The sequence below is a fragment of the Dyadobacter sp. CY326 genome (assembly GCF_021390515.1).
Taxonomy (GTDB): domain Bacteria; phylum Bacteroidota; class Bacteroidia; order Cytophagales; family Spirosomataceae; genus Dyadobacter.
In genome coordinates, this window is the sequence record NZ_JAJUXI010000013.1 from 115,344 (window position 1) to 172,829 (window position 57,486).

The window sequence follows — 57,486 nt, forward strand, 5'->3', positions numbered from 1 at the left end:
TTCTCAACAGCGAATTTCATGGAAGCGCCGGACAAAAATTGGCCTTTTTTAACATTAACAGCCTTTCCAGTTCTTGCTGCTGCGGCTAGCAATTCGGTTTGGCGGCATAGGAAGGCCGGGATTTGCAACACGTCAACATATTCCGCCGCAAAAGCCGCTTCGTGCGACTCGTGAATGTCGGTGACCACAGGCACCCCAAAAGTATTTCGCACTTCTTCCAAAATCTTCAATGCTTTTTCGTCACCAATTCCAGTGAAAGAATCGATTTTCGTGCGGTTGGCTTTTCGGTAAGAACCTTTGAAAATATAGGGAATTTTGAGTCGGTCGGTGAGACCAGTAATGTGTTCTGCAATGCGTAATGCCATGTCTCTGCCCTCAATTGCGCATGGGCCAGCCATCAAAAAAAATAGGGGAGATTCGGCGTTTTTTATATTAGGAATTGAAATCATACAATGCTGCGTCAGATGGTCAATGAATGTTTTGCGAATGTACGGCTATCCGTCAGGTTGTTAATAAGATCAAAAGATTTAGTGGGACAGATCCGTGGTAAACATTTGATTTTCTGGTTTTTTTATTTCCAATACATTAAAAGCAATAAAATGAAAGGACTAAAAAAATTTTGACAAAGTGAATCGAAATTTCTTTCTTTGTTGCGATTTTAACCAAAAAGTGAATATAAAATGTCAGCAATTGCAGAAAGAGTTAAGCAAATTATCGTCGAAAAACTCGGCGTTGAAGAGTCGGAAGTAACATCGGAAGCAAACTTCCAGAACGACTTGGGAGCAGACTCTCTAGATACCGTTGAATTGATCATGGAATTTGAAAAAGAATTCAATCTATCTATCCCTGACGATCAGGCAGAGAACATTGGTACAGTTGGTCAGGCTGTTGCATACCTGGAAGAAAACGTGAAGTAATTCGGTTTTTGCACCAGTATCATTTTATTTCTGTCCCCATTTTATGAGTTTGAAGAGAGTTGTAATTACCGGAATGGGTGCATTAACGCCCGTTGGAAATGATGTTTCTACCTTTTGGAAAAATTTGGTTGCAGGTGTAAGCGGAGCAGCTCCCATCACGCGTTTCGACGCTGAAAAGTTTCGCACCCGGTTTGCCTGTGAAGTGAAAGGTTTAGACGTTCATAATTACATTCCTCGTCAGGAAGCGCGTAAAATGGATCCCTTTACCCAATACGCCGTCATTGCAGCAGATGAAGCAATGAAGGACGCCGGCTTTGACGCAGATACGCTTGATCTCGACAAAGCCGGTGTAATTTGGGGGACCGGAATCGGTGGATTGAAAACCTTTGAAGAAGAGGTGATGAATTTTGCCGAAAATGGAAAAACGCCTCGTTTTAATCCATTCTTTATCCCCAAAATGATCGTAGACAGCGCATCCGGCGTGCTCTCGATCCGCTACGGTTTCCGAGGTCCTAATTTTATCACCGTTTCAGCTTGCGCTTCTGCAACCAATGCCCTCATTGATGCATTCAATTACATTAAGCTTGGCATGATGAACGTCTGTATTTCCGGCGGTTCGGAGGCAGCGGTTACCATTGCGGGTGTAGGTGGTTTTAATGCATTAAAAGCATTGTCTGAAAGAAACGATTCTCCTGAAACGGCTTCCCGTCCTTATGACAAAGACCGCGATGGATTTGTTTTGGGAGAAGGCGGTGCGGCACTCATTTTGGAAGAGCTGGAACATGCGAAAGCCAGAGGAGCAAAAATTTACGCTGAAATGATTGGAGCGGGCATGTCTTCGGACGCCTACCACATTACAGCTCCCCATCCAGAAGGCCTCGGCGCTCATATCGTGATGAAAAACGCGATTGAAAATGCCGGGATCAAGCCGGAAGATGTGGATTACATTAACACCCACGGCACATCTACGCCGATCGGTGACCCGCAAGAAATTAAGGCAATCGAAAAATTCTTCGGTGAGCATGCTTATAAATTGAACATTAGTTCAACCAAATCCATGACCGGGCATTTGCTGGGTGGCGCAGGCGCTATCGAAGCCGCGGCATGTATTCTTGCAATCCGCGACGGGGTGATTCCTCCCACGATCAACCATTTTACAGACGATCCGGAAATTAACCCAAGGCTGAATCTGACGTTCAATCATGCTCAAAAGCGCGAGACTAAAATTGCCCTGAGTAATACTTTTGGTTTTGGCGGTCACAATGCATCAGTCATTTTCAAAAAATATGAAGACTGATAACTGATTACACTTGGCAAAGCGCATTCTTATACCGATACTCTCTCTTTTCAGAACCGGAAGTGCTGAGGATAAAAAATTTAAAGAATCCATTGCGCATGTAATCGGCGACAGGCCTTCTAATTTGGGCGTTTACCAACTCGCTTTCCGTCACACTTCTGCCTCCAGAGAAACCGCTATCAAAGGTTTTCGCGAGTCCAATGAGCGATTGGAATATTTAGGCGATGCAGTTTTGGGGATGGTCGTTGCTGAGTTTCTTTTTACCAAATATCCTTACAAAGACGAAGGTTTTCTTACCGAGATCCGCTCCCGGATCGTAAACCGCGAGTCGCTGAATCAAATTTCCCGTAAACTAGGCCTCGATCGTTTGATCGAATATGATGGCAACCGTCGCGGCATGTCTCCACGCTCGTCCATGTATGGCGATGCGCTTGAAGCATTTGTAGGGGCGATTTATTTAGACAAAGGCTTTCGTTTCACGCGAACATTCATCATTAGCAAGCTCATTACGCATTATGATCTGGATAACATTATTCAGAACAATGCCAATTTTAAAAGCCTTATCATCGAATGGGCACAGCGGGAAGGCAAGGAAATCCGTTTTGAGATTCTTGAAGAACGCGGCACCCGCCATCACCGCGAATTTATTTCCCAAATTTTGGTAAACGACGAGCCATTCGCGCAAGGCAATGGTTTTACCAAGAAAAAAGCCGAGCAGTCAGCCTCCGAGCAGGCCTGCGCATTGCTTGACCTTCGCTAGTCTATTTCTGCTTTTCGTTTTCTGCAAACCCTGATTCCGGGTAATGTTACATTTTGTCTTGTTTTTGCGCATTGATAAGCCTTTATGTCAGGTGCAAATTAACTATTTTTATGTAAATCGGACATTATGTCTTGTTCTTTTCCGTTTTTGCATCTCGGAATGAGAATTGATATTTACCTCACATACCACGACGGTAAAAATTAGAAACAGACAATTAAAAACATAAAACCATGAGCACGTTAGTAAAAAACCACTTCGCAAATCCATCTTACGTAAACGGATTTTTTGGTAAAGACCTCTTTAACGAACTTGCAAATCCAGCATTTGCGGGAAGCGTTCCAGCCGTTAATGTTGTTGAAAACAAAGAAGGTTTTAGAATTGAAGTTGCTGCTCCGGGCTTGCAGAAATCCGATTTTAAACTGAATCTTGAAAAAAATCAGTTGACGATTTCAGCACAAAAAGAGCAGAAAGAAGAAAACGCCAACGAAAAATATACGCGCAGGGAATTTAAATACGCATCTTTCCAGCGCACATTCACATTGCCTAATTCAGTTGATGGCGACAAAATCGAAGCTAATTATGCTGACGGAGTTTTGAGCATCGCATTGCCAAAACGTGAAGAAGCGAAAGAAAAACCTGCTCGCACCATTGACATTGCTTAATCTAAGCAAATGATTTGAAGAGGCGTTATTATTTCATAATAGCGCCTTTTTTGTGAACAAAGAATGGAATAAATTGTTACTTGGATTGGCAGGGTATTTTAGTAGTTGAAGAATAGAATATCTGTGTTAAATTATGTTAAATGAGGCTTCTGCGGCAATAGTTTAGTAATGGCTTTGCGTTATTTATTTACAAAAATATAACCCCAACAAATTTTTATATGAAAACAAATTGGAAAGGTTTAGTGTTGGTTGGGTTGATTTCGAGTGCATCAACTCTTGCCGGCTTTAAGCTACTCGGTGATAACGATGGAAAGGACGTAATTTTGAAAGAGGCTCCTGCTGAATCAATTACGCGTTTTACATCAACTGGCACTCCGGTGGGCGCACCTGGTGACTTCGTTTACGCAGCCGAAGCGACAACGCCAACGGTTGTCCATATTAAATCGACAATGACACGCCAGGCATCTCGCGGACAACAGCAGATTCCTGATATTTTCAGAGATTTCTTTGGTGACGAGTTTGAAGGCGGGGGCCGCGGTCCTCAGTCGCAGGAAGCATCCGGTTCGGGAGTAATTATTTCGGCCGATGGTTATATCGTGACCAACAACCACGTTGTGGAAGGTGCTCAGGAACTGGAAGTTACGCTGCATAACAAGAGCAAGTTCAGAGCCAAAGTGATTGGAACGGACCCGTCTACGGACATTGCGGTTATTAAAGTTGAAGCAAAAGATTTGCCTGCTGTAACATTGGGTAATTCCGACGCGGTAAAAGTAGGCGAGTGGGTTGTAGCGGTTGGTAACCCTTTCAATCTTGAATCTACGGTGACGGCTGGTATTATCAGTGCAAAAGGTCGCGGATTGGGAATCATTGGCCAGTCGAGACGTGGTGGAGGTGTAACGCCTACATCAGCAGCCTCAGTGGATTCTCCACTTGAATCATTTATTCAGACAGATGCAGTTGTAAACCCTGGAAACAGCGGTGGCGCATTGGTTAACCTAAAAGGTGAATTGATCGGCATTAACACTGCCATTGCGAGCCCGACGGGAAGTTTTGCAGGTTATGCATTCGCAGTTCCTTCAAGCATTGTTAAGAAGGTTTCAAGTGACTTGATTAAATTTGGTAATGTGCAACGTGGTTATCTGGGAATTGCCCTGGATGATTTGGACAGCAGAAAAGCCGAAGAATATGGTGTGAAAGTAAATGACGGCGTTTACGTTCGTGAGTTTACAGAAAACAGCGCTGCGAAAGCCGGCGGTGTTGCCAAAGGTGACGTGATTGTAAAAGTGGACGGTGTGAACATTCACTCTATTCCAGAATTGCAACAATCAATCGGCTTGCACAAGCCTGGCGATAAAGTAAACTTGACTGTAAACCGTGACGGAAAAGAAAAAGAACTGGATATCACATTGCGTAACCGCACAGGTGGTTCCGATATTCTGAAACGTGACGAGTCAGCTTCCATCATGAATGCGTTGGGAGCGCAGTTTGGCAACCTGACAGATCAAGAAAAACAACGTCTATCTCGTTACAAGCTGGATGGCGGTGTGAAAGTTGTATCAATTGACGGCGGGAAATTTGCCCGTTCGCAGGTTGAAGAAGGTTTTATCATTACCAAAGTTAATGGTAAGCCTGTGCGTACGGTGAAAGAATTCCAAGCTGCGATTGCTGGCAAGGAAGAATCAATGGTGCAGTTTGAAGGTCTTTACCCAGACGCGCCATATGACGTTTATTCATTCGGATTCCGCTTGTAATATATATAGGTTCAAAAAAGAAACCGGCTGTTACGTTTATCGTAGCAGCCGGTTTTCTTTTTGTATTTTATTCAAAAATCTTAAAGCATAAATTTCAGCTTTACAACCTCTTTCTCACTCAAAAACCTCCATTTTCCACGCGGAAGGTCTTTTTTGTTTAATCCTGCGAACACGGTGCGGTCTAGCTTTTGCACTTCATAACCTAAGTGTTCGAACATGCGGCGTACAATGCGGTTGCGACCGCTGTGGATTTCAAGCCCGATCACCATTGCGTCAGGCGTAACAATACCCACTTCGTCGGGCCGGATAAATCCGTCTTCCAGTTCAAGTCCGTGTTGCAGCTTTTCAAAATCTTCGGTTGTAATTGGCTTATCCAGTTCTGCCTGATAGATTTTTTTGATTCCGCCCGATGGGTGCGTCAACTTTTCAGCAAGCTCGCCATCGTTGGTCAAAAGCAACAAACCCGTTGTATTCCTATCCAGACGGCCAACCGGATAAACGCGCTCCGCGCATGCACCCTGAATCAGGTCAAGCACCGTTTTACGCTCTTCCGGATCGTCGGTTGTTGTAATGTAATCCTTTGGTTTATTGATTAATATATAAACCATCTTTTCCGGGTTCAATGCTTTCTTGCCGTATTTTACAACGTCAGTTGGCAGCACTTTGTAACCCATTTCAGTGATCGTTTTTCCGTTGACAGAAATTTGTCCCGAAGAAATCAAATCATCTGCCTCACGACGCGAGCATATGCCGGCATTCGCAATATATCTGTTCAATCGAATGAGCGGAGATTCTGCTTTTTCCTTGCGTTTCGGCGCCGCTTTCTTCTCGTAACTCGACAGATTATAGCGCGGAGCACTTTCAAAACGACCAACCCTTCTGTCCAATCCGCTGCGATCTACTGCCTCGTGATTTTCATTGTTGGATTGTTTTTGGAAGTCATCCCGTTCTACACGCTCCGATTCATCTTTTTTTTTAAATTCTGGTCGGCCATCTCTGCTGCCGCGGTCGAATGAACGCTCGCCAGATGGTCTTGAATCACGGCGCTCGCCTTCTCGTGCAGGCCTATCCGTGCGTGGTTTGAATTCTCTGTTGCCAGCGGGTCTTTCGCCTTCTCGCGCAGGTCTGTCAAAACGGGGCTTGAATTCCCGGTCACCAGCGGATCTTTCTCGTTGTCCCGATTCTTCTCTTGAACGGAACGGACGAGAATCGCCTGTTGAAGCAGGTCTGTCTGAGCTTCTTTTTTCAAAACGTGGTTTTTCGCCTTCAAAACGGGGGCGGTCAGCGTCGAAACGTGGTCTGTCTGAATGTCCTCTGAAACCGTCCTTTTGTCCAAATTCCCTTTTGTCGCCTGCGCCTCTGAACTCACCGTCTCTTTTTGGGAATCGCGGTCTGTCAGAAGCAGGTCTGTCGGAGCCTGATTTGAATGAAGGTTTGTCGAAACGCGGCTTATCGAATCTCGGCTTATCAAATCGCTGGCCTTCGCTAGCGCCTTTTTCGTGGTCGAAACTTGGACGAGCTTTTTGTCCTCCATTGTCAGTATTGCCACTGGCAACGCGCAAACTTGATTTTTTAATGCTTGGTTTGCTGAAGCGGCTTTCAGCTTCTGGGCGGGCCTTTTTAAACGGATGACCTGCGCCGTCGCTGGATTTGCGGAAAGTTTTTTGTCCGCCGGTCGAAGGTTGCGACGCTTTTGGCGCCTTCGACGGTGTTGATGTTCTTTTTCTCATTAGGAATGCAGTATCACTACTGGAATTTTGTTCCTCTTACTATTTGCCGTGTCTTGAAAGTGATTCAGGGCATTATTTGAAGATTGCCACTAAAACCAACTTATCAACGTATCTGATGATCAGAGTACTAAGTATTTTAATTATAAGTTGACAAAGATACGGTAAATTTCCATGTAAATTTTTTCCGGCCTCTTTATGTCAATTTGCGTAACCGGTCGTTTATTAATACTATTGAGAAAATGCATGTTTTTAATGTTTTCTCAACACCTAACCTTCACCTATAATGATTTGAATATGTCTACTGACGTGCAGACGCAGCCTTTGTGGAAACCCGGACGGGCGCTTTTGGAACAGTCCAATCTGAAAAAATACATGGATTGGCTCTTCGTAAAAAAAGGTCTTTATTTCAGGTCTTACCATGACCTTTGGGACTGGTCAGTAACGGATCTGGAAGATTTTTGGGAAAGTTTGTGGCTGTATTTCAATATCAAATCACACGATCTTTATCTTGAAGTGCTTCAAAGACCGCAAAGCGGAATGATCGGGACGAAGTGGTTTACACGATCTAAGCTGAATTACGCAGAGCATATTTTCAGAAATAAAACAAGGGATCGTCCCGCGATTATTTTCCAATCAGAAAAGTCAGAATTAGAGGAAATTTCCTGGGACACACTTGAAACGGAAGTTGCGGCTGTTGCGGCTTGGTTGAAGCAAAGGGGCGTGCGGCCGGGCGATCGAGTGGCTGCGATTTTGCCAAATATTCCACAGGCTGTTGTCGCGTTTTTGGCAACGAATGCGGTTGGAGCGGTGTGGTCTTCGTGTTCTCCTGATTTTGGGAAAACAGGCATTACGGATCGTTTTTCGCAGATTGAGCCCAAAGTCCTTTTCATTGCTGACGGTTACACTTACAACGGCAAAACGTACGACATTACAGCATTTGCACAGGAGCTTTCTTTCTCCTTGCCAAGTGTAAAAGACACCGTTTTGATCAGCAATATCAATGCCGAAAACCGTCCAGAACGGCTTACTTCCTGGGAAGATATTTTGCATTTGAGGAACTTCGGACTTGATTTTGAGCCTGTTTCGTTTGATCATCCGATCTGGATCCTTTATTCGTCCGGCACCACGGCACAGCCCAAAGCCATTACGCACAGCGTGGGCGGCTGTTTGATCGAACATTATAAAGCGCTGATTTTACATCAAAACGTCAAACCCGGCGACCGTTATTTTTGGTATTCTACAACGGGTTGGATGATGTGGAATTACGCATTAGGTTCAATGCTCTGCGGCGCAACGCTTGTTTTGTATGACGGAGCGCCCGCTTTTCCGTCATCACAAGTGCTGTGGACATTGGCAGAAAAAGCAAAAATTACGCATTTCGGAAGTGGAGCAGCGTTTTTTATTGCTTCAATGAAAGCTGGCGTAAGCATTACTTCCGGAAATCTGGGATCTCTCGAAACAATTGGTTCCACGGGCTCGCCCTTGCCGCCCGAAGCCTATGAATGGATTTACAAGCATGTGAAAAAGGACGTTTGGTTGATCTCATTAAGTGGCGGAACGGACGTTTGCAGCGCATTTGTCGGAGGCTGCCCGATCTTGCCTGTTTATCCAGGCGAAATCCAATGTCGCATGCTCGGCTGCCGGATCGAAGCTTATAATGAAGGCGGAAAGCGCTTGATCAACGAGCTGGGTGAAATGGTGATCACGCAGCCCATGCCGTCGATGCCAATTTACTTTTGGAATGATCACGACCACGAAAGATATCTGAGCAGTTATTATGACATGTTCCCAAATGTCTGGCGTCATGGCGATTGGATTAAGGTCACGGACCGAAATTCCGTCGTAATTTACGGTCGCTCGGATGCAACATTGAATCGCGGCGGCGTGCGGATAGGAACAGCTGAAATTTATCGAGCGGTGGAAAGCATTCCGGATGTGAAGGACAGCCTCGCAGTTTATCTTGAAAAAGAAAATGGCGAGGGGACGATCTCGCTCTTTGTTGTTTTGGCCAAAGACAAGACGCTGACCGATTCGCTTAAAGCTCAAATTAAAGACGTGCTGCGCAATGAATACAGCCCACGGCACGTCCCGGACACCATTGAGCAGGTTAACGACATTCCCTACACGATAAACGGGAAAAAAATGGAGGCGCCAATGAAGCGGATTTTGATGGGGCAAGATCCCGCAAAGTGCATTAACCTTGAAACGATGCGCAATCCGGAATCTCTTAAAGCCTTTGTTTAGTCCAAAAAAGTTAGACTAATATCTAATAAATCAACTTAGGCGCACTTGCTTTAAGCAACCAAAATCGCTTACTTCACGTTAGAGAAATGTGCCTGCTGCAACCGGCATTCATACAACGCATTCAAATATTTTATTGGCATGGATCAACAAAAATCTCCCACTCCGATTCATAATTCCCGATCTGTGGTTCGCCTTCCCATCATTATAGCTATCACGCTGGCTGCCGGAGTGCTTCTTGGAAGCACTTTTTTTAGCGGAGGCCGCAAGCTTACAGACGTTGCAAAAGGCTATGCCAAGTATCGCGAAGTGTTGATGCTTGTTGAAAATAATTACGTCGATTCTGTTAATACAGAGGAACTTGTAGATTTTTCTATTTCCAAAATGCTGGAAAAGCTTGATCCGCATACAGCCTATTTCAATACTGAGGAAGCCACGGCCGCGCGCTCACAACTAGATTCGGGTTTTGATGGCATTGGTGTGGAATTCAACATATATAATGACACTGTTTACGTGGTAACCCCGTTGAGCGGCGGCCCATCGGAGGCGGCAGGAATTCAGAGCGGCGACCGGATCATTTCAGTTAATAAAGAAAATCTTTCGGGCCCTGGCGTTACCAACGCTCAGGTTTACAAGCTTTTACGAGGAAAACGAGGCACTAAGGTCGATCTCGCGATTGAAAGGGTTGGATTGGATGAAAAAATGAACTTTGCCGTCGTTCGCGACCGCATTCCGACTTATTCGGTTGACGCGTCTTATATGGTGGATCAGGAAATCGGTTACATTAAAGTGAGCCGTTTTTCAGAAACCACTTATGACGAGTTTAAATCAGCATTGAAAAATCTGAAAGCCAACGGTTTGAAAAATTTGATTCTCGACTTACGCGGAAATCCGGGCGGATATATGGAGCGCGCAACGAGCATGGCTGACGAATTTATTGCTGGCGACAAGCTTTTGGTTTACACAGAAGGCAAAGACAGCCGCTTCGATAGAAAAACACGCTCCCATATTGACGGCTTGTTCGAACAAGGACCATTGATCGTGCTGGTGGACGAAGGCAGTGCGTCTGCCTCAGAGATTTTGGCGGGAGCATTGCAGGACCATGACCGCGCATTGGTTGTAGGCCGAAGATCATACGGCAAAGGTTTGGTGCAAATGCCGATCAAATTGTCCGATGCATCGGAGCTTCGTTTGACCATTTCGCGCTATTACACGCCAAGCGGCCGGAGCATTCAAAAGCCTTACGAACTTGGAAAAGGAGAAGATTATAGCCAGGATTTGTCGCATCGCTATGAAAGCGGCGAGCTGTTTAATGTGGACAGCATTAAATTTGACAAAACAAAAATATACAAGACAGATGGCGGCCGCGTGGTTTATGGCGGTGGCGGGATCACGCCGGATATTTTTGTTCCAAAAGATACATTGATGAACAGCAAGTATTTATTTGAATTGTATTCCAAAAACATTATTCGTGAATATGCGCTGCGTTATGCCAATGCGAATTCTAAAAAATTGGAAAAACAATCATTCAATGACTTCCTGACTTCGTTCCAAATCTCTGATGCAATGCTTGCAGACATGGTTAAGGACGCTTCCAAAGCGGGAATCAAACCAAATGAAAAGGAGTTGAATCTTTCAAAACCACTTATCACTTCGCAAACGAAAGCGATCATTGGTCGCTATGTTTGGGGAAGAAAACAAAAGAATGGGCTCAATAACGAGATTTTCCAGGTGCTGAATCCGACGGATAATGTTTATGAGCAGGCAGTTAAGCTTTTTAGTCAGGCTGCGCAACTGGAAAAAGGGAAATTCAGCAGCATGAATATCCCGAAAAACAAAAAGTGAGCAAATATTGAGCTCACATTTATTGACGAATTTGATTTTATAATGTCTCGAATTGCATTGATTACCGGAGCATCATCCGGCATTGGAAAGGCCACAGCAGAATTATTTGCCGGAGCTGGAATAGACCTCATCCTTTGCGGCCGACGTCAGGAGCGACTGAATGAAGTGGCGGCAGAGCTGTCTGATAAAGTGAAAGTTACCACGCTGGTTTTTGATGTTCGGGATAAAGGAGCGGTGAAGGCAATGATTGGTTCGCTGGCTGATGATTGGAAAAACATTGATATTCTAATCAATAATGCGGGCAATGCGCACGGAATGGGCTCGCTGGACGAGGGTGACACAGACGATTGGGATGCAATGATCGATGGAAATGTGAAGGGATTGCTTTACGTTTCAAAGGCAATTATTCCGCTGATGCTTGAAAATGGTTCGGGCCACATTGTGAACATCAGTTCCATTGCCGGCAAGCAGACTTACGCTAACGGCGCCGTTTATTGCGCATCCAAAGCTGCGGTGGAAGTGCTTAGCGAAGGAATGCGTCTTGAATTGACGCAGCACGGCATCAAGGTGACCAATGTTGCGCCCGGCGCAGTGGAAACTGAATTTTCACTTGTCCGTTTCAAAGGCGATGAAGCGCGTGCTGAAAAAGTTTATCAAGGCTTCGATCCCTTACAAGCCGCTGATATTGCGGATGCAATTCTATATGCCGTGAATGCGCCGAGCCGTGTAACCATTGCTGACATTACAATTCTCGCCGGTGCGCAATCTGCTGCAACCGTGATCCATAGGAAGTAAGTATGAAATCCATTGAACAAAATGTCGTTGCTCCCAATTCAAGTGCAGCGACTGCCTCGCAGACCGTTTTCCCTATCCTACTTGCATTGAGCTTTTGTCACCTGCTCAATGACACCATGCAATCCCTGATCCCGTCGATTTATCCGATGGTTAAGGAATCTTTCAAATTAAATTTTACCCAAATCGGGCTGATCACATTCACGTTTCAAGTAAGCGCGTCCGTTTTGCAGCCGATTGTGGGTGCGTTTACAGACAAAAGGCCGCAGCCTTTTGCACTTGCCGTGGGAATGTGTTTCACTTTGCTCGGCTTAATTTCACTTTCACTTGCAGACAGTTTCAACCTTGTGCTGCTTTCAGTAGGCTTAATTGGCGTAGGTTCAGCTGTTTTTCATCCCGAAGCTTCCCGTGTTGCACGCATGGCTTCCGGAGGAAAACATGGCATGGCACAATCGCTTTTCCAGGTTGGAGGCAATGCAGGAAGTTCGCTTGGGCCGTTGTTGGCGGCATTGATTTTGCTTCCTTACGGGCGGTTTCAGGTGATTTGGTTTTCGCTTGTGGCCTTATTAGCAATCGTGATTCTTTCGTGGGTTGGTGGTTGGTATAAACGAAGTTTAGGGAATGCATCGGCTAAAAAAGCGGTCAAAACGCATCAGGAATCACATTTATCAAAGGGAAAAATTGTGTTTGCGATAGGGATTTTGCTAATGCTGATTTTCTCGAAATACATTTATATGGCCAGCATTTCGAGCTATTTTACTTTTTATTTGATTGATAAATTCGGCGTTTCCATTCAGAATTCGCAGATTTATTTGTTTGCGTTCTTGTTTGCAGTTGCAGCGGGAACATTCATCGGCGGACCGGTAGGAGACAGGATCGGGCGGAAATATGTGATCTGGATATCGATATTAGGCGCCGCGCCATTTGCGTTAATGCTTCCTTATGTCAATTTGTTTTGGACTGGCATATTAAGCTGCATCATTGGATTGATTCTTTCATCCGCATTCTCGGCCATATTGGTTTACGCCCATGAATTAATCCCCGGAAAAGTTGGGATGATCGCCGGCCTGTTCTTCGGATTCGCATTCGGGATCGCCGGAATCGGATCCGCTATCCTCGGCAGTCTCGCCGATAAAACGAGCATTGAATATGTTTTCTGGATCTGCTCCTTTTTGCCGCTTATTGGATTGCTAACAGGCTTTTTGCCTAATTTGGAAAAGGCGAAGGCGTAGAATGTACTAAGTTACGAATTCTCCGCAACCCTCAAAATCAAGTTCGGATCGGGGCAAATGTTTAGGTAATGAGCTCGGTCTTGAATGCTGCTGACGCCGGGGAAGTCGCCATTGTGATGTCCTATGTCACTGATGAGCTGGAAATGGAGGTGCGGAGGCCAGTCTCCGTTTTCGGGATAAGGGCCGATTGTGGCGAATTGCGTGTTGGCTGATATTGTTTTTCCGACATGCAAGTCGTCCAGAGAATAGAGCGAAAGATGTCCGTAAAGCGTGAAGAATGTGACATTATGCAGTTCGTGGCGCAAAATAATCGTCGGGCCGTAATCGCCGTAATGATCATTGAACGCAAAGCTGTGGATGGTTGCATCTAATGGCGCGTAAATGGGTTCTCCCGCATTTGCCCAGATGTCGGTTCCTAAATGAATGCTTCGCGGATTTTCATGATCTTGTGCAAAATGCTTTCGCTGACGGTAAATAACACGGTTTTCGTTATAGCCGCCAATGCCCATGAATGTGTTTTTTTCAAGCATTTTATCAAAAATAAATGCCGAAAAAGCGGAAGTTTCAGTCAAATCGTGCCGAAGCAATTCCGCATTCCCTTCGGAAAAGTCGAGGCGCTTGAATGGCTTTGCGCTTTGAGTCACGCTCGCAAATCCGGAATGATTTTGAAGAACTTCTAATAATGCCGACATGCGTTTTTTGATCAATGTTATTTCGGATCCAACGCCAGTCTAATGCGCTGCAACACATCCTGCAAGTGATATTTTGTGATCTTGTCGGTCGACTTTGCAATTGCGCCTTGCAAGGCTGGCTTCAAACTTTCCAAATGAGCCCTGGCAACGGAAGGCAAGTCCGTTTCTTCTAATTCTACCACGCGCGTTGAATATCCATAAGTGGTTCCCACCGGCACAGAAAGCACATTTGCTCTGCCGGGCTTCAAAAGATCGATCAATTTCTCGATATAAACCTTTTGTAAATTTCTGCGGTGCAAATCAATGCTTTTACCAGCCTTCACTTCCGACCATATGCCACTTTCCAGATCTGTAAAAAGGTCGTCCAGCGTGTAGTTTTTGCTAGAAATGCCCGTTTCCATCAGTCTTACAGCTCGGTCACCAGCAAAAAGGGTTGTCAATGCATATTCCTGCAAAGCCTTAATGGCCTCAACGCCCGTTTCCGGTTTAATTTTACTTAAAATATTCTGATCTAAAAGCCAGGTCGGCGTTTTGAACAATTGATTATTCAGGAATGCAACTGCTTCTTGCTGAGTCGCTTTTGGAACAGTTTCAAATGTTGAGCCCTCCATATCATAAGTCGTTGGATTGTCATAAATCCCACCCACGTTTTTTATCACGTGGCCCAGATAACGGCGATATTGTGAAATGACACTGGCATAAATTTCGTCAAGCTCCTTGTAACTTTCGCCGTCTTCCCAGCTCCATTCAATGAGGTGAGGGATAATTCTTTTTAGGTTTTTAATGCCATATTCCGACGCTTTCATCGCATTGTCGCCTAAATCTTCCGTCTGGTAACGTGGATCGTAAGGGCTTATCTCCGTCCCGAAGTGCAAACGTGTGTCCTGGTAAGCCTCTTTGGTCAGCTCATTCAACATTGCTTTTTCGCATTTCGCATCACTGGCGTCAGCAAAATTGCTGTAACCCCACCGGATTGCCCATTTGTCATAATCCCCAATTCTTGGAAAAAGGTTGGTAATGCCATCTTCCGGCTGCGCAACGTAATTGAACCTGGCATAATCCATGATCGAAGCCGTGTGACCATGTTCTTCTATCCACGCTTTATCGCGCAGTTTTTCAACCGGCGTTGCCGAACTCGCGCCCATATTGTGCCTGAGTCCAAGCGTGTGGCCGATTTCATGGGAAGAAACAAAGCGCACGAGCTGGCCCATTAATTCATCATCAAACTTCTTCGTACGCGCCTTTGGGTCCACAGCCGCACCCTGGATAATGTACCAATTGCGAAGCAGACGCATGACATTGTGATACCAGCCAATGTGGCTTTCCAGAATCTCGCCGCTTCTTGGGTCATGCACATTGGGTCCGTAAGCATTTTGAATATCGGCTGCGAAGTAACGAATTACCGAGTAACGCGCATCTTCCAAACTCATGGTTGTGTCGCTTTCCGGCCAGTATTCGCCTCTTATGGCATTTTTCCAACCTGCTTCTTCAAAGGCAACCTGCCAGTCATCCACACCGGCTTTCAGATATTTACGCCATTTTTCAGGCGTTGCCGGATCAATGTAATAAACGATCGGTTTTTTTGGTTCAATCAATTCACCATTCTTCTGACGTGCCGCATCTTCCGCATTTTTCGGCTCCAAACGCCATCTTACGGCAAAAACCTCCGTGTCGGATCGCTGCGATTCTTCACCGAAAACTGCATATTGATTGGCAAAATAACCGACTCTGCTATCAAAGATCCTTTTCCGCATGGGCTTGTCCGGAAGCAGAATCAATGATGTGTTCATTTCCATCGTCACCACGCCTGCGTCCAATCCCGAGGGCAAATATTGTCCGATCGTTGGGGCTGGCGATGTTGAAATCAATTGTGGCGTGACTGTAAATGTCTTTACCGTCCTGATTTCAGTGTTTATAGGATATGAACGGATTTTCTCAATGTATGAAGCTTCCTTCTTAAATGAAGATAATTTCAGAAGCTGCTTGCTAACGGAACTTAGTGAAAACACTTGATTATCAGCATTGAAAAAGTCAGTTACATCAATGACTGAGGATTTTTCCTTAGGCTCTTTTTTTGCGGCTTTAATGTCAAAAACGCCAATAATCGGATCGGAGTTGGAATTTTTTACGGCCTGGAAAATAGGTTTGGTGCTGTCCGGACTTGCGACAACAACAGTCACAGATCGCAGCAACAGATTGTCGTCCAATCCTTTTTCCCAACGAATCACCTGGCGGTTTACTTCTTCGCCACCAAAAATCCCGCCGCCAGCAGCCGTCTTCGCATAACGCGTGACGGCCATAATGTCCTTATTAAGCAATGAGTCAGGGATTTCAAAATACCACTTTTCATCCATTTTATACACCGAAATCATCCCTTTTTGACTTACTGCACTGGTGTCGATCAAGTCTTCGAAATCCTTGGGGGCTTTTTTCTTTTCGTCTTTCAGCTTTTCCTTAACGGCAGTTGCCATTGCATCAACGGCTTTCTCAATCTTAACATCTTCCTTCTTTTCTTGCTTCTTTCTTTTTTGGGCATGAACCTGGTTTAGGCATAGAAACGTAAGTCCTGATAACAGGAGGTAACGAAAAAATTTCATTAGAGTTGGTTTGGGTTTTTTACTTACAAAAATAGAAGATTGCCGCAATGGACAACAAATTAATTCGGGCTCATTTGTAAAATTTCAGAGACGTTTATTGGGAGATCAATTCCGCAAGCACACCTTCTTTCAATGCATAGCTCGAAATCTGTATGTCACTGATTCCATAGCTTTTAAGCACATAATCGATCAGGCAAACGGCAACGACGATCATGTCAACGCGAAGTTCGATCATGCCGGGAATTTGTAATCTTTCCTCATGATTACCAGAAAGAATGAGGGCAAAAATTCGGTAAAATTCTTCGATCGGCAGTTTAAAATCCGTCTGGGTTTTGGGTGGCCAGTTGTTAAGGCGGAAGTGGAAATCAATGTCAACCAATGTATCAAACGTTCCCGAAGATCCAACGAGTTTTTCGGGAGAATATTGGTGAACCGCGTTATGAAGTGGGATAAGATTTTCCTGGAAATGATTGTACAGTTTATTTCTGTCTGCCTGCGAAAGCGGATCGTTGCGCATGAATTTCTCCATCAGCCGCTGACCACCAATTTCGAAGCTTTGTTTCCAAAAAATTTGTGTGTTGTTTCCAATGATGAATTCGACGCTTCCGCCGCCAATGTCCATAATTAAGGAAGGCGCATTGCCAATGTTGGCACCATAACGAACGCCTCTATAAATGTATTCGGCCTCGCGGTTTCCGTCAATGACTGTAATGTTAATCCGAGTTTTTTCTAAAATTTCAGTGCAAAAATCGGCTTTGTTTTCTGCATTGCGAATGGCGCTTGTGCCAAAAGCGAATGTATTTTGATCCGTAACGCCATGCAGGTCCAGCTGTTCGCGGAAATATTGCAAAACGCCAAGTGCGCGTTCGAGTGCTTCCGGTGTGATGATTTTCTTGTTAATGCCGCCCAGGCCGATGCGCGCCGGCCTGCTTTCGTGGAAAACAGGGGTGATGGCGCTTCCATTCCTGTCCACAATCAGCAAGTGAAATGTGTTTGTTCCCAAGTCAATGATCCCCAGACGCGCGCTCATATTGATTATTTATTCGGTTAAATGCTTTTTTGGTGCAATGATCACAAAAATAACCTAATAATAATTACTTATTTCTTGATTTTCTGTTTGATATATTCTTTCTTTGCAGTCCGATTTCAGAAACCAATTCAAAGAACATTATATTCTATAAGCATGCTTATTATAAACATTAAAGACAACGAATCGATTGACCGCGCTCTTAAGCGTTACAAGAAGAAATTTGAAAGAACTGGAACAATGCGCCAGCTTCGTGCGCGTACTGCTTTCGAAAAACCATCTGTAAGACGTCGCTTCGAAGTTTTGCGTGCAGTTTACAAAGAAAAAACTTACGGTCATTTAGAAGACTAGTTCCCTGGAATGGTGTTCTGAAAGATTAGATAGGATCATTATATCCATATCATAAAAAAGAGCTGTCTTGTTTAAGGCAGCTCTTTTTTGTACGTTAGAACCATGATAGCGTCATTTATTGATTTTTTGAAATTTGAAAAACGGGCGAGTGTTCACACCGTAAAGTCTTACCAAACAGACCTTGACCAGTTTCAAAAATATCTGCTGTTTCAATATGAACTCGACAAGTCGGAAGATGCAAAAGGTCCAATGCTGCGCTCCTGGGTTGTCAGCCTGATGGAAGAAGGGCTTAACCCGTCTTCTATCAACCGTAAAATTGCCTCACTGCGCACTTTTTATGGGTTTTTGAAACGAAAAAAACACATTTCCCAAGATCCCACCAAAATCCTTTCTGCCTTAAAAACCCGGAAAAAGCTGCCCGCATTTGTTGAAGAAAAAGCCATGGAAACGCTTTTCCTGGAAGATACATTCACAGAAGATTTCGAAGGCGTGCGCGATCGAACGATCCTGGAATTGCTTTACGGAAGCGGAATCCGGCTTGCAGAGCTTGTCAGTCTGGGTGTCGATGATCTCAACTTGTCCGCTCGCACGATCCAGGTTTTCGGGAAGCGATCAAAGGAGCGCATTGTGCCCATTTCCAAATCGCTTGCTGAGCTGCTTGTCAAATATTTAACGCTCCGTGCGCCAGAAGAAGAAACAAAATGCTTAATTTTAACTGATTCAGGGAAAGCCGTTTACCCGGTCTTTGTGCAGCGGACGGTGAACAAATATTTATCAGCTGTAACCACACTTTCTCAAAAAAGTCCGCACGTGCTGCGTCATACGTATGCCACGCACTTATTAAATCGCGGAGCGGATCTGAATGCTATTAAAGAACTCTTAGGGCATGCAAATCTGGCTGCGACGCAGATTTACACGCACAACTCCATCGAAAAGCTCAAAAAATCACATCAACAAGCCCACCCAAAAGCCTGAAACCGATTTTTTAGAAGTATATTTACCCCGATTGCAATTTCCAGAATATAATTTTGTCACTCCAGTATGAATAACAGTTTCCAGGACGCCGTTGTAACGAAGTACAATATTTTTAATAGTCTTTTTCTGAGTTTGCCTTATCGGGGCATATTTCAGACGGGCTCATTATTACCCATACTAACGCAGCAAAGTGAAAGCGGATTTCAGGAAGGTAAGTCGCCTAGGGAGATTATAGAGCACTTTTTCTCTGAATTGCTGGAAACTGCGACGCCCAAGGAAAGGGCGGACCTGCTTTTTGCATTTATCCAATACATTGAAAGGCAAGTTGTGCTTTTTGATTCCGTGGAGGATGCCGCTTTTGACCAGACACACGACCTTACCGGCAAAGGATCTGTCAATTATTTGACGGATCGTTTGGATAATGATGAGCTGAGAAAAAAACTGTTGACGAAGCTGGAAGATTTCAGTGTCAGAATTGTGCTTACAGCGCATCCAACGCAGTTTTATTCCGGAAAAGTGCTGGGCATTATCAATGACCTGGAAGATGCAATCAAGAAAAACGACTTTACGGAAGTGAACCAGTTGCTTTTGCAATTAGGCAAAACTGCATTCATCAACCACGAAAAGCCCACTCCATTTGACGAAGCGGTGAGCCTTTGCTGGTTTCTTGAAAATGTATATTATGACGCAATTCCGGCCATTCTCGAAAAGCTGATCAATGGACTTGGCATGAGCGTGCATGACTGGCCTTACCCGAATGTGTATCGACTGGGCTTCTGGCCGGGTGGAGATCGTGACGGAAACCCATTTGTGAATCCTGAAATTACGCTGCAAGTTGCTGCGAGACTGCGCGAAACGCTTTTGAGAGGTTATTATCGTGATTTGAGGCAATTAAAACGGAGATTAACATTCAAGGGAGTTGATGAGGCAATCGGATTAGCCGAGCGCAAAATGAACAGCACGATCTTCGGTCCTTTTGAAGAAGGCTATTCCAATGCGCAGGAGCTGATCGACGAACTGCTGAAAGCGCGCGAAGTGCTGGTTACCAAACATCAGGGCTTGTTCGTGGAGCTGCTTGATAATTTCATCTTGAAACTGAACATATTCGGATTCTTTTTCGCAAGCCTGGACGTGCGCCAAGACAGCCGGAAGCACGCAAAAGCTTGGGAGGACATTCTGAAAAGATTGGAGAAAAAAATTCCTTTGCTAAAATACAGCGATTACGAAAGCTGGGACGAGGCCAAGAAAATAGATCTTTTGCTTTCCTTGAACATTCCATTGCGGGATGAAGATTACGAAGACGAGCTGACCAAAGACATTCTCGGATCGATTCGTGCGATTAAGACAATCCAGCAAAACAATGGTGAAAAAGGCGCTCACCGTTATGTAATCAGCAATAACACTTCTGCATTGAATGTAATGCAGGTTGTGGCGCTCGCTAAAAACCTCATTGCGGACGAACAAGGCAAATTGGCAGTGGACGTTGTCCCGCTTTTTGAAACTGTGGACGACTTGGCAAATGCGCCGGGCATTATGCGGACTTTATATGAGAGCGAATATTATCGCAACCATTTACAAAACCGTGAAAATCATCAGACGATCATGGTTGGGTTTTCGGATGGAACTAAGGATGGCGGTTATTTACGGGCAAACTGGTCCATTTATCGTGCTAAGGAAGAGCTGACCAAGGTGTCCCGCGATTTTGGAATTAAAGTCACTTTCTTCGACGGCCGTGGCGGTCCTCCTGCACGTGGCGGTGGCAATAACCATAATTTTTATTCGTCGCTCGGCACGGACATTGAAGACAAAGAAATTCAATTAACGGTTCAGGGACAGACGATTAGCTCTAATTACGGAACTGTGACAACTGCCATGTATAATCTGGAAAGATTGTTCACAGCCGGTTTGGAAAATCACTTGTTCCGCGGCAATCGCGTGGAGGACGAACTGAATGAAGAGGATAAGATTTTGATCGAGGAAATGGCCGAGTCAGCTTACAATTCTTATCTTGATTTGAAAAATCACCCGATGTTCGTGAAATATTTGGATAAAAAAACGCCTCTGCGTTTTTACGGACAGACAAACATTGGAAGCCGGCCGACGAAGCGCGGGAACGACGACGAGGGCTTGAAATTTGAAGATTTGCGTGCAATTCCGTTTGTGGGATCATGGGCACAAATGAAGCAAAACGTGCCTGGCTTTTATGGTTTTGGAACTGCAATTGCTTTGATGGATAAAGATGGCAGAAAGGATCAGATCAGCCAGTTATACAAAAAATCGCTGTTCTTCCGGACATTGATCGAAAATTCAATGCAGTCACTCTCAAAGGCATTTTTTCCTGCAACGAAATATTTGCGCGACGAAGAGGATTACAGAGAATTTTGGGACAAAATGTACAACGAGTTTCTGTTAACACGCGAGTTGCTTTTGGATGTGTCCGGGCAAAAGGAATTGTTAGACAGCAACAATGTCACCAAAGTTTCCATTAAAACAAGAGAGCGGATCGTTTTGCCATTGATTACGATACAACAATATGCCTTACAAATGCTAGCCGAAGATCCCAAAAACCTGCCAGTTGACGTAGAAACCTACAATCAGCTGATTATGCGCGCAATGTTCGGGATCATTAACGCCGCAAGAAATTCGGCTTAGGCTTCCTAAAATACAGTTTAATGCTCCTGGTCATTTTGTTGGCCAGGAGTTTTTTTTTTCAACCCCCACTCATCAAAATTCTCAGTATTTTTTTTTGCAATAATTAGTAGACGAATAGTTGGAGGGACTTATAATTGGTAATCATATACTCAATGCCTCAACCTTCAACTAAAACTCATTATGACGCATCATTCCGATCAGCGTGCCTATTTTTTTAAAATAGACACGACTATCAAAAAAATCCGCAATGCACTTCAAAAACAACTCACAGAGGCTGGTTTCGACCTTACAGTTGACCAATGGGTGCTCATAGACCACATTTTCAGGAGGCAGGGAATTAGCCAGAACGAACTTGCAGAGCTTACTTTCAAAGATCCACCGACCGTTACCCGGATTATAGATCTACTCGAAAAAAAAGGATTGGTGGAGCGCGGACCCGCCGCCGGCGATCGCCGTAAATTCAATTTATTCCTCACCAAGTCCGGGGAATCAACTTATAACCAGGCATTTCCAATTGTTGCTGACATTCGCAGGAAAGGTTGGGGAAGCCTTAATGACTCCGATTATCAGCATTTTGTCCGTATTATGGACTCTATTTATCAAAACTTCACCTGACGAAGGCAAAAAACATTTTTACACGTAAATGGGAGATTAACAGCGGCTTGCGTTATTCTCCCATCTTTGTTTTAAACCTTTGATTGGTCCTCATATCTAAACTACGTTGGCAGCAATTACTTTTTACATGCGTTACAACGTTCTGACTGCTGCCCGCATCTGTATTTACATTAACAATCATTTTTAGAAGGCCATGAAAAAAATCATTTTGAGTTCCTTGCTTGCCGCTTCTGCTTTGTTCCCTGCTTTTTCACAAGTTAAATACGAACAGCAAATTCCTTCTCCACGCATTGAAGTTGCCGGTTTTGCAGAATTGGAAGTTGTTCCGGATGAAATCTATTTCAATGTTTCGCTAAGGGAATATTTTGAAGATGAAAAAAATCAAAAGAACAAAGTCGTTATCAGCACGCTTGAAAAGCAATTTATTAAAGCATTAACAGATGCAGGTTTGCCAAAAGAAGCATTGTCTGTCAGTGGATTGGGCGGTTATCAGGAATACACGGATAAGAAGAAAAAGCCTGCGACATTTCTTGAAAGCAAACAATATGAACTGAAAGTGAGCAGCCCTGACAAGCTGGACGGCATTCTTTCCAAAGTCGAAAGCCGCGGTGTCCAATATGCGAACGTGTCGCGTGTGGACCACTCAAAAAGAGAAGAGTTCAAGAAGCAGGTGAAAATCGATGCGTTGAAGGCTGCGAAAGTGAAAGCAGAATATTTGGTTGCATCATTAGACGAAAAGCTTGGGAAGGTTTTGGAGATCAAGGAACTTGACGAGAACCTGTATTTTCCGCAGCCCATGTTTGCCAAAGCGAATATGAGAACAATGGCTCAGACTGAGTCTGCGGACGCTGTTGCTGAGAGTGACATTGCTTATCAAAAAATCAAAATCAGTTACCGCATGCAGGCGGCGTTTGAGATTAAATAATATCCAATGACGAAGTCGGCACAGTTTTTTCTAATGCTTGTTTTGAACAAATAGGGAATTCATTTTTGTATCAAAACATAAGTTTATCTAAATTTATCTTAAACTAAGTAACTGGAAATCATGAGCAATAACGCAAAACACCTTGCCACTTTTATTCTTGGTGCTGCTGCAGGAGTCGCGGCGCATAAATATCTTCAAAGCGAAGAAGGCGAAAAACTTTTGGAAGACCTTAAAACGAAAGCCAACAATTTGAAGGCTGACGCTGAGGGTGCGATCGACAAGGCGCCAGAGTATTTTGAAGAGCTGAAATCAAAAGGTGCTGATTCGTTAAAAAGCAGTTTTCCGGATGCCGAAAACTTTTTTAAAGAACTTTACGAGAAATTCGTAGGCAACAAAGGCGCTGCTGGAACAACTTCCGAACCTGCGCCTGTGACGCCAGAACCAATATCATAATGTTATAAGCATTGAGAATAGCCGGATAGGACTTTAAGTCTTATCCGGCTATTTTTTTAGCAGCAGGTTAATCTGCGCATATTGCAGCAGCATAATCGTTTTCGCATCCCTGATTTCCCCGGACTTCACCATAGCAAGAGAATCATCAAAATTGAGCTCCATAACCTCAATGTTTTCCTGCTCATGTTCAGCGCCGCCGCCTTGGCTCACTTTCATATCCTCGGCATACTCAGCAACAAAAAAGTAAAGAATTTCCGTTACAGATCCCGGAGACATATAAGCTTCAAATATTTTTTCGACGGCAGTGATCTTGTAGCCGGTTTCCTCCTCAGTTTCCCTTTTAATACAGTCTTCGGGGTTGTCTTTATCCAATAATCCCGCGCAGGCTTCGATCAGCATTCCCGAATCGTTGCCATTGACATAAGAGGGTAGCCGGAATTGCCGGGTTAGCAGCACAGTCTGTTTTTCACGATTGTAAAGCAATATTACAGCCCCGTTTCCCCGATCATACGCCTCCCGAGACTGGCGCTCCCATTCACCATCGGCGCGTTGATAATCGAATGTGTATTTTCTTAATGTATACCAATTGTCGGACAACACTTGTTCATCGACAATTTTCACGCGGTCATTTCCCATTGATCAATATTGATTAATTATGATTTATTTTGATCAAATGTAAAGAAACAACTCTGTTAAAAAAAGGAACAAGGACAATTGAATTATTAACTGGTCACCTTATATTAGTGCATTATGGAAAATTTAAAATCAGCAGCTTACTGGATCGAGCAATATCAGCTAAGCCCGCATCCGGAGGGGGGGTATTATTCTGAAACTTATAGGGCGGCAGAAAGCATTGCGCAGCACGCGCTGCCGGCACGGTTTAACGGAGACAGGTCGTTTTCAACAGGGATATATTTTTTGCTGGAATCACATAATTTTTCAGCCTTCCACCGCATTCAGGCAGATGAAATGTGGCATTTTTACGCAGGTGATGCGCTGGAAATTTTTGTGATTCATCAGGAAACCAGACAGTTGCAGATTATCAGGCTGGGCAATGATCCTGAGAAAGGAGAGACGTTTCAAGCTGTTGTTCCTGCTGGTGCATGGTTTGCATCACGGCCTGCAAAAGGCACAGGTTATGCACTGGTGGGCTGCACCGTCGCACCCGGATTTGATTTTGCTGATTTTGAAATGGCTGAAAGAGAAACGTTGCAAGCATCGTTTCCTGAATTGGCACAGTTAATCAGCGAACTAACAAGATCATAAAATGCAGGTTATTAATTAACCTGCATTTTAGACCAATATGGCTTAGAAACCGTCTTATCCGGAAACACGCCCATCACTTCATACTGACCGGAAACAAGGTCTTTTGGAAGCAAATATTTACCAACAGGATAACTTACGCCCGCAATCGCCCAGTTAACAACGGCCAGTTCGGGCTTCAAGTCAACTATGGTCGAACCACTTTTTAGCCGTAATGTTGGCAGTTTATTTTTGTCAAATTTTGTGCTCGCCGAGCCGAACTCAACGGGTGAAGGCTTCATGTAAACCGATTCGCCTTTCTTGAAGGATAACCGTTCTGCATTCCGACTCAATGCAAGCGTCAAATCACCTTTCCAAACCGATTCAATGGTCTTAATGTTGGTCGCCGAAAAATACAATGCACTCTTGCCAATCACTTTATCTCCTTCCAGAAAAGACAATAAGTAAGAACCTTCCGGAATGTTGGCCGGGAGCTTATCAGCGACCAGCTCATTGGGACTTTTATATTTCACAGCCGCATTAACGGGCGTGGCCAGATAATCGCTGGAAAATCTGACGCTGTATTTTGCGGAAGGAATAAAATAGCCGCCACTTGCAAAAAGCGAATCTTTTGTGGTGTAAACGAACTTGTTCTCGCGCGCAATGCTCACGAAAGGCTCGCCCCGCGTAAATTTAACTCCTTCAAAAACAACAGCCGGCTGATCTTTGAAATGCAATTCCAATGCAACCTGGTCTTCACCAACCAACTTTTCAGTTTCCTGCAACTGCACATTCTCCTGTTTGGAATACAAGCTGGTTTCAGTCTCAAATCCCGTTTTACGATTGATTGCTTTCAAAACCGGCATGGCTTCATCAGGTCGTGACGGGAAACTTCCTACGCCCGAAATGTAGCGGAAAGGGAACGCGAACCCGTTCGTATTGACGGTAATCTCGTTTTTGATAAGCTCGATTTTAGGACTTCCCGCAATGTTGAAAAACACGGTGAAGTAACCTGCATATTTATCTTCCTTTTCACGCAATGTAAAAGTAAGCGGATCTCTTCCCCTAAAATTGTAATTGAGGATGCTGGCTGTGGATGGTTTGCCAAGACTATCAATTAATACAACATTCTCGTTCAGCGCTAACTTCACTTCGGCCGAGCCACTGGTATAGCTTTCTGGAAACGTTACCACGAAATAGTTTTTCGTCGAATCGAAAGTTACTTTTTCCCGGCCGGTAACATCCAGCGATTTCAAAAACAAATTGGAGCCATTCGGAAGCTGCACTGGTCCGGGCGCTTGTTCATCTGAATCCTTTTTACAACTTGCTAAACCAGCACAGGTTAGCAAAAAAAGCAATATATATTTTTTCATTTCAAGAAAACTAGCGGGTTAATAAAATTTGAAGCCGCGAAATAAACCCTGCCGGGAATAAGATGCAACTTCTGAGCAGAAAAATAAATGCCTTATTAATAACGTCGTAAAGTCAGTAACCGATACTTGTATCATCGCCTCTCGGGTCCGATCCGCCTTCCAGTGAGCCATCTGGTAAAACCAGGATACAATCCATTCTGCCGATTGTATTGCGCTGCTGTTCAAGTATATAACCTTTATCCTGCAACTTTTTAACTGTTCCCTCCGAAAATGCGTTTGCCTCAAAAGTTGTAACATCGGGCAACCATTGATGGTGAAATTTGAGCGCATTAACCGATTGCTGCATAGTCATTCCGTGCTCTAAAACATTTAGAATCGTCTGATACACAGACGTTATGATTGTCGAACCACCGGGCGTTCCCACAACCATCAAGAGCTTGCCGTCTTTTTCGATAATTGTTGGCGTCATGGACGACAACATTCTTTTTCCGGGTGCAATTGCATTGGCTTTGTTACCGATCAAACCATACATATTGGGCGCGCCAGCTTTCACGCTGAAATCGTCCATTTCGTTATTCATAAAGAAGCCGCCGCCTTTGATGACAACACGACTTCCATAACCGCCGTTGAGGGTCGTGGTAAGTGAAACTGCATTACCATCTTTGTCAACAATTGAAAAATGTGTGGTTTCCAAACTTTCATAACCGGGGAAAACACCGCCGGAAATGCTTTTGCTGTCAGTGGCTTTATCCCAGCTAAAATCGCGCCAGCGCTTGCTTAAATAGTCTTTATTGATCAAAGTTTCTGTCGGAACCTTCACAAAATCAGGATCTCCCAGAAATTTGGCACGATCAGCGTAAACCCTGCGCTCCGCCTCAATCATAACCTGGATCGTTGAATCACTGTGCCAGCCCCATTTGCGCAAAGGATGCTCCTCAGTAAGCCGCATAAGCTGCAACAACGCAACGCCACCACTCGAAGGCGGCGCCATGGTGATCACATTGTATTCTTTATAACGCTCCGAAATCGTCTCGCGCCATTGCGCTTTGTAGTCTGCAAGGTCTTTTTTACTGATTATCCCTTCGTTTTTCCTATTAATGTCCTTGACCAGACGTCGCGCCGTTTTGCCTTTATAAAATCCGTCATGGCCTTTTCTCTGAATGCGTTTCAGCACTTTGGCCAGATCTTTCTGAACAAGCAAATCACCCGCAGCCCAATCCTTTCCGGTCGGATTAAGGAAATATTTTGTCCCAGGATTTTGCTCCAATAAGTCTTTCTTAATCGCATTGAGCCCGCGTGCTTCGCGTTCTGTCTGAATTACGCCTTTTTCAGCCAAATCAATTGCCGGCTGCAACAGTCGTTTCCAGCTCAGTTTGCCGTGCTTCGCATGCGCTTCCGCCATGCCCGCCACAGAACCCGGAACGCCGGAAGCCAGCCTACCCAAGATGCTTGATTTTGGAATGACGTTGCCATCTTTATCCAAATACATGTCTGCATGTCCTTTTGCAGGCGCCTTTTCCCGAAAATCAATGCTGTAACTTTTGCCCGATTTTTCTCTTAAAACCAGAAATCCGCCCCCGCCCAGGTTTCCGGCAGACGGATGCACAACGGCTAATGCGAATTGAACAGCCACCGCAGCATCCACCGCATTTCCACCCGCTTTTAATATGTCCACACCCACTTTTGAGGCTTCCGGATGCGCTGTCGCCACCATGCCGTTCCGCGCAATCACACCCTGTCTGTCGCTGTAAAATGGCTTTTGATTGGGATCGTCAGAGAGGAATTGGTAAAATCCCGTTGATTCCTGAACCGGCTTTTGTGCAGACAGAAATCCAGGTAAAATGCTAACCGCTAAGGCGAGTTTGAAGCGTAATGTCATCATAGGAGTGTTAAAATTCAGTTTGTAATTTATTGAATCAATCAGTTTTTCTTGCCTTTTATCCCAATTTATTTCTAAGCCTGAATGTTTACGCTTAACTTTTGCATGGAATGGATTTGAGCAAATTAACCCTTGAAAGGCGCTATGAAATTTTTACGACAGATCTTAGAAAGTTTTCGTTTTGCATGGCAAGCCCTGAAATCCAACATTACGCGCACCATCCTATCATTGCTCGGCGTCACCGTCGGCATCTTCGCCATTGTGGCGGTTTTCACCATAGTTGACTCCCTCGAACGTAGCATTAAAGACAGTCTCAGCTTCATCGGCGACAAAGTGATTTATGTTCAAAAATGGCCCTGGGGCTTTGGAGGCGAATATCAATGGTGGAAATATTTTCAATGGCCGGAGCCGACTTATGCTGAATACAAGTTTCTTTACGAAAACCTTGAAAGTGCCAGTGCCGTCGCCGTGATGGATTTCCGCGGAAGCACGACATTAAAAAACGGTTCCAACAGCATTGTCGCTCAAATCCAAGGCGTTTCTTACGAATACAATCAAATATCCGACATCCCCATTCAGGTAGGGCGCTATTTTATCCCGCTTGAAACCAACAATGCCAGAAATGTGGCTGTCGTAGGCGCCGACATTGCAGATGCGCTTTTTCCGGGACAAGATCCCGTCGGGAAAGTCTTTAAATTGTCGGGCAACAAGTTCACGATTGTGGGTGTGCAAGTCAGAAAAGGCGAAAGTCTGGTCGACTTTGGTGGAAGTCCCGATAAGAGTTGCATCATTCCATTTGCCTCGTTTTCAAAACTTTTCCAATCAGGCAGGCGCAGTGCAGACATTGTCGTCAAGGGTTTTCCGGAAGATGAAGGAATGAAAGAAGTGGAAGCGGAAATCACCGGTCTCATGCGAACCAAAAGAGGGATTAAACCACGTGAAGGCAATAATTTTTCCCTCAATCGCCCCGAAGCCGCGGCGGAAGCCATCGCAGGTCTTTTCGCCGTTTTAACAATTGCTGGCTGGGTTATCGGAAGCTTTTCCATTTTAGTAGGAGGTTTTGGAATTGCCAACATTATGTTCGTTTCTGTAAAGGAAAGGACCAATCTGATCGGCATTCAAAAGTCACTGGGTGCCAAGAATTATTCGATATTATTCCAATTTCTGTTTGAGGCCGTAATGCTGAGTCTGGTCGGCGGTTTGGTGGGCATATTCCTTGTTTTCCTGCTTTCTTTTATGCCCTTGGGCTCGCTTGAAATCCTGTTAACGCCTGGAAACATTCTGCTTGGCCTGAGCGTTTCGAGCATTATCGGCGTCTTGTCAGGCATTGTGCCCGCAATGTTAGCCGCGCGCATGGACCCGGTAATTGCTATTCGAGCGAAATAATAACTAGGAATAATCAATCTGTTTTGCGAAGTTCGCTTCAATCAATAAACTCAGAAAATTACTGCTATGCGTAAGTGGGTCATATTTGCCATCTTTCTGGCCATCATTTTTGGAATTTTGTATTACCTCACATTCGGTTATTACAGCGAAGGAAAACGCGGAGGTTTTATCACAAAGCTTAGTAACAAAGGATATTTATTCAAAACTTATGAAGGCGAACTAAGAATGGGCGGCCTTTATGAAGGAGACGGCACCATGAATTCTTCGGAATGGGTGTTTTCGGTGAGTGCAAAAAACAAGGATGCGATCTCGAAGCTGGAAGAAGCCATTAAAAACGGCCAGCGCGTGTCGCTTACTTACGAAGAGAAATTTTTTACGCTTCCCTGGAATGGCGATACAAAATATTTTGTGACCAATGTGGAAGTTCTGGCGAATGTCCGGACCAATCAATTGCCACAGCCTCCGCCGTCAAATTTGCCAGCGCCTACGGAGCTTGATACAAATAAGGTTCTTTAAAACACTGCCGGGGGCCTAGCCTCCGGCTTTTTTTGCTTTATAACCCTTTCCAGTGAGCCAGGTGATCACTTTATCGCGGTGATCGCCCTGGATTTGCACTTCCTGATCTTTAACCGTTCCGCCACTTCCGCAAAGTGCTTTTAGTTGTTTGCCCAATGCTTCCATATCTGCATTGGTCCCGATAAAACCTTTGACAATGGTGATCACTTTCCCGCCGCCTTTGCGGTCCAGCCATATTCTCAGATCTTGCTGCGCTGGCGGCAATGTGTCCGGCTCATCTGCTCCGGAATCGTTATACTCGAAGTCGGGATTTGTGGAATAGATCACCCCGGTGCGGTTCTTTTTTGACATCAGACAATTACGCGCAGGCTCTGCGGTTTAATTTTTACTTCAATCCGGGTTGTATCAAGCTGAAAAGGCTCGCCATCGTAATGAATCATCGGCGGAACATCGGTTTCTACAACAACTTCCTGAAAATGCTCATAATCAATGTAACGCGATGCTTTCATCTGCTTTGTAAAAAGTTGATAAGCCAAAGACGTTCCATACCATTTTGGAAAAGGCTTGATGGTGCAAACGTCCAGCAATCCATCCTGCAAGCTCGCCTGCGGCGCAACCCATGCATTGTTTCCAAACTGCCCTGCATTGGCAAATGACAATGAAAATGCTTCCGTAGGCTTGCCGTTTAGCCGGAAATTTTGCGGCTTATAACTCCAATATGACTGAAACGAAACATTCACATATGTCGCAAGTCCGCGCTGGCTTTGCTGGCTGAACAAATGACCCACATAAGCGTCAAAACCCATTCCTGCGGTGCAGAAAAAGGGAGTTTCGTTAATCTGGGCGCTGTCGATGGTTATTATTTTTCCTTCAAAAAGTCTTTTCAAAGAAGCATCCAGTGTGAGTGGAATGCCCAAATGACGCGCCAAACCATTGCCCGATCCCATGGGAATAATGCCGACCGGCTGCTGCGTATGAACCAGAGGTTGCGCGATTTCATTCACCGTCCCGTCCCCACCGACTGCCACAATCGCTTTCCAGGATCTGTCCTGCATGTTTTCTTTTACAAGTTCAGTGGCATGTCCACCGCGCTCGGTAAAAAGAATGGTTGCCTGGGCGCCGTGATTTCTGGCAACCGATTCAATTGTTCTTGTGATCTCATCCGCCTTACCCCCGATAGAGGTTCCCGAATTTGGATTTAAAATAAACAGGTAAGCAGGCTTGTCCACTGGTCATGTTTGAGTAATATCGCTTTCCATGCGTTCCCAAATTTCTTTGGAGTATATTTAAAAGCAGGAAAACAATTTACAAAAATCCATAAAATTTATGAGAAACCGGCTCTTTGCGATCATACTGGTGATGATTTCACTTTGTGCAAAAGCACAATCCACGAAAGATCAGGAAACGATTTACGCAACCATGAACCGCCAGATGGCCGACTGGAACCGGGGCGACATTGATGCATTCATGAATGGTTACTGGGAGTCGGATTCGCTCATGTTTGTCGGCAAGTCGGGCATAACATATGGTTACAAGGCAACGCACGAAGGTTATTTGAAACGCTATCCCGATCGCGCGACGATGGGAACATTGAAATTCACATACATAAATCTGACATTCCCGAGCAAAGACGTCGCATTTTTAGTTGGTAAATTTCACCTGACGCGGCCTGAAAAGGGTGATCTGGAAGGTTATTATACTTTGCTTTGGAAGAAAATCAGTGGCAAATGGGTTGTTGTGTGCGATCACACCAGCGGATAAAAAAAGAGCTCTGCCAATCCCGACAGAGCTCTTTCGCTATTAAAATTTTATACTAAACCTTCTTGAAAACCAGCAGTGCGTTTACAGGAGGTTTTGCATCGTCAGTTTCAGTATTCACTACAACTGTCAGGTTTGTGGCCGTTTGCGTTATTTTAAATTCCTGACTCGTCGTGCCTCTCGTCAATGTTAACTTATCTCCGTCAACCTTCCATTTTGCATCCGTTCCGACCGGGACAAAAGGATCAATTGCAGAGACAGCTGTCGGACAATCAGCTGCGGTAATTGTGTTATTCGAATTGAATGTAAGTTTCAGATCAAGATAGCATGGTGCAAGTTGCGTGATAAATGCGAGCGCCGGGATGGTGGTGCCAGCAGTTTCAGGCGTCACAGATTGCAATTGCCAGGTTCCGACAATTGGATTAGTATCTTCGGTTTGCAGATCTGGTTTATCGTCGTCGTCATTGCAAGCAGTGATGACGAAGGCCATTAACAGAAAAGTTAAGAGCGTAATTTTGCTTAATGCTGAGTATATTTTCATAGCCGGCGTAATAGTTGATTGGTTTTGATATCGTTAAGTCTAACGTCAAACATACTGTAAAAATGCTTTTTCAGGAAATAATTATGTGTTAACGTAACAAATTACATTCCAAGCAAACCACATTCAGACTTTACTTTGCTGATTTTGCCAGAAATATATCCAGCAAATCCTGCGCACCCGAGCCGGGCAACTCTTTTCCTTCCCTAACCGCTTTTTCCAGCTCTTTCAGTTTGTTCTTTACATTTGGATTGCTATAAAACTGATCTTCAAGTGTTCGTCGAATCTGGTCGTGCATCCAACTCAGGTTTTGATTTTGCCTGTTTTGATCAAAAAAACCATTCCCACGCGTCGTTTTCTCATATTCCTGAATGAGCGCCCAAATTGTGTCCATGCCAGTTTCGGTCAAAGCAGAGCAGGGAAGCACTTTTGTTACAAATCCCGACTCGGTTTTTGGCAAAAGATGCAATGCATTCTGATAGGCAGACAGCGCAAGGTTAACCGCCTGCACATTCTCGCCATCCGCCTTATTGATCGCAATCGCATCCGCCATTTCCATAATCCCTTTTTTGATCCCCTGCAATTCGTCACCTGCTCCCGCAAGCATGAGCAATAGAAAGAAGTCCGTGATGCTTTTCACCAGCGTTTCAGACTGCCCGACGCCGACGGTTTCAATTAGAATGATCTCAAAACCAGCCGCTTCGCAGAGCAGGATGATTTCCCGTGTGCTGCGCGCAATGCCGCCAAGGAACAGCCCTGTTGCAGAAGGCCGAATGTAAGCCAAAGGATTATGAGCCAATTTTTCCATCCGTGTTTTGTCACCCAATATGCTTCCGCCCGACCGCTGGCTGCTCGGATCAACGGCCAGAACCGCCACACTTTTGCCAATCGATGTCAGATATGTTCCGAAGGATTCAATAAATGTACTTTTTCCGACGCCCGGCACGCCCGTGATCCCAATCCGCAATGCTTTTCCTGTATGCGGAAGAATATTTTTAAGTAATTGAGCTGCAAGTTCTTTATCCGCAGCAAGCCGGCTTTCCGTAACTGTAATGGCCCTGCTCAGCATAATCCGGTCTCCGGCAAGAATGCCTGCAGTGTAATCTGCAATGGAAAGACGTTGGCGCATGGGCTGTTTTTGTGGTAAAACCGGCAAGGAATTGTAGTAAAATCCGATTGGCAAAAATGAAACTTTTTATATTAAAAAAGGCGAAAAGCTGTATATTGCTCGTTTACAAACACATAATTTCAATATATTATTAATAGAATGAAAATTTCAGTATTTCGTCTGAGCCTGTTTTTAGTTTCAAGCCTCGGACTTTTGAATGTTCACGCACAGGAGCAAGACAAAGTGAAGTTTGATTCCCACGTTCTTTTTCACCCATTGTTTAATTTTCAGCCGGGAAATGAATATCGCACAGGCGGAGGCGCTCCGGGACCAAGATATTGGCAAAATCGCGCCGATTACAAGATCAACGCTGCATTGGAAGAGGCAAAAGGAATTGTGAGCGGAGACGTTGAGATTACGTACAAAAACTACAGTCCTGAAAATCTCGAATTTATCTGGCTTCAATTGGACCAGAATGCATTCAATGATCAGTCGCGCGGAGGAAAAACGACTCCTGTAACCGGCGGCCGGTTTGGTAACACAGGTTTCAGCGGAGGCGATTCCATCAAAACGGTTACAATCCAGCAAGGAAAAGGCGGTTTTGTGGAAGCCAGTTATAAAATCACGGACACGCGCATGCAGATCAGGCTTGCGACTCCTGTGAAAGCAAACGGCGATTTTATCAAAATTAAAATTGCTTATTCTTTCAAAATCCCTGAATATGGCTCTGACCGCATGGGAACATTGGAAACGAAGAATGGTATTGTGTACGAAATGGCGCAGTGGTATCCGCGTGTGGCTGTTTTTGATGACATTGAAGGATGGAATTTACTGCCTTATTTGGGCGCTGGTGAGTTTTACCTTGAATATGGAGACTTTGAATACAATGTTACTGTTCCCTGGGATCACATTGTCGTCGGATCGGGCGAATTGCTGAACCCGACCGAAGTGCTTACGGCTGAACAGCGCAAAAGACTTGCTGACGCTGCGAAAAGCGATCAGACTGTGGTGATCCGCAGCGCTGAGGAAGTTACGAATCCTGCAACGCGTCCAAAGCAGTCGGGCACATTGACATGGCGTTTCCGTTGCATTCAGGCACGCGATATCGCCTGGGCAACTTCCAAAGCATTCGTTTGGGATGCTGCGCGGATGAATTTGCCAAAAGGCAAAACTGCATTGGCGCAGTCTGTTTACCCCGCAGAAGATGGCGGATTGGAGGGCTGGGGCCGTTCGACCGAATATGTGAAGGGCAGCATTGAGTTTTATTCAAATTATGTGCACGAATTCACTTATCCTGTTGCAACAAATGTGGGTGGAATCGTGGGCGGAATGGAATATCCGGGAATCATTTTTTGCAGCAGTAAAAGCCGTAAAGATGATCTTTGGGACGTAACTGACCACGAATTTGGTCACAACTGGTTCCCAATGATCGTAGGAAACAATGAACGCAAATATGCCTGGATGGATGAAGGTTTCAACACTTTTATCAATTTCCTTTCAACGGATAATTTTAATAACGGGGAATTCAAGAGCACGCAAATGAATGATTTGCAACGCCTTGCGCCAATCATTTTCCGCCAGAAAGCAGACCCGATCATGACCATTCCGGATGTGGTGCAACCTGCTAACCTGGGCTGGGAAGCATATTACAAACCAGCACTTGGATTGAAAATGCTGCGCGAGCAGGTTTTGGGCAAAGAGCGTTTCGACTATGCTTTCAAAACATATGTGCAGCGATGGGCATTCAAACATCCGACACCTTATGATTTTTTCCGGACGATGGAAGATGCGGCAGGAGAGGATCTGGGCTGGTTCTGGAAAGGATGGTTTTTCGAAAATTATAAGCTTGATCAAAGCGTGAAAGACGTGAGCTATGTTGAGCAGAATCCGCAAAAAGGCTCTTTCATCACCATTGAAAACCTGGATCAGTGGGCTATGCCAGCTAAAATCGACATTGAAGAGGTGAGCGGCAAGAAAACGCGTGTTGAATTGCCGGTTGAAATTTGGCAACGTGGCGGAAGCTGGACTTTTAAAGCAGCAACGCAGCAGCCGATTCGGTCCGTAACGATTGATCCTGAGCATAGTTTGCCAGACATTAATCCGGAAAACAACGTTTGGAAACCAACAATGTTTGCTGCCCCGGAAGTTAATTAATAGCATCGGATGATATGCAAAAAGGCCCGCAATTCACATTGCGGGCCTTTTTTTGTAATGATGGGCTTTGAAATCAGATTGTGATCAACATTGCTCCGTATGAATAGCCGCCGCCGAAAACGGTGATGACAATGTTATCGTCTTTTTTAAACTTGTCCTTGTTTTCAGACAATGCGATGGCGCAACCGGCGCAACCTGTGTTTCCCAAATATTGAATGTTCGAGATAAGCTTATCGACCGAAATTCCCAATGTGTTGATCACATTCAAACTGATCCTGTGATTGGCTTGATGCGGAATCAGATAATCAAGGTCGTCAATCGTTAATCCGCATGCTTGCAAAACTTGCTGGCTAACCTTTGGCATATATTGGCAGGCATTCTGGAAAACATCGCGGCCATAAGGCATAATTACGCCGCGATCATTTGGCCTCAAAACAACGGCTTCAATCGCCTTTCCGCTCGTTGCCGCCCCACCCGTAATTATTTTTTTAATTTCCATGTCAGACTCCGTCTGACGCTCTTTGGAAATCAATAAAGCCGAAGCGCCATCGCCCCACAAATGTCCTGAAACCGTGTCCATTTCATTGTAATAAGCCGTGTTGTGATCCGAAACCACAACAATTGCTTTCGATGCTTTGCCTAATGCGAAATAACCTTCAACGATTTCAACGGCATTCAGCAAAGATGAACACGCTGACGAAATGCTGACAACAGGAATGTCGGGAATTTGCAATTGATGCTGGACCGCATGCGCTAATGTGACGATTGTATCATAGGGCGTGTAAGTTGCACCGATAATCAGGTCAATTTCATTTTTGCTATATGGGATGTTTTCAAGTAAGGCCTCAACTGCTTTCATTGCCATTGTTGAAGTATTTTCTTCCGGGGAAGCCTTACGTCTTTCTGAAATTCCTGTGCGTTCTACAATCCACTCGTGGGAAAGATTGTTAATGTTTGTAAAATATTCATTACCAATAACTTCGCTTGGTAAATAATGACTAACTGTATTAATATACATGATTGAGAAGTTGACTTCGCAAGCTACGATTCTTTTTAATTCCGAAAGTTAAATATTTCGTAGAAATCGTAGTACTTAATATTTGAACAATTCAATAGTAAGTTTATAAAATGATACTAAAAAGCAAATTTTACTGAAATATCTTCAATTATGAAGCAAGTTTCTATAAAATGCCAAAAGTATGCTTTCTTCTTGTGCCCAGTTGTAGCTTTTTTCAACTGCATTTCGCCCATTTTTGCCCATTCTAATCCGCTCCGCTGGGTTTACAATCAGCCATTTCATTTTCTCAAACAACAAATCTGCGTCATAAGGCGAAATGCAAAAACCACATTCCGACTGCTCTACAACACGCTGATACAACGGAAAATCGGACGTGATGACGGGCAACCCCAATGCCATGTAATCGAAAAGTTTGGTTGTGTATGAATCGGGATAATCGGCAACGGGTTTGAGAAGCGCAATGCCGGCAATGGACTGCTTTGCAAATTTCAAGACAGTTTTTTGATCTGTGTAACCGTAAAATATAAGGTTTTTAGCAATGTTCTGATAGCCAGCAATATTTTCTATTTCCTCACTACTGATCCGCACAAAACCAAACAAGTGCATTCTAAAATCCGGGTAAGTCTTTTTCAACTTTGCCAAAGCTGAAACCAATGTGTCAAAACTCCGTTCCAATGAAATTACGCCGCTGTAAATAAGCTCAGGAAATGCATTGTCGGAATTTCCGTCTTCCGCATAAGTGTCTATCATGGAGAGAGATGCGAAATTATGCACCACGGCCGCTGGCAAAGTTAAATGCCGATATTCTTCCAAATAGGCGTCTTCTGTGAAAATACAATAGAAATGTTTTCTGGCGCAATGGTCGAAATAACGGAATAGCGCCTGATAAGCCTTTGCATTGTTGGAAGTCTTGATGCTGAACTTTTTATAAAGATTTTCCTGCACTTCATAAATAACCAATGCGCCCAGCCATTTGAATAAAAAGGCAGCGGGAATCAGTTCGGGAACAAAAATGTGGATCAGGTCCGGTCGCAAGCGCAGGCATTTCCAGAGCAGAACGGAATGTGAAAATAGTAACCTAAGAAAGAGGTTTTGGAAAGCAGGCAGCGCAATCATGCAGACTTGATCATCGTCGTGCCTGGCCGAGGCATTTGGCAAAGCACAAAACACCTCAAATTCTTTTGCAAGCGAGGGAGCGATTTTGTAAAAAATCCGCGGATCATGGGCTGGATGAACTGTGCTGACAAGCAAAACGGGTCGCCTCATCCCGCGCTGACCAAGTTAACGGCTGCGGAAGTGCCGATTCGCGCTGCGCCTGCTTCGAGCATTTCCAATGCTTGTTCTCTCGTCTTTATTCCGCCGGAAGCTTTGATCTTTAATGTGTCCGGCAAAATGGATCTTATTTTCCGAATCACTTCCGGATCGGCATTTGGCGAAGCAATGTCTGTTGATGTTGTCAAATAGTCTGCACCGGATTCGGCGCAGATTTCACAAGCCGTATAAAGGTCAAATGAGTCCAGAAAAGCCGTTTCGATGATCACTTTCAGGATCGCATTGTTTTCATGCGCCAGATTGGCAAGCTGCTTCAATTCTTCGCGAACGCTGAGATAAGCCATTGATTTGAAACGAGATATGTTCATCACAACCTCCAATTCAGAGGCGCCATCATGCAATGCGCTTTTCGCTTCGAAAATTTTCGTCGCTGTGGTTGAATAGCCAAATGGGAAGCCGATTACTGTGGCAATTTCAATCCTGACCGGACAAAATTCCATCATTTCAACTACATACGGAACGTAAGAAGGCGCCACGCAAACCGCTTTGAATTGATGAATCCAGGCTTCTTCACATATTTTCCGAATGTCCGTTTCACTGGCAGTTGCCGTGAGCAAAGTGTAATCGATGTGGGAGGAGAGGTTTGCCATGCAAATATTAGGATTGATTTTAAAAAGTAAAAACCCCGTCTGGGCGACAGGGTTTAATACAATCATCTATAATGTCTAACTATTTTTCGCTCTCTGGCTCTGTTGCAGGCGCTTCGGCTGTCACCGTTTCAGTAACAGTTTCCGATTCAGCTTCTGCTTCGGCGGTTTCTTCTGCTGCCGACGCCTCAAACAGTTCAGGCGTGTATTTTGACAACAAGTTATACCAGGTAATGATCTTCTTGATGTCGGAAACGTAAACTTTTGATCTGTCGAAATCAGGAAGAATTTTGTTCAAAAATTCAATCAGCTCTTTGTCAGACGCTGTTTTAGGCTGCAAAGTCACTTCTTCGCCATGCTCTTCACGGATTTTCAAGAAAACGTCTGCCAATGGAGCGGATTCTTCTTCTCCGTCCGTAAAAATAGAAACGTCTTTTAGAACGGATACGCGTGCAGTCGGTCCGATCAATGTTTTTTCGCGCTTTTCATCCAAACTTTCTACAATGACACCGGCACGACTAGGCTTAAGAATGCGGAATAAGCCGCCTTTTCCTGAAACATTTGCTATTTCTTTCAACAAATCCATTCCTGTTGACTCTACTTTTTCACTCATCCTTTCTTACTAATTAGTTATATCTTAATAATGATTATGTTGAATGCGATCACCAACTAAATTTTGCGCAAAATAACGGAAAGATTGAGCGGGAAACAACCTCCGGCTTACTTTGTCCTTTCAAACGTCTGATTGTAAGTTTCTATTGCTTGCAGAATGGGGTCGCGGCCCTCATTTTTTTCGGCAGACGTCACATACATTACAGGCACTTCTTCCCACGATTCGCTCAGTTTTTGCTTGTAAGCCTCCACCTGGTTCGCCACCTGATTGGGTTTGAGTTTATCAGCTTTGGTAAAAATAATCTGAAACGGAATTCCTGCTTCGCCCAAACCAGCCATAAATTCCAGGTCGACGGCCAATGCGCTATGCCGCACATCGATCAAAACGAATGTGCAGATCAGGTTTTCGCGGTTATGCAGATAATCGCCGATCATTTTTTCCCATTTCTCACGCTCGCCTTTGCTCACTTTGGCATAACCATAACCCGGCAAATCGACCAAATACCAGGATTCATTAATGAAATAATGGTTAATAAGCTGTGTTTTACCAGGTTGCTGGGAAGTTTTTGCAAGCGATTTTTTATCCGTAAGCATATTAATCAGGGAAGATTTTCCCACGTTGGAGCGCCCAATGAAAGCATATTCCGGCAAAATTGGATCAGGACATTTCTGATAATCCGAATTGCTCATTACATATTTGGCTTCCTGAACTTTCATGCTTTTTTGATGTTAATATGACTACAAAGCTACTCCTTCTTTTTTATCTAACCTTAAAAGCCTGTTTGTGCAAGCATATCAGGTGGTTGAGTCGACCCGAGGCAATTGGATAAAATAAAACAAAGGGGTATTTTCGTTTGGAATGTTGAAATCTTAACTAAATCAAAAAAGATGAAAAGGCTTAAAAAATTATCTTTGCTTATTACAATCCTGGCTTTGACATTCGCAGTTGCGTTTGCAGAGAAGGGGGATAAAAAAGACACAAGAACAGAGGAAAAGGGAATTCAATTTACCGAAGCGAAGTGGGCTGAAATCCTAAAAAAGGCGAAAGCTGAAAACAAGATCATATTTTTCGATGCTTACACCACATGGTGCGGACCTTGTAAATTGATGCAGAAAAATGTCTTTACGCGTGATGATGTCGCGGCTGTTTTCAACAAAGACTTTATTAATGTAAAATATGACATGGAAACCGGCGAAGGATTGAAACTTGCCGGAAAATATAAATTAAAAGCTTATCCAACATTGTTTTTTATCGATGGAAAAGGCAAAGTTGTAAAGCAGGTGATCGGTTACCAAACACCAGAAAAACTGCTTGATCTTGCAAAATCGGTTCAGAAAAAAGCGCCAAGAGCGATCTGATCGGAAAGACATATCAACGAAAAATGCCCCGGAGGATTTCCTTCGGGGCATTTTTCGTTATTAAGCAATTCTTATTCGTAGTAATTCGGAACGCGGTGTCCGCTGCTTTCCAAAAGTCTGTCTTTCTTAAACAACAACACATCGGCTGCCACCATATCATTAACCAATGCTTTCAAGTCATACTTAGGTTTCCAACCCAATTTTGTCATTGATTTTGTTGGGTCGCCAATCAGCAGCTCAACTTCTGTCGGGCGGAAATATCTTGGATCAACGGCAACCACTTCTTTGCCTATTTCCACCTGGAAGTCAGGATCGTTGCATTTCACAACTTTTGCATTTTCCTCAGCGCCTTCGCCGGTGAATTCAACTTCAATGCCAACTTCCGCAAAAGCCATTCTTACGAAATCGCGGATACGCGTTGTGATGCCGGTTGCGATAACAAAATCTTCCGCAACTTCCTGCTGCAAAATCAGCCACATTGCTTCCACAAAGTCTTTTGCATGGCCCCAGTCACGTTGCGCGTCCAGGTTTCCCAGATAAACTTTGTCCTGCAATCCCAATGCGATCCTAGCAACGGCGCGGGTGATTTTACGGGTCACGAAAGTTTCACCTCTTAATGGTGATTCGTGGTTGAAAAGAATTCCATTGACCGCAAACATATCGTATGCTTCGCGGTAATTAACCGTGATCCAATAACCGTAAAGCTTGGCAACGGCATAAGGTGAACGCGGATAAAATGGCGTTGTTTCTGATTGCGGAACCTGCTGAACCAGACCGTAAAGTTCTGATGTAGAGGCCTGATAGATTTTGGTTTTTTTGGTCAAACCCAAAAGACGAACTGCTTCCAGGATGCGCAATGTGCCAATTCCATCCACATTGGCCGTGTATTCAGGCTCTTCAAAGCTCACCTGAACGTGCGACATGGCACCAAGGTTGTATATTTCGTCAGGCTGAACTTCCTGAATAATGCGAATGATGTTCGTTGAGTCGCTCAGATCGCCATAATGAAGCTTGAACCGAATATTTTTCTCGTGCGGATCTTCATAAATGTGGTCAATGCGTTGCGTATTGAACAATGAGCTGCGGCGCTTGATGCCGTGCACCTCATATCCTTTGCTTAAAAGAAGTTCGGCCAAATAAGCTCCATCCTGCCCGGTTATGCCGGTAATTAAGGCTATTTTCATTAGCTATTAGTATGTATATGTGGATAAATGATATCCGATTTAAAAAGTGAACACAAATAAAAGGCGCAATATCAGTTGCTTTCAGCCGTAGGGTTAACCATCAGACTTCTTTTTATATCAACGCGGTCGGCAAGGATTACTGCTGATGAATATTGCTCGCGGATCAATTCAAGATATTGTTCGGCGTCGCTGCGATACATAAAATCACCCACTTTGACGCGGTAAGTCGGTTGTGTGTAGGAAACGTATGGGTTAAGGTCCGGAAAAGACTGGTAAATGTAACTTTTTGCTGCATCCGCCTCCTGCCTTACATTGCCCACATACATTTGAATCCGAAAACCATTGATATAACGAATTGACTTATTATGCTTTGCAAGTGTGTCAAGAACAGTTTCGAGCCTTTTATTTACATATAATGGCTTGTCCACATTTGTTCTGGGAGCCGGTGTGGTTTTTGGGGTGCCAATCGGCTCTGCCCTTTTTTCAGTCGCTGGTTCAACATATTCAAAACGGGGGCGAACGAGCGACAGATCTTCTTTATATTCAGCGCTTGAAGAGCTGACAACTGATTTTTTGCTGCAACCTGCTAGGATGATTATGAAGAGATGCAAAGCCCATAAAAAATTCTTTTTCAGCATCATAACCTTAATCTATTTACCTGAGCCTGCAAACTTAATCAAAAATGGATGAATCACCATAACGCGCTATTTTGAATGTTATAGCTAACTTTACCCGGATTTATTTATCGGCACAATGCAAATCCAATCCAATTATTCCCTTCGCCACCTTAATACATTCGGGCTTGAATCGATCGCTTCATTTTTTGTCGAAGTCGCATCCGTTGCTGAATTAACAGAAATCCTGCGTGATCCGGAATGGAAACAAATGCCGAAATTCGTTTTGGGAGGCGGCAGTAATGTGCTTTTTACCAGAGACATTGACGCGCTCGTTATTCATCCAGCCATTACAGGCATTAATATAATCAAAGAAGATGAAAATGAGATTATATTAAAGGCAGGAGCGGGGGAAAATTGGCACGCATTCGTCATGCATTGCGTAGCGAAAGGTTATGGCGGCGTTGAAAATCTGTCGCTCATTCCCGGCACAGTAGGAGCGGCCCCTATGCAAAACATCGGCGCTTACGGTGTTGAAATCAAAGATGTGGTGCAATCTGTTGAAGCAGTGGCTATTGCAGACGGAAAAACGACCGTTTTTTCAAAGGAAGATTGCGAATTTGGATATCGCGAAAGTGTTTTCAAAAAAGCATTGAAAGGCCAATACATTGTCACGGGAGTAACTTTTGTTTTGAGTAAAAAACCGGTTTTGAACATTGGTTACGGCGATGTGCAAAAGACATTGGCAGAAATGAATGTTACTAACCCAACCATTAAAGACGTCAGCGATGCTGTGATTCAGATTAGAAGGAGCAAGCTTCCCGATCCCGCGCAGATCGGGAATGCAGGGAGTTTTTTCAAAAATCCGGAAATTTCGTCCGGACAATATGAAGCATTGAAAACCAGCTTCCCCACAATCCCAGGTTATCGCGTGAGCGACACAATGGTGAAAGTGCCTGCTGGCTGGCTTATCGAACAAGCTGGCTGGAAAGGTTACCGCGAAGGCACCATTGGCGTTCATGAAAAGCAGGCGTTGGTGCTAGTCAATTATGGCGGGGGAGAGGGCACCGACATTAAGGCGTTGTCTGAAAAGGTGCAGGATTCAGTGGAAACCAAATTTGGGGTTCGCCTCAGCGCAGAAGTTAATTTTATATAAAAAACCATTTATGCCAGGCAGAAAATTATACACATCGCTTTTCCTCGCTCTTTTATTTATTGTCATATTTCTGGTGAAGGACCGTTTTACAATGGGTTTATATCAGGATGAATTCCATTATTTGCCAACCGCCGTACTTTTCAGCAGCGAACCGATCCCGTCAATAAATCTGCTCACGAGTTACAACGAGTTAAACACGCCTATCCCGTTTATTCTGGGCGGTTGGGTGCTGCGGGTTTTTGGTGAAGACATTCAACATTTGCGTCTTTTAACCTTTTTCACCAGTTTCTGCCTGTTAATGCTCTTCGTTTGGTTTAGTCCTGAAAAAACAAAGCGATTCTATCTTTGCCTTGGCGGCCTGCTGCTCTTCCCGAATTATTATCTGTGCAGCGTCTATTACTATACGGACATTTTTGCAATGCTTTTTGTACTGGCCGGAATCGTTGCTTATCTGCGGAATGCACATTGGATCAGTTTGCTGTCGTTGGTTGCGGCGGTTGCTTGCAGACAATATATGCTGGCATTTCCAGCAGCCATTGCGGCTTTTGAAATTTTCAAGCATTTGAAATGGAGCAAAAATCCGGGCGTTATTTTAAAAAGCATTTTTGCGGATAAAACCTGGATTTACTATTTCCTGGCCGTCCTTTCCATTGTTCCGTGGGTAATTTTGTGGCATGGCCCCGCGCCTGCGCCCGTTATGGCCGAGCAGCATTACGATTCGGATAAGCTGGTTCAATACAATTTTGGTTATCTGATGTATGCTTCTGTCGTTGTCGCGGTTTATTATATTCTTCCCGAAATGCTGATTACGAGCAGATTCAGCCATTTTTTAGATTATCCAAAAAGAAATCCAAAACTTTTCATTGCTTTTCTCGTCATTATTGCGGGCATCATTGTATTTTTTCCTGCCAAACAGGCTTACAATCCATATTTCACCTGGCCTTATCTCGGTTATTTCGATCAATTGCTGATGACGATTGGCGTAACAGGCATTTTGAAACAAATCGTTTTTGGCATTCTCATGCTGGTCACGCTGGTGAGGTTTGTGTCTCCCAATTTCACGCTTTCAACTTGGATGTTCTTGTTGAACATTCTGCTGCTGGGCAAAGCGCAATTGTCGTGGGATAAATATTCGCTGCCGATGATTATGGCTTTGTGGTTTTTGGCAATGTATGACGAACATTGGGGACTTTCCCCGTCCGAGTCGGAAAATAAGCCGAATGTATTAAATGTAAATTATTAACTATGGACAACACTACACACCGAAAATTATTACTTCTTCTATTTGTTTTTTGCTGCTCGGCAGGTTTCGCGTCTGCTCAGCGTTTTTTCTCCGTTGTCTTTGACAAGTTACCCAAGGATATGCAGGTTTATGCACGCGACGACAGCAGCAAGGCCGAAATTCCTGTTTCCGGGGTGATTGAATTGGCGGGTTGGGATCACATGTCATTGGTTACATATCGCAACAATGTGCGGACCAGCTATCAAAAATCAGCCTTATCCTATGGTGGTAAAACTTCTGCGGCATTCAGCATGAAGTCTGAAATCAAAGCAGAAATGGCGGATTATTCTTTTGAAGTGTATGCTTGTCATGAGAAAGACTCCGCTCTGATTGTCAAGCGTAGCGAGGTTGTCGCGGGAGATTTTTATGTTGTAAGCGGGCAATCCAATGCTGCTGCAACGATTTTTGGTCCCTGGTCAAACAAATATTGCCGCACGATTGCGCGCACACCGGATGGCGACCCGTCGCTGCTTCCGGGCGATACGCTGTGGACGCCAGCGGCGTGGTCGTGGACATATGTAGGCGCATGGGAATTGGAACTACAAAAATCCATTCTTGAAAACGACAGCATTCCAACTTGTGTCATCAACGGATCATTGCCGGGCACCAAAATGGATCAGTTTTTGGTCAGGGACGCGGGCGATCCGACGAGCTTCACTTTGTATGGCTCTTTGCTAAAAAGGGTGAGAGTTGCAAAACCATCGCGCATAAGAGCTTTTATCTGGATGCATGGCGAACAGGATTTGCTCGAAAACATTAGCAATTACGAGTCCAAGTTTGAAACCTTGTATAATTTCTGGAAGCAGGATTATCCCGAAGTCGAGCAGTTTTTGATTATTCAAACGAACCTGATCATTCTTCGTGGCGACGAGCAAAATCGTGTGGGAGGCAAAATCAGGGATTTCCTGCGAAGAACAAAATACATTTATCCTAAAACGGACCATTTCTCCGCCATCGGGACGCCCGGATACGACGGACTGCATTACGAACGCTTTGGTTATGAAGAGTTTGGCAGAAGAATTTACCGGTTTTTCGCTCCGACCATTTACAAGTCAAAAGACAACGACAATGTTCGGAGCCCGGACATCAAACGCGCGTTTTACAGTTCTCCTGACAAAAAAGAGATCACGCTGATCTTCGACGAAGGCCAATCATTGACTTGGCCAGCTGATTCAACCGTAACCGGGCAGGATGGGAAGCCGCTTGTGCTAAGTTTGAAAAACTTGTTTTATCTGAATGGGGACGAAACAAAGGCTGCCTTTTCCGCTGGTAAAGCTGAGGGAAACAAGGTGACATTAACATTAAAAGAACCAGCCAATGCAACTAAACTGAGTTATCTGCCAACATATTATCCGCAAAATCTTCCGCTAACCATTCCCGCGTCATTTAACATTGGCATTTTGAAAGGTCCTTTCCTGCGAAATAAAAGGAGCCTTGCCGCATTCTCGTTCGACAATGTGGCCATCGGCGAAATGATTCCAGACGTTGAACTTACTGCTGGCAGAACTTTCAATTCCGTGATTTTATCGTGGAAAGCCGTTGAAGGTGTAACAGAGTATGTGCTGGAAAGAAAAACCGCTGACAAGGCTCCGTATGAGTTATTGAAAAAATTGGATTCCAAAACGCTCGCTTACGAAGATTTGGATTTTGAATTGAACGCGACTTACACCTACCGCATTCAGGCATTTAGCGATGTTTCAGAGTCACGTTATACAACGGCCCGCGTTGATCTTACGCCAATTTTAGGCGTTGAGCATCACGGCAGGGAGTTGTTGTGGGAAATTTATTCGAATCCTGTGGAGAATGTTTTGAAAGTTGGGTTCAAGGATTTTACGTCAGGCAAACTTACAATCTTTAACAGCGCTGGCCGCTTATTTTTCCAAACGCCTGTTAACGCGGTTAAAGACTGGGAGCTCGACATTTCCAAATGGCCTTCGGGTTTATATTTGCTGAACATTGAGCAGAAAAACGGTCAAACAGGCACGCAAAAATTCATGAAACGATAAGGCAGCTTAACTGCCCAATCCGTAACGAACAATGCAATAAAGTGCACGAAAACCGTCTTTCCAGTTGATTTTCTTGCCTTCGTCATACGTGCGACCATAATAGGAAACGCCTACTTCGTAGATCCTTATTTTCGAAATCTTGGAAATTTTTGCGGTAACCTCGGGTTCGAAGCCAAATCGCTTTTCGACCAGCTTCATATCTTTCAGAATATCCGCTCTGAACAGTTTGTAGCATGTTTCCATGTCTGTCAGGTTCAGATTTGTAAACATGTTGCTGAGGAAAGTAAGGAATTTGTTTCCGATCGTGTGCCAGAAAAAAAGAATGCGATGTGGTCTTCCGCCCATAAATCTGGAACCGTAAACCACATCCGCATAACCGTCAATGACCGGTTTTAACAAAATATTGAATTCCTGAGGATCATATTCAAGATCAGCATCCTGAACAATAATGTAGTCTCCGGTTGCTCGCCGGATTCCCGTATGCAGCGCAGCGCCTTTGCCCTGATTGTATTCATGGCGAAAATAACTGATTTCCATCGTCGGGTTTTCCTCGATAAATCGCTTTGCAACAGCGTCTGTGTTGTCTGCTGAGCAATCATTGACTATCACAATCTCTTTTTGGAAATTACCAATCAATTCGACCGATTTAAGCTTATCCAGAACTTTCCAGATCGTTTTTTCTTCGTTGTACGCAGGGACAATAACGGATAATTTCATTAAAGAGGATAAGATTGTGACTGTTTATATTGGATTCTGATCAATCAAAACACAAAGAAGCTGCGCCAAGCAAACCTGCGTCATTCGCAAGAGTGGCTCTTTTAATGGTGATTGTTTTCAAATAATATGGTGTCAGCCAGTATTGGAACCGCTCGTTAATGGCGGGTAAAATGTATTCAAATGAAGCAGAAATGCCTCCTCCGATCAAAATTGTAGTGATATCCAAAATACGGATCATGGAAACGAGCCCTTCACCTAACAAGTAACCCATTTCGTGGAAAACCTGCATGGCCAGCTCATCGCCCTTTGATGCCGCTGCTACAAGTCCGGTTGTGGATATTGTTCCGTCGGATGGAAGTTGCGTTTGGCCTGTATAGGCTGCTCTCATGCTATTCGCAAGGTCCAGAAGCTCTTTTTTACCAATGTTTCTTTCTAAAACCTTACCGTTTTTAGAAGGCACATGGCCCGGCTCCATTGCATTTCCGCCACCGCCTTTAAAAACTTTCTTGTCAATGATCGCTGCGCCGCCTATTCCTGTGCCTAGCGTAACGAAAATATAATCCTCAGGAAGCTTGTCTTCACCAAAGTAATATTCACCCAATGCAGCTGCATTGGCATCATTTTCAAGATAAAAATCGTGTTCAGGGAATCTTGCTTTCAAATCAGGAACAATAGCGATCCCGTCTATTTCAGGAATTGCGGTGATCTCAATTAAAGTCGTTCTGTCGCGGGTAGTCAGTCCCGGAACGCCAATTCCGACTTTTTTAACCTCGGGATATTCAACCAGTTGCAGCGCAATCGCATCGCCTAAACGGTCTATAAAATGTCCGGAAGTGCGCCAGCTGGCCGTATCGTGACTGTAAAAATTTGAAATTCTTCCATCCGTAGCGTCAACGATCCCCATTTTTACGTTGGTACCGCCCACGTCTATACCGAGGTATTGTTCCATTGAAATGAAATATGGGTTTAATAAATAAATTTAAAAATGCGGCAATTTAGTAAAAATGCGCTATTCTTCACTATCAATCTAAATCTCCTAACTGCGGCCGGATCAGGATTTCCTCCATGACGGCGCGCGGTGAAAGTGTGTAAGCTGCCCATATTGTATCCGCAATGTCTTTGGCGTCCATAAACCGGTCCTCAGGCAAATCAGTCCCTTTCCAGCTCTCGGTAAATGTCGCTCCCGGAAGCACAGCCGTTACTTTTACATTGTGCGGCTTCATTTCTTCGCGTAAAACTTTGGTCATGCCGTAAAGCGCAAACTTGGAAATGCAATAAGAACCTCCGTTGGGATAGGCCATAATGCTGGCTGTGGAGCACATTGTGAAAACATGGCCTTTCTTTTGTTCTATCATGCCCGGCAATATGGCGCGGGTCAAGTGATAAGCGCTGTAAAGATTGGTTTCTATGGTTTTTTCCAAAGTCCCTTCCGTTTCATTGTGAATCTGACCTGGAATAAATACGCCAGTGTTGTTGATTAGGACTGCTGCAAATTGATTTTTTGAATTGATAAAATCAATAAACGCGGCAAGCTCTTCTTTTTCGGAAAGGTCTGCGGTCTGATAATGCAATGTTGCCTGGGCAAACCGGTTACTCACTTCATTTTCAAGCGCTTCAAGATCATTGCGATTTCTCGCACAAGTGATGACGTCAAATCCCTCAGCCAGAAACCGTTCGATGCATGCTTTTCCAATCCCTTTCGTTCCGCCGGTGACAACCGCTAATGGATTCATTTTTCTGATTGCTTCTTTTTTTGCCTAATTTTCCCGAAAATATTGAATACAATTAAGATATTATGTCTGTAATCGGGAAATACTTCATTTTTTTAAGAACATTATTCGGAAAGGGTGAAAAAATGTCCGTGTACTGGCGCCGGCTGATGGAGGAATGTGTGGGAATTGGCGTGAGTTCAATATTTCTTGTCGCCATCGTTTCTACATTCATCGGAGCTGTTTCCTGCATTCAAACGGCCTATAATCTTGTCAGTCCGATCATTCCTATCTCAACCGTCGCGCTGATCGTGCGGGATATGGAAATCCTGGAACTTGCTCCGACGATCACCTGCATCGTTTTGGCCGGAAAAGTGGGTTCCAACATTGCCAGCGAACTGGGAACCATGCGCATAACGGAGCAAATAGACGCATTGGAAGTGATGGGCATCAATTCATCTTCCTATCTGGTTTTGCCTAAGGTCGTTGCGGCCATGCTAACCTTTCCAATGCTGGTTATTTTCTCTGCATTTCTCGGGATCTTAGGAGGTTATCTGGCCGGAACATTAACAGGCGTCATCACCGAACGGGACTATTTATACGGGATCAGAGATTCATTCGTGCCTTATAACATTTTCTTCATGTGCGTAAAACCGTTTGTTTTTGGGTTTTTGATCGCAACAATATCTTCCTTCAAGGGATTTTTTACAGAAGGCGGCGCGTTGGAAGTGGGAAGGTCAAGCACGGAAGCGGTTACAAACAGCTGCATCTCTATTTTGATCGCAGATTATCTTCTTGCACAGCTTTTATTATAAAGCCTTTTAATCGCCATGAAGCATAACGAAATCAGCCAATGATTGAAGTCAATAATATAGCCAAAGCATTTAATGGTAAGGAGGTTTTAAAAGGCATTACTGCGTCATTTACGAAGGGCGAAACCAACCTCATCATTGGCGGAAGCGGAACCGGCAAAAGTGTTTTGCTGAAATGCATGATTGGATTGGTTAGGCCGGATCAGGGCAATGTGCTTTATAATGGGCGTGACTTTTACAATTGTGACAAAGAAACCCAGCAATCCATCAGGCGTGAAATGGGCGTTCTTTTCCAGGGAGGAGCACTTTTTGATTCCAAAACCGTTGAAGAGAATGTACGCTTTCCTTTGGATATGCTCACCGATCAAACCATTCAGGAAAAGCAGGAACGTGTGGCTTTTTGTTTGCAGCGCGTAGGATTGGAAGCTGCTGCCAAGCGGATGCCATCCGAAATTAGCGGTGGGATGAAAAAGCGCGTGGGGATTGCCAGGGCCATTGTCATGAACCCAATGTATCTGTTTTGCGATGAGCCAAATTCGGGATTGGACCCCTTGACTTCTGTAAAAATTGATGAGTTGATCAAAGAAATCACTGAGGAATATCAGATTACGACGATCATCATTACGCACGACATGAACTCTGTAATGGAGATCGGCCAGAATATTATGTTCCTTTATCAGGGAAGCAAACTGTGGGAGGGAGTCAATTCCGACATTATCAAAACCGATGTTCCCGAGCTCAAAGAATTTCTCTTCTCCAACAAGTTGCTGCGCGAAATGGAGCGCTAAGTCTGCCTATTTTTTATTGAAAAAAGGGAGGTTTTTTCGCTCAATCAAAAATGTGCAAAACGCAAACACGGCAAGTGCAAGCATGTGCACCGGGACGGCAATGTAAAGGTTTGGAATTTTGAGAAATGACGAGGCAGTGATCAACAGCCCGCCAATGCCAATGTAGCCAATTGCCGAAACCACATCATAAGGAACCGGATAATATTTTTGTCCGAAATAATAACACAGCGCCACCATGATGAACGAGGACGCTGCAAATGCGATTGCGAAACCCAGATATCCGATCGCTGGCACCAGCAAAAAGCTAATGCTGATCGTAATTGCTGCACCCAGCAACGTTAGCCAGGTTCCATAAGCCGTCTTATCCGTGAGCTTAAACCAAGTTGCGAGGTTGTAATAAACCCCCAGAAACATATAGCCAGCCAAAAGCCAGGGCACCACGGGAAGGCCTTCATGATAAATTTTCTGCTTCAAAAACATTTCCGCCAGCAAGTCTAGATTCAAGCAGATTCCAACCCACATGACCACGCAAATGATGATAAAATATTTTGTGACTTTGGCAAAAACAGGCGGCGCATTCTTTTCTTCCCCTCTCGAAAAGAAAAATGGCTCCGCCGCATATTTAAACGACTGAATCGCCAGATTCATGAAAATCGACAACTTATAACATTGCACATAAATCCCGATTGCCTGCTTGGTTGTGCGCCCGGGATAGAAGTTTTCGGGTAAAAGAAACTGAATGAAGGCCCTGTCAAACAGCATGTTAAGCACGCCTCCCGCATTCATGATCATGATCGGATAGGCGTAAACCCACACCGGCCGAAACAATGTCTTATCCAAAACAAATTCGAAATCCGTAAACTCCTTCCTTAACATCCAGAAAAACAGTAGATTGGCAACGAGGTTTGCCATTACAATGTAATCCGGTGCGCGCTGCGGATCGTAAATTACGTTAATGGCCGGTTGAAGGAATTGTAAATATTTTCCTGCATAAATATCCCGGCAGACGATGAGGAAAAAGATGTTCAGGAAGATGTTAATCCCAATATTTGCGACCCGCAAAATGACAAACTTCTTGCCATTCCCTTCTAACCGCAACCGTGCAAACGGAATGGCAACAATACCGTCAATGGCCATGATAACGGCAAACATTCTCACGAGCGAAACGCTCTCGGGATATTTGATGAATTCGGCAGCGGGGCCGGCAAAAATGAAAAGCAAGCCTGAGAAAAATACGCTGATGATAATTACTGCGCTCAGAATCAGGTTGTAATATGCTTTTCGGTCGGTCTCTTGTCTGGCAAACCGGAAAAAAGCCGTTTCCATTCCGAATGTGTAAAGCACCATAGCGAGCCCGGCATAAGCATATAATTGCCCCTGGGCTGCAATTTGTTCGGGTTCAAAAAGTTTGGTGTGTAATGCAACCAGCAGATAATTTAAGAACCGCCCCAGCATCGTGCTGATGCCATAAATTGCGGTTTCACTGGCTAGCTTTTTTAGAACGCTCATTGATATTGGCTCACCTGCTGCAAGTATTTGCAGGAACCGCAAATATAGAACAAGGAGTGTATAATATATCAAATGACACATTATACACTCCTTGGATGAGCTAATTACTCAAATACTTTTTCAGTGGGTTAGTTCCGAATGTCGGTAATGATGCGTTCGATTACGCGTTCAATGCGTCTCCATCCCTCGTCGGAATGCAGGTCAACATCAATCATTTTTTCGCGATAATCGGTGGAGATGGTCATAAAATAAATGCCTGCGGAAAGAAATGAAACCAGCGCGCTCGTGTCGCTGTAATTGGGAAGTTCGCCAATTTTGTCCAATATGCGCGTCGCGACCTGATTCCGCGCATCTGAAAGCATTGACTTTCCCGTTCCGATCTCCCAGCGTAGCAAATCGCGCGTCGCCTTACGTTCGCGCAAATCGTTCATAAAAGTGTGCATAAGGCTGGTTAGGGCCTTACTCCTTTGTTCCGGTGCAAGTTCGGGAATGTTATCAATGTAGTCGCTGCCCGTCGTCGACGTGTATTCACCCGATTTTACATATTGTTCCATTAACCCGTCAACACTTTCGAAATAGCGGTATATCAAAACCTTATTAACGCCAGCCGTTCGCGCAATTAAGTTGACACCCACTTTTTCTGTTCCATGCTGTTCGATTACTTCACCAACTGCTTTAAGAATTTTACTTTTTGTCCGCTCTCGGTCGCGCTTTTTTACTTTGTCAACTTTCATATGGGTGCCATTTAGGTTAAATCATAGTAAATTTAATATTTCAAATGGAAATATTTTACGATCAAAACCCTGTATGTCACCCTTTTTGAAAATTTGTTGCATTGAAGGGTGTTTATCGATAAAAATGACCAATTCAGAGATAAAATCGGCCAATTCGTCGACTAATTTGTATCGATTCTTAAAAAGAAAGTGAGAAAAAAGAGCTCATTCCGCGACAAACTCTTCCTATTTACTAATGTTCTATAATGCTTTCCGTACACCAATGCGATGAACCTTAAAACTAGCCGCAACCTGCGTCGCGCCAGCCCTGTCAACAAGGTCCACTTTGACAGCCTGCCTCACAATTGCAGGCATTCCTGCTGCAATGGTGATCGGCGGAGTTCTGAATGTGTATCTGCCTCCGGCGGGCAGTGGTGACGGAACCTGGTCTAGCGCCAGAATGCTTTCGGCATTGGCCAGATTTGCATAACCTGACGTCCAAACCAGCAAGCCTACATTAAAATCCAAGATGTTTGCATCTGCTGTCACGATCTCTATATCAGCAAAGGCCTCGACAACATCACCCGCCACAAGGCTGCTCGTATTGAATTCCTGAGACAAAACTACCGACCTCGTGTTGCCTGTGTAACTGCCCGAAATGGATATTAATTGCTGATTAAGCCCATTGTCCATTGTTTTACTCCCGGAAACGACCGCACCGCCCGCGCTGCTCGAATCGAGCAGCCAGCTGGTTGCTATTGTCCCTGTTGCTGTATTTTTTGTTCCGGTGGTCCCAGCCATGATCGGGTTGGCTGTAAACGAATTGTCGCTAAAAAAGCTGTCTGCGAGGTTGGTCGGCTGAACAAAGTCGAGAAGTGCCTCCGTAACTGGCGTAGAAGCTGCGAATGCGCCGGTAGGATTGAAGTGCAGACCATCTGCATAAAAGGCAGCATTGTTCACAACCAGATCCAGATTAACAGCCCTCGTCGTCTCGGATGTCAATGTTTTGATAAATGTATTCACCGTATTTCTCACAACTTCCGCAGCCGGGCTCAATGCAGCCGGTGCAAACCTTGGCGGGATCGTGATGATGACCACATAGGCGCCTACTGCTTTGAATGCGTTATGTATGTAAGTGAGGTTGCTGATGATGGTTGCGGCGCTTGCGCCACCAGCGGCGTCGTTTGTGCCGCCATCCATGATTACGAGCGAAGGGTTCAAGGCTACGGCCGCGCCCAGTCTGGCCAGCATTTGCGTAGTTGTGTTTCCCGAAATCCCTTTGTTGCCATTAACAGGTAAAAACAGGGAGTTATTGATCCTGAGCAGCGCATAAGTGATGAATGCTGTGGATTGAAAGGCTGTGTAATTGGTTGCACTTCCGGTTGTCTGGGCAATAAGCGAATCTCCGAAGATTACAATTCGGGAGTTGGTTTTTAATAAAGCTGGAGACATGAATTTTAGTAACAAGGGGTTGATATTCCAGCAATATCACAAAAAAAACCGCTGTAATAGTGAAATTACAGCGGTTAGCTTTGAATTACTGTTGGCCGACAAGGACTCGAACCCTGAATAAGACAACCAAAATGTCCTGTGTTACCATTACACCATCGGCCAAAACCGTAAACAGTGGTGCAAAAGTAATGCGGCTAATTCAGGATGTCAAATTTTTGCGTAAAAAATTAGATACTTTTTATTTCAACATTGGCTGCAATCTTCTTCACCAGCCCTTGTAACACCTTGCCCGGGCCGCATTCAATAAAGCTTTCTGCACCGTCAGCAACCATCTGCTCAATGGATTGCGTCCATCTTACGGGTGCGGTTAGCTGGGAAATCAGGTTTTCTTTGATCACCTTAATTTCGGTTGCAGGTTTTGCATTTACATTTTGATAAACCGCACAAATGGGCGCTTCAAACTCGGCTGCATGGATAGCGGAAGCAAGTTCTTCGCGCGCAGGCTCCATCAACGGCGAGTGAAACGCACCGCCAACCGGAAGGATCAATGCTCTTTTTGCACCAGCGGCCTTTAACAATTCACAGGCTTTTTCAACGCCTTCAAATGTGCCTGAAATCACCACCTGGCCCGGACAATTGTAATTGGCAGGAACCACAATTTCGTCCGTAATGCCCGCGCAAATTTCCTCAATCACATTGTCAGCAAGTCCGAGGATCGCAGCCATGGTCGAAGGGCGAATTTCACAGGCTTTCTGCATGGCATCCGCACGATTGGCAACCAGTTTCAATCCATCTTCAAAAGACAATGCCCCTGCGGCAACCAATGCGGAGAATTCGCCAAGCGAGTGACCAGCAACCATATTCGGATCAAAACTGGGGCTGATTGTAGCGAGAATAACAGAATGAAGGAAAATTGCAGGCTGGGTAACTTTCGTTTGTTTCAACTCATCGTCCGAGCCTTCGAACATGATTTTTGTTATTTCAAAACCAAGAATGTTGTTTGCCTGGTCAAACATTGCCTTCGCTGAATCTGACGATTGATATAAATCGAGCCCCATTCCCTTAAATTGAGAGCCTTGCCCGGGAAAAATGTATGCACTTTTCATAATGATCGTTTCGGTTGGTGAATAAAAAAGCCCGATCAATTTGATCGGGCTACAAAGGAAATACTTCAATGCCAAAGAAAAAAGGCGTCGTTATCTGATGATCTGCACCCAGCCTTTGAGCGTTGTGGGCGTGCTTTCTCTTTTTGAGGATTCGAAATAGATGGTTACTTCATAATAATACTGCCCTGCTGCCAGGTCTTTTCCGCCGTTTGTCTTGCCGTTCCAGTTGATGTTAACGTCGTTGGTTTTAAACACCTGCGCGCCCCACCTGTTGAATGCCTTGAATTCAAGTGACTGAACAAATGCGGGGCATTCAAATGGCTCAAAAACATCGTTTTTGGCATCGCCGTTGGGTGTAAATACATTGGGCAAAACATACATCGGGCAGTTGTCTTTGCAAACAAGGTTGCTAGGCGCACTTTCTGCACCAAAACGGTTTACGGCTGTCACATAATAACAGCCTGCAAAAGAAGTAAGGCCTTCGTGGTCAAATGTGGTTGCCAGCGGCGATGGCGGCGTGGTCACGGTTGCGATCAAAACAGGCGTTTCGCCTTCATAACGTGCATAATAAATCCGATAAGCCGACACATTCGGGTCACAATCTTTGCCGCCAACGGATTGCGGATAAGTCCATGAAAGATGATTGGTCAAACCTGTGGGTCCGCAGAATGCTTCCGGGTGCGCTTGCAAAGAATCACAATTCAGCAAATCAATGGCCAGAACAGGCGGACAAGGCTTGGTTGTATCCGAGGAGGAAACGCACAGGATCTGTGAGAAGTTATAAAGGATTGATGGCTTGATCTGGCTGTTGTTGTATGATCCTACGGTTTCTACTTTGTAACAATAAGTCGAGTCACTGACAATGGTGGTGTTGACTGTTCCATCGGCAGCGTATTTATCAGATCCATCATCAACAAAGTTGAATGTCTGCGGTCCCTGAACGGCCACCTCCGCAATGCGGTTGAATGTGCCTGGCCGTGTTTTATCTTCGCGGTAAACCCGGTGCGTGCGGTTACCATTGTCCCAGGGCACGAGTGCCGACCAGTTCAAGCGAATGCGGTTTGGTTCAGCTGCGCCTTGTTCCAATCTTACGGAGCTGGCTGTTTTAATGTCATCCATTTTGACCAATGTTCCGCCCTGCGTCGCGTAATATTCAAGCTTGTAATTATATGGATTGGCCAATGTGTTCAGACCGCGATCGACAAATATTGTGTCCGCAGCGCCTGGGACAAGGTTTGTGTTAATGGTCGCAATCTGCGTGAAAGCCGTTCCATTCTGCCCCACAGCCCTGAAAAGACGATATTGGGCAGGAAGGCCCGATGAAGCAGCAGGTCTGGTCCATTTAACGGTGATAACGCCTCTTGTTTCGCTTGTAGAATCAACGGTAACATTGGTAATGACAGGCGCAAGCGTAGGCAAATTCAAGCAAAATTCATCCGACGCAATGCTTTCACCCCCACCGATCAGACTTCCGGGCTCATTGACATTGGTGCCCGGACGAGGGAATTCAACAACGATCCTGTAACTGTAAGAAATGCCGGCACGCAGTCCATCGCCAGCATTGTTGTCCAGAAATGTGGTTTGGTTCACAGCAACCCTTCCGATCTCTTCATAACCAGAACCCGCTGGAATGCCTGTCAAACAAACATCCTCAGGAATGTCGGCACAACCTTCTCTGCGGTAAACGACAATCTGGGCACCACCAACCTGACATTTGTAAGCAGTCCAGTTGAGCCGGTAAGCTACGCCCGCAGGATCAGTTGCTTCCACTGCACGCAAGCCAAGCGGCTTGGGGCCATACACTTTAATGCTCAATGTGGTCATATCGACCAGTTTCCTAAATAAATTCGGATTCGTGTTGGGGCCAGCTGCGTCTTCAACCTTGAAAAGCACATCATAAGGCTCCAAACGAATGTGATTACAAGAAGTCTGCCATGTAAATTGACCGGTTATGGTCCCATTTCCAGGCTGTTGCGGAACGGTGAACCTGGCCAGTGCGGGGGAAATCAAAGTGCTTTCGTAAACGCCTCCGGTTGAGGTGAGTGTAAGTTTATCACCGTTT

53 protein-coding genes and 1 tRNA gene (2 of these 54 running past the window's edge) are annotated in these 57,486 nt (G+C 44.6%); 26 read left to right on the plus strand and 28 right to left on the minus strand.

What is annotated here, in order from left to right; translation table 11 throughout:
- Positions 1-449, minus strand: the 5' portion of a protein-coding gene (gene kdsA / locus LZG73_RS23595; protein WP_233855082.1) for a 3-deoxy-8-phosphooctulonate synthase. Its footprint begins 364 nt before the window's first position; the window shows 449 of its 813 coding nt (coding positions 1-449); the start codon lies at positions 447-449; the stop codon falls past the left edge of the window.
- Positions 450-680: 231 nt separating this feature from the next.
- Here kdsA and LZG73_RS23600 point away from each other — a divergent pair, with 231 nt between their 5' ends.
- The 5 genes from LZG73_RS23600 (at position 681) to LZG73_RS23620 (ending at position 5,387) form a co-directional block, all read left to right on the plus strand.
- Positions 681-917 carry an acyl carrier protein gene (locus tag LZG73_RS23600; RefSeq protein ID WP_026629555.1) on the plus strand — a complete coding sequence of 79 codons (237 nt, stop codon included), beginning with the start codon at positions 681-683 and terminating at the stop codon, positions 915-917.
- 43 nt (positions 918-960) lie between these two features.
- On the plus strand, positions 961-2,214 hold the full coding sequence (fabF, locus tag LZG73_RS23605) for a beta-ketoacyl-ACP synthase II (protein WP_233855084.1): 1,254 nt from the start codon (positions 961-963) through the stop codon (positions 2,212-2,214).
- 13 nt (positions 2,215-2,227) lie between these two features.
- On the plus strand, positions 2,228-2,974 hold the full coding sequence (rnc, locus tag LZG73_RS23610; RefSeq protein WP_233855086.1) for a ribonuclease III: 747 nt from the start codon (positions 2,228-2,230) through the stop codon (positions 2,972-2,974).
- Between the two features lie 230 nt (positions 2,975-3,204).
- Positions 3,205-3,636: an Hsp20/alpha crystallin family protein gene (locus LZG73_RS23615; protein WP_233855088.1), complete on the plus strand. Its 432-nt coding sequence runs from the start codon at positions 3,205-3,207 to the stop codon at positions 3,634-3,636.
- Between the two features lie 218 nt (positions 3,637-3,854).
- Positions 3,855-5,387: a Do family serine endopeptidase gene (locus LZG73_RS23620; protein WP_233855090.1), complete on the plus strand. Its 1,533-nt coding sequence runs from the start codon at positions 3,855-3,857 to the stop codon at positions 5,385-5,387.
- A gap of 80 nt (positions 5,388-5,467) precedes the next feature.
- On the opposite strand, the gene LZG73_RS23625 is transcribed toward LZG73_RS23620, so the two are convergent.
- Positions 5,468-7,117: a pseudouridine synthase gene (locus tag LZG73_RS23625; protein WP_233855092.1), complete on the minus strand. Its 1,650-nt coding sequence runs from the start codon at positions 7,115-7,117 to the stop codon at positions 5,468-5,470.
- A gap of 294 nt (positions 7,118-7,411) precedes the next feature.
- Here LZG73_RS23625 and LZG73_RS23630 point away from each other — a divergent pair, with 294 nt between their 5' ends.
- The 4 genes from LZG73_RS23630 to LZG73_RS23645 all read left to right on the plus strand — a co-directional run bounded on the left by LZG73_RS23630 (position 7,412) and on the right by LZG73_RS23645 (position 13,227).
- Complete coding sequence (locus LZG73_RS23630) at positions 7,412-9,361, plus strand: acetoacetate--CoA ligase (RefSeq protein ID WP_233855094.1); 1,950 nt, start codon at positions 7,412-7,414, stop codon at positions 9,359-9,361.
- Between the two features lie 138 nt (positions 9,362-9,499).
- Complete coding sequence (locus LZG73_RS23635) at positions 9,500-11,203, plus strand: S41 family peptidase (protein WP_233855096.1); 1,704 nt, start codon at positions 9,500-9,502, stop codon at positions 11,201-11,203.
- Between the two features lie 42 nt (positions 11,204-11,245).
- Positions 11,246-11,998 carry an SDR family NAD(P)-dependent oxidoreductase gene (locus tag LZG73_RS23640; RefSeq protein ID WP_233855098.1) on the plus strand — a complete coding sequence of 251 codons (753 nt, stop codon included), beginning with the start codon at positions 11,246-11,248 and terminating at the stop codon, positions 11,996-11,998.
- Positions 11,999-12,000: 2 nt separating this feature from the next.
- On the plus strand, positions 12,001-13,227 hold the full coding sequence (locus LZG73_RS23645) for an MFS transporter (protein ID WP_233855100.1): 1,227 nt from the start codon (positions 12,001-12,003) through the stop codon (positions 13,225-13,227).
- Between the two features lie 11 nt (positions 13,228-13,238).
- On the opposite strand, the gene LZG73_RS23650 is transcribed toward LZG73_RS23645, so the two are convergent.
- From LZG73_RS23650 to LZG73_RS23660, 3 genes are all read right to left on the minus strand, one after another.
- Positions 13,239-13,919, minus strand: coding sequence for a peptidoglycan DD-metalloendopeptidase family protein (locus LZG73_RS23650; protein ID WP_233855101.1), 681 nt, complete (start codon positions 13,917-13,919; stop codon positions 13,239-13,241).
- 17 nt (positions 13,920-13,936) lie between these two features.
- On the minus strand, positions 13,937-16,516 hold the full coding sequence (locus tag LZG73_RS23655) for a zinc-dependent metalloprotease (protein ID WP_233855102.1): 2,580 nt from the start codon (positions 16,514-16,516) through the stop codon (positions 13,937-13,939).
- A gap of 94 nt (positions 16,517-16,610) precedes the next feature.
- Positions 16,611-17,546 carry a phosphatase gene (locus tag LZG73_RS23660; protein WP_233855103.1) on the minus strand — a complete coding sequence of 312 codons (936 nt, stop codon included), beginning with the start codon at positions 17,544-17,546 and terminating at the stop codon, positions 16,611-16,613.
- A 153-nt stretch (positions 17,547-17,699) separates the two neighbouring features.
- Here LZG73_RS23660 and rpsU point away from each other — a divergent pair, with 153 nt between their 5' ends.
- The 6 genes from rpsU (at position 17,700) to LZG73_RS23690 (ending at position 23,514) form a co-directional block, all read left to right on the plus strand.
- A complete protein-coding gene (gene rpsU, locus LZG73_RS23665) occupies positions 17,700-17,894 on the plus strand; it encodes a 30S ribosomal protein S21 (RefSeq protein WP_026629542.1) in 195 nt (64 codons plus the stop codon).
- A gap of 102 nt (positions 17,895-17,996) precedes the next feature.
- A complete protein-coding gene (locus LZG73_RS23670) occupies positions 17,997-18,869 on the plus strand; it encodes a tyrosine-type recombinase/integrase (RefSeq protein WP_233855104.1) in 873 nt (290 codons plus the stop codon).
- 66 nt (positions 18,870-18,935) lie between these two features.
- On the plus strand, positions 18,936-21,521 hold the full coding sequence (locus LZG73_RS23675) for a phosphoenolpyruvate carboxylase (protein WP_233855105.1): 2,586 nt from the start codon (positions 18,936-18,938) through the stop codon (positions 21,519-21,521).
- Positions 21,522-21,701: 180 nt separating this feature from the next.
- Complete coding sequence (locus tag LZG73_RS23680; RefSeq protein ID WP_233855106.1) at positions 21,702-22,136, plus strand: MarR family winged helix-turn-helix transcriptional regulator; 435 nt, start codon at positions 21,702-21,704, stop codon at positions 22,134-22,136.
- 193 nt (positions 22,137-22,329) lie between these two features.
- Positions 22,330-23,061: an SIMPL domain-containing protein gene (locus LZG73_RS23685; protein WP_233855107.1), complete on the plus strand. Its 732-nt coding sequence runs from the start codon at positions 22,330-22,332 to the stop codon at positions 23,059-23,061.
- Positions 23,062-23,181: 120 nt separating this feature from the next.
- Positions 23,182-23,514, plus strand: coding sequence for a YtxH domain-containing protein (locus tag LZG73_RS23690; RefSeq protein ID WP_233855108.1), 333 nt, complete (start codon positions 23,182-23,184; stop codon positions 23,512-23,514).
- A gap of 48 nt (positions 23,515-23,562) precedes the next feature.
- Here the strand turns inward: LZG73_RS23690 and nudK are convergent, their stop codons facing one another.
- Complete coding sequence (gene nudK / locus LZG73_RS23695; protein WP_233855109.1) at positions 23,563-24,150, minus strand: GDP-mannose pyrophosphatase NudK; 588 nt, start codon at positions 24,148-24,150, stop codon at positions 23,563-23,565.
- A gap of 114 nt (positions 24,151-24,264) precedes the next feature.
- Between nudK and LZG73_RS23700 the strand changes: the two genes are divergently transcribed.
- Complete coding sequence (locus LZG73_RS23700; protein WP_233855110.1) at positions 24,265-24,780, plus strand: cupin domain-containing protein; 516 nt, start codon at positions 24,265-24,267, stop codon at positions 24,778-24,780.
- 11 nt (positions 24,781-24,791) lie between these two features.
- Here the strand turns inward: LZG73_RS23700 and LZG73_RS23705 are convergent, their stop codons facing one another.
- Positions 24,792-26,129 carry a hypothetical protein gene (locus LZG73_RS23705; protein WP_233855111.1) on the minus strand — a complete coding sequence of 446 codons (1,338 nt, stop codon included), beginning with the start codon at positions 26,127-26,129 and terminating at the stop codon, positions 24,792-24,794.
- A 112-nt stretch (positions 26,130-26,241) separates the two neighbouring features.
- Positions 26,242-28,008, minus strand: a complete 1,767-nt coding sequence (ggt, locus tag LZG73_RS23710) for a gamma-glutamyltransferase (protein WP_233855272.1) — start codon at positions 28,006-28,008, stop codon at positions 26,242-26,244.
- A gap of 144 nt (positions 28,009-28,152) precedes the next feature.
- Between ggt and LZG73_RS23715 the strand changes: the two genes are divergently transcribed.
- Both LZG73_RS23715 and LZG73_RS23720 read left to right on the plus strand, forming a co-directional pair.
- Positions 28,153-29,394, plus strand: coding sequence for an ABC transporter permease (locus LZG73_RS23715; protein WP_233855112.1), 1,242 nt, complete (start codon positions 28,153-28,155; stop codon positions 29,392-29,394).
- A gap of 66 nt (positions 29,395-29,460) precedes the next feature.
- Positions 29,461-29,910, plus strand: a complete 450-nt coding sequence (locus tag LZG73_RS23720; RefSeq protein ID WP_233855113.1) for a hypothetical protein — start codon at positions 29,461-29,463, stop codon at positions 29,908-29,910.
- A gap of 15 nt (positions 29,911-29,925) precedes the next feature.
- On the opposite strand, the gene LZG73_RS23725 is transcribed toward LZG73_RS23720, so the two are convergent.
- Complete coding sequence (locus LZG73_RS23725; RefSeq protein ID WP_233855114.1) at positions 29,926-30,261, minus strand: translation initiation factor; 336 nt, start codon at positions 30,259-30,261, stop codon at positions 29,926-29,928.
- Positions 30,261-31,139 carry a diacylglycerol kinase family protein gene (locus LZG73_RS23730; RefSeq protein ID WP_233855116.1) on the minus strand — a complete coding sequence of 293 codons (879 nt, stop codon included), beginning with the start codon at positions 31,137-31,139 and terminating at the stop codon, positions 30,261-30,263. The genes LZG73_RS23725 and LZG73_RS23730 overlap by 1 nt, the downstream gene beginning before the upstream one ends.
- Before the next feature lie 97 nt (positions 31,140-31,236).
- Here LZG73_RS23730 and LZG73_RS23735 point away from each other — a divergent pair, with 97 nt between their 5' ends.
- Positions 31,237-31,671 carry a DUF4440 domain-containing protein gene (locus LZG73_RS23735; RefSeq protein ID WP_233855118.1) on the plus strand — a complete coding sequence of 145 codons (435 nt, stop codon included), beginning with the start codon at positions 31,237-31,239 and terminating at the stop codon, positions 31,669-31,671.
- A gap of 52 nt (positions 31,672-31,723) precedes the next feature.
- Here the strand turns inward: LZG73_RS23735 and LZG73_RS23740 are convergent, their stop codons facing one another.
- Both LZG73_RS23740 and meaB read right to left on the minus strand, forming a co-directional pair.
- Positions 31,724-32,209, minus strand: a complete 486-nt coding sequence (locus tag LZG73_RS23740) for a lipocalin family protein (RefSeq protein WP_233855120.1) — start codon at positions 32,207-32,209, stop codon at positions 31,724-31,726.
- 130 nt (positions 32,210-32,339) lie between these two features.
- Positions 32,340-33,335 carry a methylmalonyl Co-A mutase-associated GTPase MeaB gene (gene meaB, locus LZG73_RS23745; protein WP_233855122.1) on the minus strand — a complete coding sequence of 332 codons (996 nt, stop codon included), beginning with the start codon at positions 33,333-33,335 and terminating at the stop codon, positions 32,340-32,342.
- Between the two features lie 138 nt (positions 33,336-33,473).
- On the opposite strand from meaB, the gene LZG73_RS23750 reads away from it, so the two are divergent.
- The gene (locus LZG73_RS23750; protein ID WP_233855124.1) at positions 33,474-35,468 is read left to right on the plus strand and encodes a M1 family metallopeptidase; all 1,995 of its coding nucleotides are present in this window, start codon (positions 33,474-33,476) and stop codon (positions 35,466-35,468) included.
- Between the two features lie 73 nt (positions 35,469-35,541).
- Here the strand turns inward: LZG73_RS23750 and LZG73_RS23755 are convergent, their stop codons facing one another.
- The 5 genes from LZG73_RS23755 to yihA all read right to left on the minus strand — a co-directional run bounded on the left by LZG73_RS23755 (position 35,542) and on the right by yihA (position 39,734).
- A complete protein-coding gene (locus LZG73_RS23755; RefSeq protein WP_233855126.1) occupies positions 35,542-36,486 on the minus strand; it encodes a 3-oxoacyl-ACP synthase III family protein in 945 nt (314 codons plus the stop codon).
- 144 nt (positions 36,487-36,630) lie between these two features.
- Positions 36,631-37,752 carry a glycosyltransferase gene (locus tag LZG73_RS23760; RefSeq protein ID WP_233855128.1) on the minus strand — a complete coding sequence of 374 codons (1,122 nt, stop codon included), beginning with the start codon at positions 37,750-37,752 and terminating at the stop codon, positions 36,631-36,633.
- A complete protein-coding gene (gene deoC / locus LZG73_RS23765) occupies positions 37,749-38,408 on the minus strand; it encodes a deoxyribose-phosphate aldolase (RefSeq protein ID WP_233855130.1) in 660 nt (219 codons plus the stop codon). Before deoC ends, LZG73_RS23760 begins: the two co-directional genes overlap by 4 nt.
- 79 nt (positions 38,409-38,487) lie before the next feature.
- Positions 38,488-39,018, minus strand: a complete 531-nt coding sequence (locus tag LZG73_RS23770; RefSeq protein WP_233855132.1) for a DUF5606 domain-containing protein — start codon at positions 39,016-39,018, stop codon at positions 38,488-38,490.
- Positions 39,019-39,125: 107 nt separating this feature from the next.
- On the minus strand, positions 39,126-39,734 hold the full coding sequence (gene yihA, locus LZG73_RS23775) for a ribosome biogenesis GTP-binding protein YihA/YsxC (RefSeq protein WP_233855134.1): 609 nt from the start codon (positions 39,732-39,734) through the stop codon (positions 39,126-39,128).
- A gap of 171 nt (positions 39,735-39,905) precedes the next feature.
- Here yihA and LZG73_RS23780 point away from each other — a divergent pair, with 171 nt between their 5' ends.
- A complete protein-coding gene (locus LZG73_RS23780; protein ID WP_233855136.1) occupies positions 39,906-40,376 on the plus strand; it encodes a thioredoxin fold domain-containing protein in 471 nt (156 codons plus the stop codon).
- Between the two features lie 71 nt (positions 40,377-40,447).
- On the opposite strand, the gene gmd is transcribed toward LZG73_RS23780, so the two are convergent.
- Positions 40,448-41,560: a GDP-mannose 4,6-dehydratase gene (gmd, locus tag LZG73_RS23785; RefSeq protein ID WP_233855138.1), complete on the minus strand. Its 1,113-nt coding sequence runs from the start codon at positions 41,558-41,560 to the stop codon at positions 40,448-40,450.
- A 71-nt stretch (positions 41,561-41,631) separates the two neighbouring features.
- Complete coding sequence (locus LZG73_RS23790; RefSeq protein ID WP_233855140.1) at positions 41,632-42,201, minus strand: SPOR domain-containing protein; 570 nt, start codon at positions 42,199-42,201, stop codon at positions 41,632-41,634.
- A 112-nt stretch (positions 42,202-42,313) separates the two neighbouring features.
- Here LZG73_RS23790 and murB point away from each other — a divergent pair, with 112 nt between their 5' ends.
- Genes murB through LZG73_RS23805 form a run of 3 tightly spaced genes read left to right on the plus strand, consistent with a single transcriptional unit; the run spans position 42,314 to position 46,618 of the window.
- Positions 42,314-43,330 carry a UDP-N-acetylmuramate dehydrogenase gene (gene murB / locus LZG73_RS23795; RefSeq protein WP_233855142.1) on the plus strand — a complete coding sequence of 339 codons (1,017 nt, stop codon included), beginning with the start codon at positions 42,314-42,316 and terminating at the stop codon, positions 43,328-43,330.
- Between the two features lie 10 nt (positions 43,331-43,340).
- Complete coding sequence (locus LZG73_RS23800) at positions 43,341-44,573, plus strand: hypothetical protein (RefSeq protein WP_233855144.1); 1,233 nt, start codon at positions 43,341-43,343, stop codon at positions 44,571-44,573.
- A gap of 2 nt (positions 44,574-44,575) precedes the next feature.
- On the plus strand, positions 44,576-46,618 hold the full coding sequence (locus tag LZG73_RS23805) for a sialate O-acetylesterase (RefSeq protein WP_233855146.1): 2,043 nt from the start codon (positions 44,576-44,578) through the stop codon (positions 46,616-46,618).
- 6 nt (positions 46,619-46,624) lie between these two features.
- Here LZG73_RS23805 and LZG73_RS23810 read toward each other — a convergent pair whose 3' ends face one another.
- From LZG73_RS23810 to LZG73_RS23820, 3 genes are all read right to left on the minus strand, one after another.
- Positions 46,625-47,335, minus strand: a complete 711-nt coding sequence (locus tag LZG73_RS23810) for a glycosyltransferase family 2 protein (protein ID WP_233855148.1) — start codon at positions 47,333-47,335, stop codon at positions 46,625-46,627.
- Between the two features lie 40 nt (positions 47,336-47,375).
- The gene (locus LZG73_RS23815; RefSeq protein ID WP_233855150.1) at positions 47,376-48,284 is read right to left on the minus strand and encodes an ROK family protein; all 909 of its coding nucleotides are present in this window, start codon (positions 48,282-48,284) and stop codon (positions 47,376-47,378) included.
- 73 nt (positions 48,285-48,357) lie between these two features.
- A complete protein-coding gene (locus LZG73_RS23820) occupies positions 48,358-49,068 on the minus strand; it encodes an SDR family oxidoreductase (protein WP_233855152.1) in 711 nt (236 codons plus the stop codon).
- 62 nt (positions 49,069-49,130) lie between these two features.
- Between LZG73_RS23820 and LZG73_RS23825 the strand changes: the two genes are divergently transcribed.
- Positions 49,131-49,859 carry an ABC transporter permease gene (locus LZG73_RS23825; protein WP_233855154.1) on the plus strand — a complete coding sequence of 243 codons (729 nt, stop codon included), beginning with the start codon at positions 49,131-49,133 and terminating at the stop codon, positions 49,857-49,859.
- Between the two features lie 38 nt (positions 49,860-49,897).
- The gene (locus tag LZG73_RS23830; RefSeq protein WP_233855156.1) at positions 49,898-50,644 is read left to right on the plus strand and encodes an ABC transporter ATP-binding protein; all 747 of its coding nucleotides are present in this window, start codon (positions 49,898-49,900) and stop codon (positions 50,642-50,644) included.
- A gap of 6 nt (positions 50,645-50,650) precedes the next feature.
- Here the strand turns inward: LZG73_RS23830 and LZG73_RS23835 are convergent, their stop codons facing one another.
- The 6 genes from LZG73_RS23835 to LZG73_RS23860 form a co-directional block, all read right to left on the minus strand.
- Entirely contained in the window at positions 50,651-52,153 is a 1,503-nt protein-coding gene (locus tag LZG73_RS23835; protein WP_233855158.1) for a lipopolysaccharide biosynthesis protein, read from the minus strand.
- Positions 52,154-52,281: 128 nt separating this feature from the next.
- Positions 52,282-52,887 (minus strand): TetR/AcrR family transcriptional regulator, encoded by a 606-nt coding sequence (locus tag LZG73_RS23840; protein ID WP_233855160.1) that lies wholly within the window; start codon positions 52,885-52,887, stop codon positions 52,282-52,284.
- Between the two features lie 240 nt (positions 52,888-53,127).
- Positions 53,128-54,318: an SGNH/GDSL hydrolase family protein gene (locus LZG73_RS23845; protein ID WP_233855162.1), complete on the minus strand. Its 1,191-nt coding sequence runs from the start codon at positions 54,316-54,318 to the stop codon at positions 53,128-53,130.
- A 91-nt stretch (positions 54,319-54,409) separates the two neighbouring features.
- A tRNA-Gln gene (locus tag LZG73_RS23850) sits at positions 54,410-54,480 on the minus strand.
- A gap of 65 nt (positions 54,481-54,545) precedes the next feature.
- Positions 54,546-55,424 (minus strand): ACP S-malonyltransferase, encoded by an 879-nt coding sequence (fabD, locus tag LZG73_RS23855; RefSeq protein ID WP_233855164.1) that lies wholly within the window; start codon positions 55,422-55,424, stop codon positions 54,546-54,548.
- A 90-nt stretch (positions 55,425-55,514) separates the two neighbouring features.
- On the minus strand, positions 55,515-57,486 hold the 3' portion of the coding sequence (locus tag LZG73_RS23860) for a gliding motility-associated C-terminal domain-containing protein (RefSeq protein ID WP_233855166.1). It continues 908 nt past the right edge of the window; 1,972 of the gene's 2,880 nt are visible here — the last part of the coding sequence; its start codon lies off the right edge, out of view; the stop codon is at positions 55,515-55,517.

What these genes read in the sequence shown, in the direction of transcription:
- LZG73_RS23645 (WP_233855100.1), top strand. Translation starts at nt 12,001, where the DNA reads ATGAAATCCATTGAACAAAATGTCGTTGCTCCCAATTCAAGTGCAGCG.
- LZG73_RS23690 (WP_233855108.1), top strand. Translation starts at nt 23,182, where the DNA reads ATGAGCAATAACGCAAAACACCTTGCCACTTTTATTCTTGGTGCTGCT.
- LZG73_RS23845 (WP_233855162.1), bottom strand. Translation starts at nt 54,318, where the DNA reads ATGTCTCCAGCTTTATTAAAAACCAACTCCCGAATTGTAATCTTCGGA.
- LZG73_RS23740 (WP_233855120.1), bottom strand. Translation starts at nt 32,209, where the DNA reads ATGAAAATATACTCAGCATTAAGCAAAATTACGCTCTTAACTTTTCTG.
- LZG73_RS23725 (WP_233855114.1), bottom strand. Translation starts at nt 30,261, where the DNA reads ATGTCAAAAAAGAACCGCACCGGGGTGATCTATTCCACAAATCCCGAC.
- LZG73_RS23830 (WP_233855156.1), top strand. Translation starts at nt 49,898, where the DNA reads ATGATTGAAGTCAATAATATAGCCAAAGCATTTAATGGTAAGGAGGTT.
- LZG73_RS23600 (WP_026629555.1), top strand. Translation starts at nt 681, where the DNA reads ATGTCAGCAATTGCAGAAAGAGTTAAGCAAATTATCGTCGAAAAACTC.
- LZG73_RS23660 (WP_233855103.1), bottom strand. Translation starts at nt 17,546, where the DNA reads ATGAGCGCGCGTCTGGGGATCATTGACTTGGGAACAAACACATTTCAC.
- LZG73_RS23805 (WP_233855146.1), top strand. Translation starts at nt 44,576, where the DNA reads ATGGACAACACTACACACCGAAAATTATTACTTCTTCTATTTGTTTTT.
- LZG73_RS23685 (WP_233855107.1), top strand. Translation starts at nt 22,330, where the DNA reads ATGAAAAAAATCATTTTGAGTTCCTTGCTTGCCGCTTCTGCTTTGTTC.
- meaB (WP_233855122.1), bottom strand. Translation starts at nt 33,335, where the DNA reads ATGCGCCAACGTCTTTCCATTGCAGATTACACTGCAGGCATTCTTGCC.
- LZG73_RS23825 (WP_233855154.1), top strand. Translation starts at nt 49,131, where the DNA reads ATGTCTGTAATCGGGAAATACTTCATTTTTTTAAGAACATTATTCGGA.
- rpsU (WP_026629542.1), top strand. Translation starts at nt 17,700, where the DNA reads ATGCTTATTATAAACATTAAAGACAACGAATCGATTGACCGCGCTCTT.
- LZG73_RS23815 (WP_233855150.1), bottom strand. Translation starts at nt 48,284, where the DNA reads ATGGAACAATACCTCGGTATAGACGTGGGCGGTACCAACGTAAAAATG.
- LZG73_RS23635 (WP_233855096.1), top strand. Translation starts at nt 9,500, where the DNA reads ATGGATCAACAAAAATCTCCCACTCCGATTCATAATTCCCGATCTGTG.
- LZG73_RS23715 (WP_233855112.1), top strand. Translation starts at nt 28,153, where the DNA reads ATGAAATTTTTACGACAGATCTTAGAAAGTTTTCGTTTTGCATGGCAA.
- LZG73_RS23840 (WP_233855160.1), bottom strand. Translation starts at nt 52,887, where the DNA reads ATGAAAGTTGACAAAGTAAAAAAGCGCGACCGAGAGCGGACAAAAAGT.
- LZG73_RS23790 (WP_233855140.1), bottom strand. Translation starts at nt 42,201, where the DNA reads ATGATGCTGAAAAAGAATTTTTTATGGGCTTTGCATCTCTTCATAATC.
- LZG73_RS23625 (WP_233855092.1), bottom strand. Translation starts at nt 7,117, where the DNA reads ATGAGAAAAAGAACATCAACACCGTCGAAGGCGCCAAAAGCGTCGCAA.
- ggt (WP_233855272.1), bottom strand. Translation starts at nt 28,008, where the DNA reads ATGACATTACGCTTCAAACTCGCCTTAGCGGTTAGCATTTTACCTGGA.
- LZG73_RS23680 (WP_233855106.1), top strand. Translation starts at nt 21,702, where the DNA reads ATGACGCATCATTCCGATCAGCGTGCCTATTTTTTTAAAATAGACACG.
- LZG73_RS23650 (WP_233855101.1), bottom strand. Translation starts at nt 13,919, where the DNA reads ATGTCGGCATTATTAGAAGTTCTTCAAAATCATTCCGGATTTGCGAGC.
- LZG73_RS23720 (WP_233855113.1), top strand. Translation starts at nt 29,461, where the DNA reads ATGCGTAAGTGGGTCATATTTGCCATCTTTCTGGCCATCATTTTTGGA.
- LZG73_RS23750 (WP_233855124.1), top strand. Translation starts at nt 33,474, where the DNA reads ATGAAAATTTCAGTATTTCGTCTGAGCCTGTTTTTAGTTTCAAGCCTC.
- LZG73_RS23630 (WP_233855094.1), top strand. Translation starts at nt 7,412, where the DNA reads ATGTCTACTGACGTGCAGACGCAGCCTTTGTGGAAACCCGGACGGGCG.
- LZG73_RS23820 (WP_233855152.1), bottom strand. Translation starts at nt 49,068, where the DNA reads ATGAATCCATTAGCGGTTGTCACCGGCGGAACGAAAGGGATTGGAAAA.
- gmd (WP_233855138.1), bottom strand. Translation starts at nt 41,560, where the DNA reads ATGAAAATAGCCTTAATTACCGGCATAACCGGGCAGGATGGAGCTTAT.
- murB (WP_233855142.1), top strand. Translation starts at nt 42,314, where the DNA reads ATGCAAATCCAATCCAATTATTCCCTTCGCCACCTTAATACATTCGGG.
- LZG73_RS23675 (WP_233855105.1), top strand. Translation starts at nt 18,936, where the DNA reads ATGAATAACAGTTTCCAGGACGCCGTTGTAACGAAGTACAATATTTTT.
- fabF (WP_233855084.1), top strand. Translation starts at nt 961, where the DNA reads ATGAGTTTGAAGAGAGTTGTAATTACCGGAATGGGTGCATTAACGCCC.
- LZG73_RS23615 (WP_233855088.1), top strand. Translation starts at nt 3,205, where the DNA reads ATGAGCACGTTAGTAAAAAACCACTTCGCAAATCCATCTTACGTAAAC.
- LZG73_RS23620 (WP_233855090.1), top strand. Translation starts at nt 3,855, where the DNA reads ATGAAAACAAATTGGAAAGGTTTAGTGTTGGTTGGGTTGATTTCGAGT.
- LZG73_RS23700 (WP_233855110.1), top strand. Translation starts at nt 24,265, where the DNA reads ATGGAAAATTTAAAATCAGCAGCTTACTGGATCGAGCAATATCAGCTA.
- LZG73_RS23760 (WP_233855128.1), bottom strand. Translation starts at nt 37,752, where the DNA reads ATGAGGCGACCCGTTTTGCTTGTCAGCACAGTTCATCCAGCCCATGAT.
- LZG73_RS23800 (WP_233855144.1), top strand. Translation starts at nt 43,341, where the DNA reads ATGCCAGGCAGAAAATTATACACATCGCTTTTCCTCGCTCTTTTATTT.
- LZG73_RS23670 (WP_233855104.1), top strand. Translation starts at nt 17,997, where the DNA reads ATGATAGCGTCATTTATTGATTTTTTGAAATTTGAAAAACGGGCGAGT.
- nudK (WP_233855109.1), bottom strand. Translation starts at nt 24,150, where the DNA reads ATGGGAAATGACCGCGTGAAAATTGTCGATGAACAAGTGTTGTCCGAC.
- LZG73_RS23835 (WP_233855158.1), bottom strand. Translation starts at nt 52,153, where the DNA reads ATGAGCGTTCTAAAAAAGCTAGCCAGTGAAACCGCAATTTATGGCATC.
- LZG73_RS23780 (WP_233855136.1), top strand. Translation starts at nt 39,906, where the DNA reads ATGAAAAGGCTTAAAAAATTATCTTTGCTTATTACAATCCTGGCTTTG.
- LZG73_RS23770 (WP_233855132.1), bottom strand. Translation starts at nt 39,018, where the DNA reads ATGAGTGAAAAAGTAGAGTCAACAGGAATGGATTTGTTGAAAGAAATA.
- LZG73_RS23655 (WP_233855102.1), bottom strand. Translation starts at nt 16,516, where the DNA reads ATGAAATTTTTTCGTTACCTCCTGTTATCAGGACTTACGTTTCTATGC.
- LZG73_RS23735 (WP_233855118.1), top strand. Translation starts at nt 31,237, where the DNA reads ATGAGAAACCGGCTCTTTGCGATCATACTGGTGATGATTTCACTTTGT.
- yihA (WP_233855134.1), bottom strand. Translation starts at nt 39,734, where the DNA reads ATGAAAGTTCAGGAAGCCAAATATGTAATGAGCAATTCGGATTATCAG.
- LZG73_RS23640 (WP_233855098.1), top strand. Translation starts at nt 11,246, where the DNA reads ATGTCTCGAATTGCATTGATTACCGGAGCATCATCCGGCATTGGAAAG.
- LZG73_RS23705 (WP_233855111.1), bottom strand. Translation starts at nt 26,129, where the DNA reads ATGAAAAAATATATATTGCTTTTTTTGCTAACCTGTGCTGGTTTAGCA.
- fabD (WP_233855164.1), bottom strand. Translation starts at nt 55,424, where the DNA reads ATGAAAAGTGCATACATTTTTCCCGGGCAAGGCTCTCAATTTAAGGGA.
- LZG73_RS23810 (WP_233855148.1), bottom strand. Translation starts at nt 47,335, where the DNA reads ATGAAATTATCCGTTATTGTCCCTGCGTACAACGAAGAAAAAACGATC.
- LZG73_RS23755 (WP_233855126.1), bottom strand. Translation starts at nt 36,486, where the DNA reads ATGTATATTAATACAGTTAGTCATTATTTACCAAGCGAAGTTATTGGT.
- deoC (WP_233855130.1), bottom strand. Translation starts at nt 38,408, where the DNA reads ATGGCAAACCTCTCCTCCCACATCGATTACACTTTGCTCACGGCAACT.